This window comes from Rhizobium ruizarguesonis, assembly GCF_012349115.1.
GTDB classification, from domain to species: domain Bacteria; phylum Pseudomonadota; class Alphaproteobacteria; order Rhizobiales; family Rhizobiaceae; genus Rhizobium; species Rhizobium ruizarguesonis.
On record NZ_PQIG01000101.1, the window covers coordinates 1 to 57,173 of the forward strand.

Below are 57,173 nucleotides of genomic sequence, written 5' to 3' on the forward strand. Positions count from 1 at the left end.
ACTTGCTACATCGCTGCTCTCGTCATTTGGTGGGCATGATTGAGTCTGGAGCCTAAAGCGCGTCACATCGCGCTTTAGGTCTTTGTCTCATGCATGTGGATTTCCCAAAACCGCTGCACATTTTTGGGCGACATGCGTAAGGCAGCCGGCCCTTTCTCACAAAGCTTAGAAGCCTTTACCACCGGTCAGCTCCGACATTACGGTTCCGACAATGATGCGCATGTCCATCCAGATCGAGAAATTCCCGACGTAGTAGAGATCGCTGGCAATGCGGGCGCGCGCCTTGGCGGGACGATCGGTCGGGCCGCGCAGGCCACGCATCTGGGCAAGACCCGTCATGCCGGGGCGCATCGCATGGCGCTGATGGTATTCCGGTACGAGCTCTTCGTAGAGCACGCCGCCGGCGCGCATGCCGATTGCATGGCAACGCGGGCCGACGACCGACATGTGGCCCAGCAGCACGTTCAGCAGCTGCGGCAACTCATCGACATTCGTCCGGCGCAGGATGGCGCCGATGCGGGTGACGCGCGGGTCGTCCTTGACCGTCTGGGCAACGCCGGAGACGTCGCAGAGGTCGGTGCGCATGGAACGGAACTTGTAGACCTTGATGGCCTTGCAGTTCTTGCCCCAGCGGGTCTGCTTGAAGAGCACCGGTCCCGGGCTGTCGAGCTTGATCAGCATGGCGACGAACAGAAGGAACGGGGCGAGGACGAGGAGGGCGCTCAACGACGAAAAAATGTCGAACGCCCGCTTCAGGACCAGATCCACCAACGGCGCCTGCGGCGCATCGCTATGGATAACAGGGGTCTGGATCTTCAGGCTCGGCTGCTGGCGGCGGCTCGGCCGGAAGGACTCTGTCGAAATGCTGTTGTTTAGTTCCGTGATGCTCAAGGATCGTACTCTGTTGTCTTCGAGGGGGCGCGGCGGCAATAGGCGATCAATGGTTAACCCTGTCACCAGGGCTGCACTTAGGTCTTGGTAACCCTACTAAAACGGAAAAATGCGACAATTGTGTAATGGTGTCCAGAGAAATATCGCATCGCAACAAATCTTTCGCACTTGCGTTAAGTTGAGGCAAGCTCATGATATTTCGTTAATAATTGGAATTTTGTCAAAGTTTTTAGGCCTTTGGCAGGGGTTCACCGAGGGTTGGCGACGTGCCGTTTCGACACGTGACCCGGGTCTCTTAACCGTATTTCTTAACGGAACACGAGCCGAAATTTTTCGGATGAAGATATCGAGCACTGTCGAAGCGGTGCCGAAATGTGACAAAATCAAGGCAGGATTGTTGGCGCGCGGCGTCTTGAAAAGATGCAGGGCAACGAATTCGCCGCCCGAATCGCTCAATGAGGGCCGATAACGCGAATCACTTCACAGCTGGAATGGGATCGTGGACGCGCTTTAAGGAGGGACGCTTGCTCAGTTGAGGCGCGCACGCCGGAGGTCGGTCGCGGATTGTCGCGACAGGTCTGAGCTCATGGTTACGATGCAGAGAATCGCGCCGCTTGCCGGTATTCAGCGATGCTAAGGATGGTCACGCCGGTTCGAGGACGCGTTTCCTGCCGCCCCAGGAGATGAAGTTCGGGTTGGCAAAGTCGAAATCGGCCGCCGTTCCCGTCTTGCCATAGGTCAGCGGCGTTCCGTCCAGCGTCACCGTCGAACCGCCGGCGGCGCGCAGCACCGCATCGCCGGCCGCGGTGTCCCATTCCATCGTGCGGGTAAAGCGCGGATAGACGTCGGCCTTTCCTTCGGCCAGCAGGCAGAATTTCAGCGAGGAGCCGATATTGGTGCATTTGAAGATCGCGTGGTCGGCGAGGAAGCTTCCGGTCTCGGGGCTGTTGTGGCGAAGGCTTGCAAGCGCCAGCCTGTCGTCGGGCTGTTCGCGCACAGTGATTGTGCTGCGAGCGCCAACTGTGAAATCCTCCGTGACGACGAGCCTTTCGGCGTGGCCGCGCTCTCCCGAGAAGGCAAGCCCGAGCGCTGGCGCGTAGACGATGCCCGCCACCGGGGCGCCGCTCTCGATATAGGCGATGTTGACGGTGAATTCCTGCCGTCCGTCGACGAACTCGCGCGTGCCGTCCAGAGGGTCGACCAGGAAGAAGCCACGGCCTGCAATGTCGGGCACCTTGCCGGCGGCAACTGATTCTTCCGCAACGACGGGTATTTCGGGATAATCTCTGGCGAGATGAGCGAGGATGATGCGTTCGGCCTCCTCGTCGGCGACCGTGACCGGACTTGCATCCGCCTTCATGGTGACAGGGAAGCCTTCGCGCAAGACCGTGATGATGGCCTTGCCGGCTTCGAGCGCCGCCTTTTCAAATGTCCTCAGCATTGTCCTTTTGCCGTTCGCCACGCGGCGAGCACCCCGCTGTCGCTCGTCCGCAAACCATCCCTGTCACATCCAGATACTTAATTTATATGGTGTTCCCCGTCGTGCTCTGCATCCCTCAATACAAAGCTTGATGATGCTACCATAAGTTTTCAGCCTTGTCAGACGAAGATGGCGGGCATTTGCCTGTGAAATGGCATTCGTCAAAAAGGCTGCCTTGAGGTCTGAATTTGCTCCATCTTCCAATTCTGTGGAATAGCTTACGCAGCAAACAGCGCAGGAAATCGACGGCGACATCTCCGTATGGTTAAGCCAGTGGCAGTTTCTGACTAAAAATAGATCCTGCTTTGCCGTTTTTCTGTGGATTTTGGTTCAAAACGCGCCATTTAGGCCTGTTCTGACAAGAATCTGTCGGAGTAAATCCTTTTTGTCTTCACATTTCCAACGAAACCGCTATGCATTCGGCCTATGAGGTTCTCTGAAACGGAGAACTGAAGAACCAAAAAGAGATGCAGCATTTTAGGCTCGCATCCAGGGGAAAACGACATATGGAGTATTTCGTCCAGCAGCTCTTAAATGGGCTGACGCTCGGATCCATCTATGGCCTTGTGGCTATTGGCTATACGATGGTTTACGGCATTATCGGCATGATCAATTTCGCCCATGGCGACATCTTCATGCTCGGTGGTTTCGCCGCTCTTATCGTCTTCCTCGTCCTCACATCCATCTTCGCAGGTCTCCCGGTGGCAGTTCTGCTGCTGGCGATGCTTGTCGTCGCGATGTTGATGACGAGTTTGTGGAACTGGACGATTGAGCGCGTCGCATACCGTCCTCTGCGCGGTTCCTTCCGCCTGGCGCCGCTGATTACCGCGATCGGCATGTCGATCACGCTGTCCAACTTCATCCAGGTGACGCAGGGCCCGCGCAACAAGCCGATTCCACCGATGGTGAGCACGGTCTACCAGTTCGGCAACATCTCGGTGTCGCTGAAACAGATCATCATCATCGTGATCACGGCAGTGCTGCTCACGATCTTCTGGTACATCGTCAATCGCACCGCACTCGGCCGTGCCCAGCGCGCCACAGAGCAGGATCGCAAGATGGCGGCGTTGCTCGGCGTCAACGTCGATCAGACGATCTCGATCACTTTCGTTATGGGTGCGGCACTCGCAGCCGTCGCCGGCACGATGTATCTGATGTATTATGGCGTCGCCTCGTTTAACGACGGCTTCACGCCTGGTGTGAAGGCCTTCACGGCAGCCGTTCTCGGCGGTATCGGTTCGTTACCCGGCGCCGTCTTCGGCGGCCTCCTTATCGGCCTTATCGAGTCGCTGTGGTCGGCATATTTCACCATTGCCTACAAGGACGTCGCGACCTTTGCGATCCTGGCTTTCGTGTTGATCTTCAAACCGACCGGCATCCTCGGGCGGCCGGAAGTCGAGAAGGTATAACGTCATGGCAAACATCGAAAATTCTGCAGGCAAGCCCGATGCCGGACTTGTCCGCAAAGGCCTTACCGAAGCTCTTTTCGCCGCCGTTCTGTCGTTCGGCATGTTCGTTCTCTATGTCGGCCTCAAGACCGACCAGAACATCAGCAACGAGCTGATCATTGTCCAGCGCTGGGGCCTGCTTGCGATCTTCGTCGCGGTCGCCGCCATCGGCCGCTTCGCGACGGTGGTTTTCCTGCGGCCGCATCTCGACAACCGCAAGCTGGCGAAGGCGAGACAGGGCGAACTCGACATCTCAACCGAGAAGAGCTTCTTTCACCGGCATTTCCTGAAGATCGCGCTGATCGCGCTGCTGCTTTATCCCATGGTGGTGGTGGCGTTCAAAGGCCCTCAGGGCTCGCTGACATATGTCGACAATTTCGGCATCCAGATCCTGATCTATGTGATGCTGGCTTGGGGGCTGAACATCGTCGTCGGCCTCGCCGGCCTGCTCGACCTCGGCTATGTCGCCTTCTATGCCGTAGGCGCTTATTCCTACGCGCTGCTTTCGAGCTATTTCGGCCTGTCCTTCTGGGTGCTGCTGCCGCTTTCGGGCATCTTCGCGGCACTCTGGGGCGTCATTCTCGGCTTCCCGGTGCTGCGCCTGCGCGGCGATTACCTCGCCATCGTGACGCTTGCCTTCGGTGAAATCATTCGTCTCGTCCTCATCAACTGGACTGAAGTGACGAAAGGCACCTTCGGTATCTCGAGCATCCCGAAGGCAACACTCTTCGGCATTCCCTTCGATGCGACGGCCGGCGGCTTTGCCAAGCTCTTTCACCTGCCGATCTCCTCGGCCTATTACAAGATCTTCCTCTTTTATCTGATCCTGGCGCTCTGCATGCTGACGGCCTACGTCACCATCCGGCTGCGCCGCATGCCGATCGGACGCGCCTGGGAAGCCTTGCGCGAAGACGAGATCGCCTGCCGTTCGCTCGGCATCAATACGGTGACGACCAAGCTCACCGCCTTTGCGACGGGCGCGATGTTTGCCGGTTTCGCCGGCTCGTTCTTCGCCGCCCGCCAGGGCTTCGTTTCGCCGGAATCCTTCGTCTTCCTGGAATCGGCCGTCATTCTCGCCATCGTCGTTCTCGGCGGCATGGGTTCGCTGACCGGCATCGCGATCGCCGCCATCGTCATGGTCGGCGGCACCGAGTTGTTGCGCAGTATGGACTTCCTAAAATTGATCTTCGGACCCGATTTTACGCCGGAACTCTACCGCATGTTGATCTTCGGCCTCGCCATGGTCGTCGTCATGCTGTTCAAGCCGCGCGGCTTCGTCGGCTCGCGTGAGCCGACAGCCTTCCTCAGAGAGCGCAAGGCGATATCCGGAAGCTTCATCAAGGAGGGCCATGGTTGATGAGCCCCGTAACGAATACGATGTCTGACGACACTCTTCTCAAGGTCGAACACCTGTCGATGAAGTTCGGCGGCCTGATGGCCATCAACGACTTCTCCTTCGAAGCCAAGCGCGGCGATATCACCGCGCTGATCGGGCCGAACGGCGCCGGCAAGACCACCGTCTTCAACTGCATCACCGGCTTCTACAAGCCGACGATGGGCATGATCACGTTCAACCAGAAGAGCGGCAAGCAATATCTGCTCGAGCGCCTGCCGGACTTTCGCATCACCAGGGAAGCCAAGGTCGCACGCACCTTCCAGAACATCCGGCTCTTCTCCGGCCTGACCGTTCTCGAAAACCTGCTGGTTGCCCAGCACAACAAGCTGATGAAGGCATCGGGTTATACGATCCTCGGCCTTATCGGTGTCGGCCCCTATAGGCGGGAAGCGGCCGCTGCAATCGAGCTCGCCCGTTTCTGGCTCGAGAAGGCCGACCTGATCGACCGCGCCGACGACCCCGCCGGCGATCTGCCCTACGGCGCCCAGCGGCGTCTCGAAATTGCCCGCGCCATGTGCACCGGTCCGGAGCTGCTTTGCCTGGATGAACCGGCTGCCGGCCTCAACCCACGGGAATCGGCAACGCTCAACGCGCTGCTGAAGAGCATTCGCGCCGAAACAGGAACGTCGATCCTGCTGATCGAGCACGACATGTCGGTGGTCATGGAAATCTCCGACCACGTCGTCGTCCTCGAATATGGTCAGAAGATTTCCGATGGCACGCCGGATCACGTGAAGAACGATCCGAGGGTCATCGCGGCCTATCTCGGTGTCGAGGATGAAGAAGTGGAAGAGGTGATCGCAGCCGTCGAGCAGCTCGAAGGAGGCGCAAACTGATGGGCGATGAAGTAATGACGGGTCAACCGCTCCTTCAGGTGAATGGCGTCGAAACCTATTACGGCAATATCCGGGCGCTGGCCGGCGTCGATGTCCACGTCAACAAGGGCGAGATCGTCAGCCTGATCGGCGCCAATGGCGCCGGCAAGTCGACACTGATGATGACGATCTGCGGCAGCCCGCAGGCCCGCACCGGTTCGGTGGTCTTCGAGGGCCGCGACATCACCCGCATGCCGACACATGAAATCGCCCGTCTACGCATTGCACAGTCGCCGGAAGGCCGCCGCATCTTCCCGCGCATGACGGTTCTGGAAAATCTTCAGATGGGCGCAGGCCTCGACAATCTGAAACACTTCGCCGAAGACGTCGAGAAGATCTTCACGCTCTTCCCGCGTCTCAAGGAACGTCACGCCCAGCGGGGCGGAACACTTTCGGGCGGTGAGCAGCAGATGCTGTCGATCGGCCGCGCGCTGATGGCGCGCCCGAAGTTGCTGCTTCTCGACGAACCCTCGCTCGGTCTTGCGCCGCTGATCGTCAAGGGCATCTTCGAGGCGATCAAGAAGCTCAACGAGGCGGAGGGGCTGACCGTTTTCCTCGTCGAGCAGAACGCGTTCGCCGCCCTCAGGCTTTCTCACCGCGCCTACGTGATGGTGAACGGCAAGGTGACGATGAGCGGCTCCGGCAAGGAGCTTCTTGCCAATCCCGAGGTCCGCGCCGCCTATCTCGAAGGCGGAAGACACTAGGTCGAAAGGAGAGTTTGACATGCAGGGACTTTTCTTCGAAGCGGATGCCGGCCCCCTTGTGGCGATCCGCGTCATCGTCTTGCTCTTAGGCTTCTGGACGGCCTGGCGCGCCGGCAAAGCGGTTGCCGAAGGCTGGGCCGACTATCCGTTGGTCATCGTCTATACATTCCTGCTCGCCTGGGCGATGCAGTTCCTGCATCATGCCCTGTTCAATGGTCCGATGCTCAACGCCTTCTACTATATCCTCGACTTCGTGACGCTGCTGGTGTTCTCGACGGCCGGCTTCCGCTACCGCCGCACCAATCAGATGGTTAACAACTATTACTGGCTGTACGAGAAAACTTCCGCGTTTTCGTGGAAGGACAAACATTGACAGTCCGTTGAAACTAGGCATGAATTGCCTTCCGAGTGGAACAGCTTTCCTGGCGCAGTCAATGGTGGGTAGTGCGCTGGGCCTTGGACCGGAACCCGCCCAAAAATTGGGAGTAATAATATGAAGAAGTCTCTTCTGTCGGCAGTGGCTCTGACGGCGATGGTCGCCTTCAGCGGCAACGCGTGGGCCGACGTTCTCATCGCTGTCGCTGGTCCGCTGACTGGCCCGAACGCCGCGTTCGGCGCTCAGCTCCAGAAGGGTGCTGAACAGGCAGCCGCCGACATCAACGCGGCTGGCGGCATCAACGGCGAGCAGATCAAGATCGAACTCGGCGACGACGTCTCCGACCCGAAGCAGGGCATTTCGGTCGCCAACAAGTTCGCTGCTGACGGCGTCAAGTTCGTCATCGGCCACTTCAACTCGGGCGTTTCGATCCCGGCTTCGGAAGTCTATGCCGAAAACGGCATCCTCGAAATCACCCCGGCCGCGACGAACCCGACCTTCACGGAACGGGGCCTCTGGAACACGTTCCGCACCTGCGGCCGTGACGACCAGCAGGGTGCCATCGCCGGCAAATATCTTGCCGATCACTTCAAGGACGCCAAGATCGCTGTCGTTCACGACAAGACCCCCTACGGTCAGGGCCTTGCCGACGAAACCAAGAAGGCTATGAACGCCGCCGGCGTCACGGAAGTCATATACGAAGGCATCAATGTCGGCGACAAGGACTTCTCGGCCCTCATCGCCAAGATGAAGGAAGCCGGCGTCTCGATCATCTATTGGGGTGGTCTGCACACTGAAGCCGGTCTCATCATCCGCCAGGCGGCCGACCAGGGCCTGAAGGCGACGCTGGTTTCGGGCGACGGTATCGTTTCGAACGAACTGGCCTCGATTGCTGGCGACGCCGTCGCCGGTACGCTGAACACCTTCGGCCCCGATCCGACGGCGAACCCTGCGAACAAGGAACTCGTCGAAAAGTTCAAGGCCGCTGGTTTCAATCCGGAAGCCTACACGCTCTATTCCTACGCTGCGATGCAGACGATTGCCGGGGCCGCCAAGGCTGCCGGTTCGCTGGATCCTGAGGCCGTTGCCAAGGCCATGAAGGAAAAGGGCCCGTTCCCGACCGTTCTCGGCGACATTTCGTTCGACGAAAAGGGCGACCCGAAGATTCCTGGCTACATCATGTACGAATGGAAGAAGGGTCCGGACGGCAAGTACAGCTACTTCCCGCAGGGCATGTAAGCCTCGCTCGCCTTTATGGGATATGATTATCGAAGCCCGGTTCCGACCGGGCTTCTTTCTTTTTGCGGGCGTTTCAATTTTCGCCTGGCTGGTCTAACTCTTGGCATCGTTTTGAAGCATTGAGCGGAACCGTCCATGTCCAAACCCCGCATTCTCGTCACCCGGCGCTGGCCAGCCACGGTGGAAACTGTCCTTGCCGCGCGTTTCGATGTGACGTTCAATCGTGACGATATTCCGCTCGGCGAAGACGAGCTGCGGCTGGCGCTCTCGACCTATGATGCCGTATTGCCGACGGTTTCCGATCGGTTGCCCGCCGCCGTCTTCGACGGCGCCGCTGTCGTCACCAAGATCCTCGGCAATTTCGGCGTCGGCTACAATCACATCGATATATCAGCTGCCAAGGAGAGAGGCATTGCGGTCACAAACACGCCGGGCGTGCTGACCGACTGCACGGCCGATATCGCCATGCTGCTGCTGCTCGCCGTTGCCCGGCGCGGCGGTGAGGGCGAGCAGCAGGTACGCGCTGGTGCATGGAAGGGCTGGTGCCCGACGCATATGGTCGGCACCAAGGTGACCGGCAAGACGGTCGGCATCATCGGTTTCGGCCGAATCGGCAAGGCCTTCGCGCAACGCTGCCATTTCGGCTTCGGTATGGATGTGGTGTTCTTCAACCGTTCGGCGATCGATCCGGCGGAGGCGGCGCGTTACGGCGCGCGGCAGCTGCCGACGATCGAGGCCGTGCTGGCGGTGGCCGATTTCGTCTCGCTGCATTGCCCCGGTGGAGCAGAGAACCGACACCTGATGAATGCGGCGCGGCTTGCGGCGATGAAGCCGGGCGCCTTTCTCATCAATACGGCGCGTGGCGACGTGGTGGACGAGGCGGCGCTGATTGCAGCGCTCGAGGCGGGCACGATCCGCGGCGCCGGGCTTGACGTCTACGAGGCGGAACCTGATGTGCCGGAGGCACTGCGGCGGATGGAGAACGTCATGGTGCTGCCGCATCTTGGCAGCGCTACGGAAGAGACGCGGACCGCCATGGGCATGAAGGTGGTTGACAACGTGACGGCGTTTTTCGAGGGCAGGGATGCGCCGGATCGGGTGGTTTAGCGCCTAGAGCATGATGCCGAAAAGTGTGAGCGGTTTTCGGCCGACATCATGCCCTAGCTATTTAATTTAGAACAGGATTCAGATTTTAGGCCGAACAGGCCTAAAATCATGCTGTTCTAGCCTCCAACACCATCTTACATCTCGTACAGCACATGCGTGGCTTTCACGGCGGCCGAGGCCCGGTTCTCGACGCCGAGCTTCACGTAAATCTGTTCGAGGTGCTTGTTTACCGTCCGCGCCGACAGTCCCAATATTTCGCCGATGTCGCGGTTGGCCTTGCCCTTGGCGATCCAGAGCAACACTTCGGATTCGCGCTGGGTAAGCGAAAAGCGCTGGCGCAGTACCTCGTCGTCGCTGCGCTGATTGGCGGCAGTGAGGCGGAAGAGATATTCGTCAGGGCCGATTGCGCCGAGGAAGGCGAGCTGCAGTGCCGCCTGGCCAGCATGGGCGATCGAGATGATGCCATCGCGCACGGCCGCGACGCGGTCGCGCATCCAGCCAGCGATATGGCGGACGACGATTTCCATGCCGTCGTCGCTGCCCATCGCGGCATTGACCAGCCGTGTCGCCTGCGGCGTTGACCAGTGGATGGCGCCGTCGCCTTTGACGGCCAGCAGATGGCGGCCGGCTGCGTCCAGCGCGATGCGGGCGCTTTGGGCTGAGCGAGCGTTGCGCAGATGGACACGGATGCGGGCACGCAGTTCGTCGATGTTGATCGGCTTGCTGAGATAATCGACGCCGCCGGATTCCAGCGCGTGCACGACATGCTCGGTCTCGGTCAGGCCGGTCATGAAGATGACAGGTACCTGCGCCGCCGCGGCGTTCGCCTTCAGCCGACGGCAGGTCTCGAAGCCGTCCATGCTCGGCATCACCGCGTCGAGCAGGATGAGATCGGGCGTGATGCGCTCGACGATACCAAGTGCCGCCGTGCCCGACGTGGCGATCAGCACGGAGAAGCCGGATTGTTCGAGTGCGTCGGTCAAGAAGCCGAGTGCTTCGGCCGAGTCGTCGACGAGCAGAACGATGTCGCGGGGGAGGGAGGCCGGCTCAGCCAATGGATTCCACCTTTTCGTCGAAGTCGTGCAGGAAGGTCATGAAGCCGGCGAGGTCGAAGGCGGCGACATAGGCGCGAAGTTCCTCTGTGAATGGCTGATTTGCCTCCACCTTGGCAAGGTCCGAAAGCTTGGCTTCGATGCCTCTGATATAGCCGATCTCGCCGAGCCGCAGCAGTTCCTGCACATGGGCAGCACCGGGGCTCAGCATCGGCGCTTCGATCTTAACGGGAACGGCTGGCGCGGCATCGGCATAGATCCATTTCAGGCCAAGATGCAGGGCGAGCTTGTCACGGAGTTGGCGGATGTCGACCGGCTTGCCGATTGCATCATTGTGGCTGTCGTCGCTGTCGCTGAGAACAGCCGCGTCACCGATATTGGCCGAGAGCATCAGCACTGTCGCCGTCTGGCCGGCCTCACGCAGACGCGAGACGAGCTGCCAGCCGTTCATGCCGGGCATCAGGATATCGACAAGGAAGAGGTCCGGCATAATGCCCTCGATCAGCGTCAGGCATTCGCCGCCGCTCGCTGCCGTCAGCACGATGAAATCGAGCGGCGCCAGGATTTCGCGCATCATCTCGCGATGGTCCTCGTTATCGTCGACGACGACGACCGTCCGACGCGGGCCGTCATAGCTGACAATGCGCTTTTCCTGCGGTGCGGCGGCCACGGCGCGCATGACGGCGGACAGCATCAGCCGGACGCGGAAGGTCGAGCCTTCGTCCTTCACGCTCGAAACCGAAATCTCGCCACCCAGCGTGTTGGTCAGAAGCCGGGTGATCGTGAGGCCGAGGCCAAGCCCTGGCATTGGCCGCACGCTTTCGGCCTCACCGCGTTGGAAAGGTTCGTAGATGCGGGGGAGGTCTTTCTCCGTGATGCCTCGGCCGGTATCGGCAACGGTGAAGGTCGCGACCTGGCTGCGATAGCCGACATCGAAGGTGACGCTGCCTTCGTCAGTGAATTTGATGGCATTGGAGAGCAGGTTGACGAGGATCTGGCGCAGGCGCTTTTCGTCGGTGCGGACGAATTGCGGCAACGCCGGCGAGCGCTCATGGATGAAGACGAGCCCCTTCGCCTGCGCCTGCGGGCGGAACATATCGACGATCTGGTCGAGGAAATCCTGGATGTTGATCTCGTTCGAATAGACCTGCAGGCGGCCGGCCTCGATCTTCGAGATATCGAGCAGGCCGTCGATCAGGCCGGAGAGATGTTCGGCGCTGCGGCGGATGACCTTGATCGAAGACTGGCGCGGCGTCGGGATCGTTTCGTCGCGCTCGAGGATCTGGGCGTAGCCGAGCACGGCGTTCAGCGGTGTGCGCAACTCGTGGCTCAAGCCGACGACATAGCGGCTCTTTGCCCGGTTGGCGGCCTCGGCGGTTTCCTTGGCGTTCTGCAAGGCGGCGTCGGTCTTCTTGTGGGCGGCGATTTCCTTGAGCAGCAGCGTGTTCTGGCGCGAGGATTCCTCCTCGGCGACGACGCGACTGTCATGGGCAAGCACATAGAACCAGCAGACGACGCCTGATATCACCGAGAAGACGAAGAAGACGATGAGGATGGTGCGGTTGACGACCTCGGCCGTTTCAGGCGAAGCGGCGGCGACCTGATGGGCGATCATCGCCAGGATAGCGCCGATGGCGGTCAATGCCAGCACGACGGCGATGCCGTAGCGGCCGAGGCGTGTCGTCAGCTTCTCGATGATGGTCTGAGGCAGCAGCACCTTGGCGACGGTGCCGACTTGGGCGTTGAAACGGGCGGCCGGCTTGCACATGTCGTGGCAGCGGCTGTCGAGCGAACAGCAGAGCGAGCAGATCGGCGCGGCATAGGCCGGACACCAGGCCATGTCCTCCGGTTCGAAGGGATGTTCGCAGACCGAGCAGGTGATGCTCGTCAGGTTCTTCCAGCTGTGGCGCGGCTTGCGGGCGAGATAGAACTTGCCTTTGGTCGCCCAGGCGATGACAGGCGAGGCGATCAATGCGACGACGAGGGTGATATAGGGCGCGAGCGAGGCGGCAATATCGCCGAAGGCGCCGAAATGAGCGATCAGCGACACGGCCGCCGACAACGTCATGGCGCCGAGGCCGACGGGGTTGATGTCGTAGAGATGGGCGCGCTTGAACTCGATGCCGGGGGGAGCAAGGCCAAGCGGCTTGTTGATGAAGAGATCGGCGGAGATCGTGCAGAGCCAGGCCATAGCGATGATCGAGAAGATGCCGAGCGTTTCCTCCAGCAGCCGGTAGATGCCGAGTTCCATCAAAAGCAGGGCGATCGCGACGTTGAAGACCAGCCAGATGACGCGGCCGGGATGGCTGTGGGTCAGCCGCGAGAAGAAGTTCGACCAGGCGAGCGAACCGGCATAGGCATTCATCACGTTGATCTTCAGCTGCGAGACGACGACGAAGGCGGCCATCAACAGCAGCGCGGCATTATGCCAGGGGACCATGTAGCCGAAGGCAGTCAGATACATCTGCGCCGGGTCGGCGGCGCGATCGAGGGGGACGCCCGAGGTGAAGGTCAGCACGACCAGAAATGAACCGGCAAGCAGCTTCGGCGCGCCGATGATGACCCAGCCGGGCCCGGCGAGAAAGATCGCCAAGCGGTGGCGCCACTTGCGCTGCGGGTCCGGCGGCAGGAAGCGCAGGAAGTCGGCCTGTTCGCCGATCTGCGACATCAGCGCCAGGATGACGGCGGAGGCGGCGCCGAACTCCACCAGATCGAATTCGGCGATGGTGCCGGGCGGGCCGGAGGCATGGCGGATGCCGGCGAAGGCGCGCCAGAGATCGAACTTTTCCCAGTCCAACAAGGCGATGAAGATGAAGGGAAGGATATTCAGCACGATCCAGAAGGGCTGGGTCATCAGCTGGAACTTGCTGATCAGCCGCACGCCGTGCGTCACCAGCGGGATCACCATGACGGCGCTGATGATGTAGCCGATCCAGAGCGGGATGCCGAGGGTGAGCTCCAGCGCCCCGGACATGATCGATGCCTCGATCGCAAACAGCATGAAGGTGAAGCTCGCATAGATCAGCGAGGTGATGGTCGAGCCGATATAGCCGAAGCCTGCGCCACGCGTCAGAAGATCGATGTCGACGCCGTGGCGGATGGCGTAGCGGCTGATCGGCAGGCCGATCGCCAGCATGGCGGCCGAGGCGACGATAATGGCGTAAAAGGCGTTGGTGGTGCCGTAGGAGAGAGTGATCGCCCCGCCGATCGCCTCCAGCGCCAGAAAGGAGATCGCGCCGATCGCCGTCTGCGAGATGCGCTGCGAGGAGAAATGGCGAGCGCTCTTTGCGGTGAAGCGCAACGCGTAATCTTCCAGCGTCTGGTTGGCGACCCAGCGATTATATTCGCGTCTCACCGGAATGATGCGTTGGCGCGCTGCCATGTCTTCCTTTCCGGCATTCCGGTTGGGCTCATCGTCTCTCCGGCAGTTTTGGCGGGATGGTTGGGAAAGGCAAGAGGCGGGCACCGACTGGTTCACAGAATGGCAATATTTTTGCAATTGATCTGTCACATAAGGGCTCTAACTCTCCCGGCGTTCGTTCAATCATTTCGGGTATCGCCATGTCTGCTTTAAGCCTTTGCCGCCTGAGCACCGCCCTCGTCTGCCTTCTTTCGATCGTGCCATCGCTTGCCAGCGCCGAGCAGACCACGGCGGCGAAAGCGCCTTACGCGCTGGCCGGAAACACCAACAAGCGTGGTGACGCCTGCTTCTCGACGGTGGACAGCAACGCCGCCGTTCATCTTCTCTCCGGCTTCCTCGAAATCTGGACCCCGCGCACGCCTTTCGTCGATGCGGGTGTCGAAGCCCCGGCCAAGGATAATTGCCCGGCGGTCGCCAAGACGGATTGGGACGGCATTCCTTCTAGCAAGACCGACGGCCATATCGTCAACCAGGCCGTCCATGACGCCAACATCGCCTATGTCGTCAAAGCGACGCGGGCGCGGACTGCCGATCAGGCGGTGGCCGCCTATCTCGACGATCGGCGCGGCAAGAATGCCAGCATCGTCGATGGCCTCGGTCCGCTGACAGATGCCTGGAAGGCCGGCTCGAAGCAGATCACCACGATCACCGAGGTGGCGGCCGACGCGACGACGGTCAAATATGACGACAAGGGCAACAATCGCGGCGCCGGCAGCAAGCCGGACGCGGAAAACAAGACCGATGCCAACCCCGACATGGGCCTTGCAATCGACTTCATCAACGCCGCAAGCGGTGATGGCTCGACGGAGCCGGCCAAGCGCTATTTCAAGTATGGCCGTCCCTACCGCTGGAGCCAGGACGTGTCGGTCGTCCCGACGCTGGAGCCCGCCAAGAGCGGCAAGCCGGTCGAGGACGGCGGTTTCCCGAGCGGGCATACGGCGGAAGCCTGGCGGGATGCGCTGGCCATGGCCTATCTCGTGCCGCAGCGCTTTCAGGAAATGATCACGCGCGCCAGCGAACTGGGTGAAGACCGCATCCTCGCCGGCATGCATTCTCCTCTCGACGTGATGGGCGGCCGGATGCTCGGCACGGCTACGGTCGTCTACAATCTGAATAAGCCCGATAATGCCGCGCTGAAGAACGACGCTTACAGCCAAGCGCAGTCATGGCTTATCGCCAAATCAGGCGTTGCGGATGCGGGCGCGCTCGAAGTCGCTGCCCATGCGGCACCGCTGGCTACAGATCGTTTCGCCGATCATGACGCCAATCGCGCTTACGTGCTGCAGCGCTTGAGCTACGGCCTGCCGACGATCCATGCGACCGATCAGCCGGCGCGCGTGCCGCAGGGCGCCGAAGCGCTTCTCGAAACGCGTCTGCCCTATCTGGGCGGCGAGCAGCGCCGCGACGTGCTGAAGACAACGGAAGTCGCCTCCGGCTATCCGCTCCTCGACGATGCGGAAGGTTACGGCCGTCTCAACCTCTTTGCCGCGGCCGACGGTTATGGTGCGTTCGAGCAGGACGTGACCGTGACGATGGACGCGGCAAAGGGCGGTTTCAATGCGATCGACACCTGGCGGAACGACATCACCGGCAAGGGCAGGCTGGTGAAGCGCGGCGAAGGCATCCTCGGGCTGTCGGGCGCCAACAGCTATGCCGGCGGTACCGTGCTGGAAGAGGGCGCGCTGGTGGCCCTCTCGCCGTCGGCCTTCGGTACCGGCGGCCTGACGGCTGACCGCGGTTCGCTCGTTCTGGCAGCGGACAAGCCCGTGACCATCGGCGGCGACTATCAGCAGCTTGCCACGGCCGTGATGAAGCAGAGGCTCGGCGCGAACGGCGAGGGTACGCTGATCGTCCATGGCAAGGCGGTGCTGGCCGGCGAGCTCGATGTGACGCTTGCCGACGGTTTTGTCCCGACGCCTGGAACGAAGATCGAGATCCTGAAGGCGAGCGCCGTAACTGGCGCCTTCGAAAAGCTGACCGTCGCAGGCCACAGGGCGAGCCTCTCTTACGGTCCGACGGCCATCGTCTTGACGATCGACGGATAATTCTTCCGAGAGAATCGACAGGGCATCTCCCGCGGTGGGGATGCCACCTCTCCCGGCCTGCTGCCTGTTTGCCCCCCGCGCCTACGTCAATCGACGTATGTGTTTTCGCGCTGCAGCACCCGATAGTTCTTTAAGCAACAGTTAATCTCCGTTTCCGGTCTGTTGCGGAACAAGAAGAGGGGAGTTCAACCAGATGAATCTCAAATCCACTATTACGGGCGCAGCGCTCGGCGCCATCATGGCGGCGTCGGCCGCCTTTAGCGGTGCAGTTGCCGCCGATGACACGATCAAGGTCGGCATTCTGCACTCGCTCTCCGGCACTATGGCCATCTCCGAGACGACGCTCAAGGACGCCATGCTGATGCTCATCGACGAGCAGAACAAGAAGGGCGGCCTTCTCGGCAAGAAGCTCGAGGCCGTCGTCGTCGACCCGGCTTCCGACTGGCCGCTGTTTGCCGAAAAGGCACGTGAGCTGATCCAGAAGGACAAGGTTGCCGCCGTCTTCGGTTGCTGGACGTCCTCGTCACGCAAGTCCGTTCTGCCGGTTTTCGAAGAGACCAACTCGATCCTCTTCTACCCGGTCCAGTATGAAGGCGAAGAGTCCTCGCGCAACATCTTCTACACCGGTGCTGCTCCGAACCAGCAGGCCATTCCTGCCGTCGACTACCTGATGGAAAAAGAAGGCGTCAAGCGCTTCGTTCTGGAAGGTACGGACTATGTTTATCCGCGCACGACCAACAAGATTCTCGAGGCATACCTGATTTCGAAGGGTATTCCGAAAGAAGACATCATGACCAACTACACGCCGTTCGGCTTCTCCGACTGGCAGACCGAAGTTTCCAAGATCAAGGAATTCGGTTCGGCCGGCAAGAAGACCGCCGTCGTCTCTACGATCAACGGCGATGCCAACGTTCCGTTCTACAAGGAACTGGGCAACAAGGGCATCAAGGCAACCGACATCCCCGTCGTCGCCTTCTCGGTTGGCGAAGAAGAGCTTGCCGGCCTCGACACCAAGCCGCTGGTCGGCCATCTCGCTGCCTGGAACTACTTCGAGTCGGTCGAAAGCCCTGCCAACAAGAAGTTCATCAAGGACTGGCACGCTTTCACCAAGAGCGACAAGCGCGTGACGAACGACCCGATGGAAGCTGCGTATATCGGCTTCAATGCATGGGTTAAGGCCGTCCAGGCTGCCGGCACGACCGATACCGACAAGGTTCTCGACACCATCATCGGCGTCAGCGTTCCGAACCTCTCCGGCGGTTATGCGACCGTCATGCCGAACCACCACATCACCAAGCCGGTGCTGATCGGTGAAATCCAGGCCGACGGCCAGTTCGAAATCGTCCAGCAGACACCTGCCGTCGTCGGCGACGAATGGTCAGATTTCCTGCCTGACTCCAAGGATCTGATCTCCGATTGGCGCAAGCCGATGTCCTGCGGCAACTTCAACGTCGCTACGGGCAAGTGCGGTGGCAAGGGCTCCTGAGTACGACCCCGATCCGATGATTGCCTGAAGGATTCCGTCCGGGTTTGATCCCGGGCGGAAGCTCCGTCCCAGCGATTGCGCCGCGAGGCCAACACTATCAAGGGCGAGAAAGCCGATGTATCGCGCCATAAAGATTTTCCTCATCACGGTTTGCCTGACATTTTCGGGCCTGACATTTTCGGGCGTGATAATCTCGAGCGAAGTCCAGGCCCAGGACGATATCCACGTGCTTATCGACGCGCTCGGCGTCGGCGACTTCCCGGAACGAGAAGCGGCCATCAAAGCGCTGGTCGCTTCCAAGGACCAGCATGTCAGCCAGATCCTGCAGCAGTTGAGCGACGGCCTTCTCTACGTCAATTCCGATGGCGGACCCGTTCTTCTCCAGGGCGGTACCGATGACGAACCGACTTATTCCGATCCGATCACCGGCGAAGCCGCTGCCGATGTCGATCCGGATCTGATGACGAAGGTCAAGATCAATAACGCGCTTCGCGGCGTCATCGGCGCCGCCACCAGCCAGTTGACGCTGATGAGCCCGGACCGTTCCGCGCGGCTTGCCGCAGCGCAGGGCCTTCTGAAAGATGCCGATCCCGCCAATCTCGACCTGCTGAACTCGGCGCTTGCGGCCGAAAAGGACGTTGAGATCAAGAATACGATGGAAGCGGCCCGCGCAGTGTTGCTGCTCAAGACGGATGCGAGCGTCGAAGACAAGAAGGCTGCGATCGATACGATCGCGGCGCGCGGCAATCGCGATGCGCTGACCATCCTCACGACCACACTCGAAACCGCGCCTGACGACCTGAAGCCGGCGATCCAGGCGGATATCAGCTCCATCAATCGCAGCCTGGCGCTGTGGGATATCGTCCAGAACATCTGGTACGGATTGTCTCTCGGCTCGGTGCTGCTGCTTGCCGCGATCGGCCTTGCCATCACCTTCGGCGTCATGGGCGTCATCAACATGGCGCATGGCGAAATGGTGATGATCGGCGCCTACACCACCTATGTGGTGCAGGAATACATCACCTCCGCCTTTCCTGAACTTGCCGATTATTCGCTGGCCTTTGCCGTGCCTGCGGCCTTCGTCTTTACCGGCTTCGTCGGCCTGGTGATCGAGCGCGCCGTCATCCGTTATCTCTACGGCCGGCCGCTCGAAACGCTGCTCGCCACCTGGGGCGTGTCGCTCATCCTGCAACAGGCGGTGCGCAGCATCTTCGGCCCGACCAACCGCGAGGTCCGCAATCCGACCTGGATGTCCGGCGTCTTCGATCTCGGCGGGCTCTCCATCACCTGGAACCGACTGTGGATCATCGTCTTTTCGATGGTGGTCTTTGTAGCGCTGCTTCTGCTGCTCAAGCGGTCCGCCTTCGGCCTGCAGATGCGTGCCGTTACGCAGAACCGGCGCATGGCGTCGTCGATGGGCATCCGCACCGGCTGGGTCGATGCCTTCACCTTCGCGCTCGGCTCGGGCATTGCCGGCATCGCCGGCGTGGCGCTCAGCCAGATCGACAATGTCTCGCCGAACCTCGGTCAATCCTACATCATCGACAGCTTCATGGTCGTCGTCTTCGGCGGTGTCGGCAATCTCTGGGGTACGCTGGTCGGTGCACTGTCGCTCGGCGTCGTCAACAAGTTCCTCGAGCCCTTCGCCGGTGCCGTGCTCGGCAAGATCCTGGTGCTCGTCCTCATCATTCTCTTCATCCAGAAGCGTCCCCGCGGACTCTTCGCACTCAAAGGAAGGGCGGTGGAAGCATGATAACGGCCTTCCTTCTCCGATCACTCGATCGCAAGATCGTCATTGCCATCGCCCTCCTGCTTCTGGTCGCCGTCCTTGTGCCGGTCCTGAACCTGATGACGGGGCCGACCAATCCGCTACACGTGCCGACTTATATCATGTCGCTGTTCGGCAAGTATCTGACCTATGCGCTGCTGGCGCTGGCGCTTGATCTCGTCTGGGGCTTCTGCGGCATCCTCTCGCTCGGCCACGGGGCCTTTTTTGCGCTCGGCGGCTATGCGATGGGCATGTATCTGATGCGCCAGATCGGCACGCGCGGCAGCTACGGAGACCCTGTTCTGCCCGACTTCATGGTGTTCCTGAACTGGAAGGATCTGCCCTGGTTCTGGTACGGCTTCAACCATTTCTGGTTTGCGGCGCTGATGGTGCTCGTCGTGCCCGGCCTGCTCGCCTTCGTCTTCGGCTGGTTTGCCTTCCGCTCACGCGTCAACGGCGTCTATCTCTCGATCATCACCCAGGCGATGACCTACGCGCTGCTGCTGGCCTTCTTCCGCAACGACATGGGCTTCGGCGGCAATAACGGCCTTACCGATTTCAAGGACATTATCGGTTTCAACGTCCAGGCTGACGGTACGCGTGCAGTCCTCTTTGCGGCAACGGCTATCTTCCTTGCTCTGTCGCTGCTGCTCGCCTCGGCGATCGTGCGCTCGAAGTTCGGCAAGGTGCTGGTCGGCGTGCGCGATGCGGAAAGCCGCACCCGCTTTCTCGGTTACCGCGTCGAGCACTTCAAGCTCTTCACTTTCGTCGTCTCGGCGATGATGGCTGGTATTGCCGGTGCGCTCTACGTGCCGCAGGTCGGCATTATCAATCCCGGCGAATTCGCGCCTGCCAATTCGATCGAAGTCGTCATCTGGACGGCTGTCGGCGGGCGGGCGACGCTGATCGGCCCGATCATCGGCGCGATCCTCGTCAACGGCGGCAAGACGATCTTCACCGGCCTCTTCCCGGAGTTCTGGCTGTTTGCGCTCGGCGGCCTCTTCGTTGCCGTCACGCTGTTCCTGCCCAAGGGCGTCGTCGGCACGATCGCCCAATATCTCGGAAAGCGGAAGAAGGTCTCCAATTCTGCTCCGCCGGCGGTGCAGGAAGATGGCATCGAGCCGAAAATACAGGCAGCGGAGTGAGCACCATGATCCCCGACGTCAAACCCAACAGCGTACTTTATCTCAACGGCGTCTCGGTTTCCTTCGATGGCTTCAAGGCGCTGAATTCGCTGTCGATCGTCATCGAACCCGGTGAACTCAGAGCCATCATCGGCCCGAACGGCGCCGGCAAGACGACGATGATGGATATCATCACCGGCAAGACCAGGCCCGACGAGGGCGAGGTTTTCTTCAACGGCACGATTGACCTCACCAAGAAGGACGAGGCCGATATCGCCCAGCTCGGCATCGGCCGCAAGTTCCAGAAGCCCACGGTGTTCGAGAGCCATACGGTCTGGGACAATCTGGAGCTGGCGCTGAACCGCCGTCGCGGCGTGTTCTCGACGCTGTTCTACCGGCTTTCTGGCGAGGACAAGGCGCGCATCGAGGAAATCCTCGAAACCGTGCGGCTGACGCATCGCCGCGACGAATTCGCCGCCAATCTCTCGCACGGGCAGAAGCAGTGGCTGGAGATCGGCATGCTGCTGGCGCAGGAGCCGAAGCTCCTGCTCGTCGACGAGCCGGTGGCCGGCATGACCGATGCGGAGACGGCGGAAACTGCGATCCTGCTCAAGGATATCGCCAAAACCCGGTCAGTCGTCGTCGTCGAACATGACATGGGTTTCATCCGAGACCTCGGCGTCAAGGTGACCTGCCTTGCTGAAGGATCGGTGTTGGCGGAAGGCTCGATCGACTTTGTGAGTTCGGATCCGAAGGTCATCGAGAACTATTTGGGGCGGTGATGATGCGGTCGATGTTTCTGGATTGGTCTGAAAGGGGAGCGACATATTCCCTCTTCTCCCCAGCGGGGAGAAGGTGGACCGAAGGGTCGGATGCGGGGGCCGCACGGCACGCCGCTGATAACCTTTCGCCTTCGCTCAAGGTGCTCGTCGCTGTTGCTTCTCAGCCCCCTCATCGCCTCGCTGCGCTCGGCACTTCTCCTCGCGGGGGAGAAGAGGGTGCTCGCATCGCCGGCACGGCAAACAAGGATGTCGCATCATGCTGACAGTCGAAAACGCAAACCTCCACTACGGCGCCGCTCAGGCGCTGCGCGGCATCTCGATCAAAGCGGAGATGGGCAAGATCACCTGCGTGCTGGGGCGTAACGGCGTGGGGAAGAGTTCTCTTCTGCGCGCCGTTACCGGCCAGCATCCGCTGTCGGCCGGCACCGTCACCTTCAATGATACCAAGCTCAACGGCCTGCCGCCCTTTGCCCGCGCCAAGCAGGGCATCGGCTATGTGCCGCAGGGGCGTGAAATCTTCCCGCTGCTCACCGTCAAGGAAAATCTCGAAACCGGCTTTGCTCCGCTTGGCCGCCGCGACCGCAACATCCCCGATGACATCTTCAGTCTCTTCCCGGTGCTGAAGTCGATGTTGTCACGTCGCGGCGGCGATCTTTCTGGCGGGCAGCAGCAGCAACTGGCGATCGGGCGGGCCATGGTGACGCGGCCTCGGATTCTCGTGCTCGACGAGCCGACCGAGGGCATTCAGCCGTCGATCATCAAGGATATCGGCCGGGCGATCCGCTATCTGCGCGACTCCACAGGCATGGCGATCCTGCTCGTCGAGCAGTATCTCGATTTCTGCCGCGAGCTTGCCGACTATGTCTACATCATGGACCGCGGCGAAATCGTGCATGAAGGGCTTGCCGAGACGCTGGATACGCCGGAGGCCCGCCGCCATCTGACTGTCTGACCGGCAGATGCCGCATTTTGCAGCAGAGGGCACGGCGTCTGGAAAACCGTCCGCCGCCGCCAAAGGTCTGCTCGGGACGGCATAGGAATTGCTTGCTTTCCGCTATCCGCGCGCTTGAATGGAAACCGATAGCGCGACTGAAGGGGACGATATGACGATTGCGGCGGCAGGCACGAGACCGCAAAGAGCGGAAGGGCGCGGGCATCTGGCGGCAAAGCTGTTCGATGGCCGCACGCGTATCCGTGAACTCTATCAGGAGGGGGCCGCGAAAATCCGCCTGCCCGATACCTTCGATGCCTCCATGGAAGCCGTCATCATCAATACCGCCGGCGGGCTGACGGGCGGCGATCGGATGGATTGGAGCGTTGATGCCGGCGCCGGCACGCGCATCGACGTCACCACTCAGGCTTGCGAGAAGATCTACAAGGCATCGGCCGGCATCGCCGAGGTGGCGACCAGCATCAAGGTCGGAGCCCAAGCCCGCGTCGACTGGCTGCCGCAGGAAACGATCCTCTTCGACCGGGCCGCACTTTTCCGCCGGCTGGATGTCGATCTTGACGAGAGCGCCGAATTTCTGGCCGTCGAAGCCGTGCTGCTCGGCCGCAAGGCTATGGGTGAGGCGGTGGTATCAGGGCTCTTCCGCGACCGCTGGCGCATCCGCCGTTCGAGCCAACTCATCCACGCCGAAGAACTCAGACTTTCCGAAGGCGTGGCGGCGCTGGCTGCGCGGCAGGCCGTGCTCGGCGGGCAGGTGGCCTTTGCGACGTTGCTTTATGCCGGGCCGCTTTCAGAAGCCTATCTCGGCAAGGTCCGGCCGCTCGTCGAAGGATCGATGGGCGGTGCGAGCGCTTGGAATGGCAAGCTCGTCGTCCGTCTTGCAGCAGCCGACGGCTTCTCACTCAGAAAAATCCTGATCCCCGTCATTTCCGCCTTGCGCAATGGTGCGCCTGTGCCGAAAGTCTGGAATCTATGAACCAGAGCATGATGCCGAAAAGTGTGAGCGGTTTTCGGGCGACATCGTGCTCTAACTCTTTAAGTAGAACAGGATCATCCTGTTCTAGGCATGAAGCAGATGGATAAGCGATGAACCTCACTCCGAGAGAAAAAGACAAGCTGTTGATTTCCATGGCGGCGATGGTGGCGCGGCGGCGGCTGGAGCGCGGCGTCAAGCTGAACTATCCCGAAGCGATCGCGCTGATCAGCGACTTTGTCGTCGAAGGCGCCCGCGACGGCCGCCCGGTTGCCGAGCTGATGGAAGCAGGCGCCCATGTGATCGGCCGCGACCAGGTGATGGAGGGGATTGCAGAGATGATCCACGACGTGCAGGTGGAGGCGACGTTCCCGGATGGAACCAAGCTCGTCACCGTGCACGAGCCGATCCGTTGAGGAGAGAAGAATGCTCGCGCTCAGGCCCAATTGCGAATGCTGCGACAAGGATCTGCCGCCTGATAGCATTGAGGCACGGATCTGCACCTATGAATGCACCTTCTGCGCCGATTGCGTGGACGGCGTGCTGAAGGGTGTCTGCCCGAACTGCGGGGGCAATCTCGTCGCCAGGCCTATTCGGCCGGCGGCCATGCTCGCCAAAAATCCGGCATCGACGAAGCGCGTACTGAAGGCCGAGGGCTGCGCCCAAGGCGGCTTAAGGAGGACGAGATGATTCCAGGCGAGATCATTGCCGCAAGCGGCGACATCGAACTGAATGCCGGCGCGCCGACGGTGACGCTGGAGGTTTCCAATACCGGCGATCGGCCTGTGCAGGTCGGCAGCCACTATCATTTCGCCGAGACCAATGCCGGGCTTTCCTTCGATCGCGCGGTAGCACACGGCAAGCGGCTCGATATCCCGGCGGGGACGGCGGTGCGCTTCGAGCCGGGGCAGACGCGCTCGGTGACGCTGATCCCGCTTTCCGGCAAGCGCGAGGTCTACGGTTTCCGTCAGCTGGTGATGGGCAAGCTTTAAGAACAAAATACGGGAGAAGTGCATGCGCTTGAATATCTGCCTCGTCGGGGCGGCGATGCTGCTGACGGCAGGTGCTGCCTCTGCTCAGGATATGAATTGCAACAATCCCAAGACGCAATCGGACATGACTGGCTGCGAGGCGGCGCGCCACGAGACTGCCGACAAGGCGCTGAATGCGCAATATAAGAAGACGCGCGCCGCCCTGGCGGCGATCGACAAGGACCTGGATGGCGACATGAAGGGCGCAGAGCAGGCGCTGGTCAAGGCGCAGCGCGCCTGGATCGACTATCGTGACGCCGAATGCGACGCCTTTGGATTTCAGGCCCGTGGCGGCACGATGGAGCCGATGCTGGTCGCGGGGTGTCTCGCCAACATTACGGACAAACGCACGAAAGAGCTGAAAGAGCTCGAAGATACGATGAGCAACTAGGGTGATCAGGAAAATCATGATCGTCGGCAATGGCGACATTGAGGAGGGCGGGGCTGGCATCATCGATGCCGCCGATATTGTCATCCGCTTCAATGATTGCCGCTCTTATGGCGCCGGCGGCAGCCGCACGGATGCCGTCGCGGTCTGCAACACCGGCAGGCCGGCAAAGGCGATGCTCGGTTCGCGTGAGTGGCGCGCCCATCCGGGCGTCGTTTCGGCTGGCGAAATCTGGAGCGTGCGCGACCCGGAAAAATTCGCCGCGATGCGGGCGCCGCTTGCCGTCTCTCATCCGGAGCTTGATGATTTCTGCGACGACTATACCGCTGAGTTCAGCGCCTTCTGCGCAGACACCGGCAAAACGCACGTCATCATCAGCAAATCGGTTCACGAGGCCGCGGACGCGTCGCTTTCGTCGTTTTCTCCAGCGCCCTATGTCGTGCCGAGCAGCGGTATGATCGTCATTGCCGAGGTGCTGAACACATATGCCGAGGCCGAGGCGACACTTGCCGGCTTTGGCCACGTCGGCTGGGAATGGCACCCGTTTTCGGCCGAACGACAGCTTGTCGATAGCTATATTGCCGCTGGCCGCCTCAAGCGGCTCGGCGGAGAAACACTCGTCTCTTCCTCCCAAGGAGCCTGATAGATGCCCTACAAGATCTCGCGCGCCGCCTACGCCGGCATGTTTGGACCGACCACCGGCGACAAGGTGCGCCTTGCTGATACGGAGCTCTTCATCGAGATCGAGAAAGATTTCACCACCTATGGCGAGGAGGTGAAGTTCGGCGGCGGCAAGGTGATCCGCGACGGCATGGGCCAGAGCCAGGTGACGCGGGCGGACGGTGCGGTCGATACGGTCATCACCAATGCGGTGATCGTCGATCATTCGGGCATCTACAAAGCCGATATCGGCCTCAAGGACGGGCGCATCGTTGCGATCGGCAAGGCCGGTAATCCCGACATGCAGCCAGGCGTCAACATCATCGTCGGCCCCGGCACGGAGGCGATCGCTGCCGAAGGCAAGATCGTCACCGCTGGCGGTATGGACAGCCATATCCATTTCATCGCACCGCAGCAGATCGAGGAAGCGCTGATGAGCGGCATGACCTGCATGCTGGGCGGCGGCACGGGACCGGCGCATGGCACGCTTGCCACCACCTGCACGCCCGGTCCCTGGCATCTCGCGCGCATGATCGAAGCGGCCGACGCCTTTCCGATGAACCTCGCCTTTGCCGGCAAGGGCAATGCCTCGCTGCCGGGGGCGCTGACCGAAATGGTACTGGCCGGCGCCACGTCGCTGAAGCTGCACGAGGATTGGGGCACGACGCCCGGCGCCATCGACTGCTGCCTGTCGGTTGCCGACGAATACGACGTGCAGGTGATGATCCACACCGATACGCTGAACGAAAGCGGCTTCGTCGAGGATACGATCGGCGCCATCAAGGGCCGCACCATCCATGCCTTCCACACGGAAGGAGCCGGCGGCGGGCATGCGCCTGACATCATCAAGATCTGCGGCCAGCCGAACGTCATCCCGTCGTCGACCAATCCGACGCGTCCCTATACGGTCAATACCATCGCCGAGCATCTCGACATGCTGATGGTCTGCCACCATCTGTCGCCGTCGATCCCCGAAGATATCGCCTTTGCCGAAAGCCGGATCCGCAAGGAGACGATCGCCGCCGAAGACATCCTGCACGATATCGGCGCCTTCTCGATCATCTCGTCCGACAGCCAGGCCATGGGCCGCGTCGGCGAGGTGGCGATCCGCACCTGGCAGACGGCCGACAAGATGAAGCGTCAGCGCGGCCGGCTGAAGGAGGAAAAGGGCGACAACGACAATTTCCGCGTCCGCCGCTATATCGCCAAATATACGATCAATCCGGCGATCGCCCATGGTCTCAGCCGTGAGATCGGCTCGGTCGAAGTCGGCAAGCGCGCCGACCTCGTGCTGTGGAATCCTGCCTTCTTCGGCGTCAAGCCCGATATGGTGCTGCTCGGTGGGTCGATCGCGGCCGCGCCGATGGGTGATCCGAACGCCTCGATCCCTACGCCGCAGCCGGTACACTACCGGCCGATGTTTGCCTCCTATGGCAAGAGCCTCACCAATTCCTCCGTCACCTTCGTCAGCCAGGCCTCGCTCGATGCCGGCCTGAAGGGACGGCTCGGCGTTGCCAAGGAACTGGTCGCGGTGAAGAATACGCGCGGCGGCATCTCCAAGGCATCGATGATCCACAACGACCTGACACCCGAGATCGAGGTCGATCCGGAGACCTACGAGGTCAGGGCGAACGGCGAATTGCTGACATGCGAGCCGGCGACGCTGCTGCCGATGGCGCAGCGCTATTTCCTGTTCTAAGCCCGCGCCCATGTGCGACGGACGGTTCCTATGAGGACAGGCATCCGCTGGTTGTTGCGGATCGTATTTCTGCTTGTGCTTTCGGCGGCCTGTGGGACCTTTATTCCCCGGCCGTTGATTGCGCCGGTCGAGGCGTCGTCTGCCGCAGTGACGCATCGGATTCTGCTGCTGTCGGGCCCGATCCATACCGATATTGCCATTCCGCTCGACGCGGAAACGCGGGCGGCCTTTTCCTTCCTCGACAATACTGGTTTTCCGCTCGGCCATCCGAATGCGGAGTGGCTCATTATCGGCTGGGGCGGTCGTGCGTTCTATCTGGAAACTCCCACATGGGCGGAGCTGAAGCCGCTGCCGGTGTTACGCGCGCTGACGATCGACCGTTCGGTGCTGCATGTGGACCTTGCCGGTCATATCACGGAGCCGCAGTCCACCGTTACGGCATTCAATGTCAGTGAGGATCAATTGGTGCAGCTGCGCGATTTTATCTCCGAGAGCTTCGTCCGCGACGCGGGCGCGGTGGTGCCGATTCCGGATGCGGGTTACGGCGAGATCGACCGGTTCTTCGAGGCCAGGGGATACTTCAACGCCCTCTTCGGCTGCAACACCTGGACTGCCGCTGCCCTGCGCTCGGCTGGGCTTCGAACCGGCATATGGAACCCGCTTCCACAAGCATTGCGATTGTCTGTTGCTGTCTACAATTAAAGCAGCCGTCGGGCCGGTCCGCTCTTAAAGTGAATTGTGAATAGCACTCTCCATATGGTTGTAAAAATCGGTGGAAAACCCGGTATTTTCTCAAGCTAAGCCATTCTGGAACAGCTGCATCGGGAAGCTTGATAAACCCCTTTTATATCAATCGTTTAACTGTCTCTCCCCACTGTTCGATTCAGGGATTGGAAAGCTGCATCCCCTGCTAGAAAAATTCTGTCCATCGAAACGTCCGAAACCGTTCGAATTTTAACGAGTCAATTAAGACAGCCGCAGCAATTGGGCTCTTATCAATGCCTGGAAACGCCGAGCAGGAAGGTTGATTCTCATGAGAAACTGGATTTCGCTGCAGGCCGATTTTGGCGATCTTCAATACCGCAAGAACGTCTATGTCTTCGCCCTGAAGATGGCTTTTCTTGCCGTTATTCTCTCAGGAGTCATTATCGCATTGACGATGCCGTCGCTCGATCTTCTCGGGCTTCTACCGGTGACGCTCGCCCATGCAATCGGCTTCAGCGCGATCTTCTCCTGGCTGATCGGCGGTACCGTTTCCGGCATGCTCTCGCTGTTTGCCGGCTTTGCCATGCGCGATCTCGCGCTCTCGCGGGCGGAATTCGAAAAGCTCAGCCGCACGGATACGCTTTCCGGACTGCTCAACCGGCGCGCTTTTACCGAGGCGCTTGAGAATACCGATGGCAACGCGTCGCTGGTCATTTTTGACGTCGACCGTTTCAAGACGATCAACGACCGCTTCGGCCATGGCTGCGGTGATGCCGTCATCATCGCCGTTTCGGCCATGCTGACATCCGCCTTCGATGAGATGTCCGTCGTCGCACGGCTGGGTGGGGAGGAGTTCGGCGTCATCGTCTCCGGGGAGCCGCTCGAGGCGCGTATGGAGCGCGTCGAAAGCGTCCGAGCCCGGATCGCCGGCGGCGCCATGAAAGCCGAGGGGCACGATATCCGCATCACCGTTTCCGGCGGCGTTGCCGATCTCGTCGCCGGGCGCACCAAGCAGGCGGCCTATGCCTCCGCCGACCGGGCGCTCTATCTCGCCAAGGCACTTGGGCGCAATCGCGTCGTCCACGAACGGGAAGGTCTGCATCACGCCTGGCACGGGCTTGTCGACAACGGCGTCGATGGCGAGAACAGAGGCCCGGAGAGCGACAATGTGATGCAGGCTTACGGAATATAAAAGCCGCACCTGGACGAAAGGGCATTGGTGCTTGCATCGGGAAGAGCTATTTTGCATGGTCGTCCTCTCAGCAAAACGGACATATCATGCAGCGCGTCACCTCCTATCTTCCCGCCGGAACCCCTTCCTCCCATCCGATCGCCCAGGTCAAGCTGCCGCATGATCTGCGCCATCTGCGCCGCAAACTGCTGCATCTGGAAAATGGCGAAATGGTCATGCTCGATCTGAAGGATCCGGTGCTTTTCGCCAATGGCGACCTGCTGGTGCGCGACGACGGTGAACTGATCGAGATCCTCGCCGCGGACGAGAAGCTCTTCGAGGTTCGCGGACGCGACCGAACGCATCTGGTCGAGCTCGCCTGGCATCTCGGCAACCGGCATCTTGCGGCCCAGATCGAGGAAGACCGCATCGTCATCCTGCGCGATCATGTCATCCGCACCATGCTGCAGGGCCTCGGCGCCGTCGTCCTCGAGATCAACGAGCCGTTCCAGCCGGCGCGCGGGGCCTATCATTCCCAAGGCGGGCATTCTCATGGGCATGATCACGATCACAATCATGACCACGGGCATGATCACGACCTTGATCATAATCACGGCCACGACCATGATCATGAACATGGCTACGAGCATGAGCATGAGCACCGCCACGATCGCGGTCATGATCATGACCACGGGCAGGATCATGGTCATGTCCACGGACATCAGGACCACAAGCACGACTGAGCCTCGATGACCAGGGATCGCGAGCTGCAGGCATTGCTGCGTCTGACGGCATGGCTCTCGCCGGCCTTTCCGATCGGCAGCTTTGCCTATTCGGGGGGACTGGAGCGGGCGGTAGCCGACGGGTTCGTTACGGATGCGACCTCGCTTGCGGCCTGGATCGGCACTTTGGTCGGCAACGGTTCGGTCTGGAACGATGCGGTGCTTCTGGCCGAAAGCCACAGGCAACAGGCAGAACCCGCACGCCTTGCCGAAGTCGCTGCACTCGCTGAGGCGCTGGCCGGATCGCGCGAAAGGCATCAGGAAACGATGCTGCTCGGCGAGGCTTTCCTCGCGGCGGCGCGGGCCTGGCCGGACGGCGTGTTCGAGCGGCTACCTGACAAGGTCGCTTATCCCATTGCGGTCGGGGCGGTGACGGGCGCGCACGGTATCAGGCCTGAGAAGGCGCTCGTCGTCTTCCTGCATGCCTATGCCTCACAAGCGGTTTCATCAGGCATCCGCCTCGGCGTCGCTGGGCAAAGGGGTGGCGTTGCCGTGCTTGCCGGCCTCGAAGAGCACCTCGCGGAGATCGCCCGGCGGGCGGCGACCTCGACGCTCGATGATCTGGGTTCGGCGACGGTGCAGGCCGATATTGCCAGCCTGCGCCACGAGACGCAGGCGACGCGGCTGTTCCGCTCGTGATTGTCCGAAATTATCGCGGCGGCTGCGTCATTTGACGGTGGCGCGGGCGGGCGGCTTCGTTATCATCGGGGTTCGATTGGAGTAAGGCACATGAAATCAAGAAACGGACCTTTGCGTGTCGGCATCGGCGGGCCGGTCGGCTCGGGCAAGACGGCGCTGACCGAAAAGCTCTGCAAGGCGATGCGCGACGACTATTCCGTCGCCGTCGTCACCAACGATATCTATACGACCGAGGATGCCGAGGCGCTGGTGCGGATGCAGGCATTGACTTCGGACCGCATCGTCGGCGTCGAGACAGGCGGCTGCCCGCATACCGCCATTCGTGAGGATGCGACGATCAATTTGCAGGCGATCGCCGGCCTCAACCAGCGGATCCCCGATCTCGACGTCGTCTTCATCGAATCCGGCGGCGACAATCTGGCGGCGACCTTTTCGCCTGATCTTGCCGATATCACCATCTATGTCATCTCCGTCTGTCAGGGCGAGGAAATCCCGCGCAAGGGCGGGCCCGGCATCACCCGGTCGGACCTGCTCGTCATCAACAAGAAGGATCTGGCACCCTATGTCGGTGCCGATCTCGACGTGATGGACCGGGATGCGACGCGCATGCGCGCTTCGCGCCCCTTCGTCTTCTCCGACATGAAGCGCGGCGACGGCGTCAGCTCGATCGTCAGCTTCCTCAGGGAGCAGGGCGGGCTCTAGATCCGGATTTAGGCCGGATCGGCCTAAAAACATCCGGATCAAAATCAAAGAATTAGAGCATGATGTCGTCCGAAAACCGCTCACACTTTTCGGCATCATGCTCTAAAAACCGCTGCACACTTTTGCGCGACATGCGTTGGAAATGAACGAAAAACGAAACGGGCCGGGAGATCGCCCCCGGCCCGTTCATTTCCTGGGTTTTGCTTATTCCGCCGCGAAGGGCGGCAGGCGGAGCACGTTGGTGTCGTTGCCCTTGGCGCTCTTGCGTTTGCTTTCCGGCTTTTCGATCGCGGTCAGGCGCTCTTCCAGCGAGTCGATGTCGCTGCTGTTCTCGCGGGTGACGCGGGTAAGATCCTCGCGCGACAGCGGCAGTTCCTCTTCGTCCTTCCTGCCGACCAGGCGGCCGAAAGCCCAGCCGAGCAGGCGGGACAGATCGTCCATGATCAGGAAGAAGGAGGGCACGACGACGAGCGAGAGCACGGTCGAGACGATGATGCCGCCGATCACCGCAATCGCCATCGGCGCGCGGAACGAGCCGCCTTCGCCGACACCGAGCGCGGAGGGCAGCATGCCCGCCGACATGGCGATCGAGGTCATGATGATCGGACGGGCGCGCTTGCGGCCGGCTTCGACCATGGCCTCGACGCGAGGCATGCCCCGGTGGCGCATCTCAATCGCGAAATCGACGAGCAGGATGGCGTTCTTGGTGACGACACCCATCAGCATCAGGATGCCGATCATGACGGGCATCGACAGCGGATTGTTGGTGACGAGCAGGCCGGCTGCGACGCCGCCAATGGCGAGCGGCAACGAGAACAGGATGGTGAAGGGCTGGATCACGTCCTTAAAGAGCAGGATCAGCACCGTCAGCACCAATAGGAGACCCATCAGCATGGCGTTGACGAAGCTCTGCTGCATCTCGGTCTGCACCTTGGTGTCGCCGCTTTCGGCAAGGTGCACGGTGGCCGGGATGTTGGCCCCATTGACGATCTCGCGGAAGCGGGCCGAAGCTGTGTCGAGCGCCACGCCCTGCGGCAGGTCGGACCCGATCGAGACGACGCGGTAGCGGTTGTTGCGCTTGATCGAGCTTACGCCTTCCGAATAGTCGATATTGGCGACGCTTGCGAGCGGCACGGTGCCGCCGCTGGCGGTCTGGATCTTCAGCGCCCGGATGGCTGCGAGATCGCGGCGCATGTCGAGTGAAGTCTGGACACGGATCGGGATCTGGCGATCGTCGAGCGAGATCTTGGCAAGGGCTGCGTCGACATCGCCGATGGTGGCGACGCGGATCGTCTCGGAGATCTGCTGCGGCGTGATGCCGAGGCGGGCCGCCTCATCCTTGCGCGGATGAACCTGCAGTTCCGGACGGGGCAGGGCACCGTCGGCGCTGACATTGGCAAGCAGCGGATCGGCGCGGAGCTTGGCTTCCAGAATGCCGATGGCGTCGTTCAGATCCTTGTCACTCTTGGAGAGGAAGTTGAAGGAGAGGTCGCGTTCGCCGCGGTCATTGAGCTTCAGGATATGGACGTCGGGAATGTCGTGCAGCTTGGCGAAGACTTCCTTTTCGATATTCCACTGCGGACGTTCGCGGCCGTGGACTTCCACCTTCGGCAGCATCGGGCCGATGACCGGGATATGGCCGAGCACGTCGTTGACCATCTTCTTGACCAGCGATTGGTCGAGCTTGTCGAGTGCCAGCGTGACGGTCGCACGGCGCAGTTCGAGATCGCCCTTCGGCGATGCGCCGCCGAGAACGAAGACGCTATCGACGCCGTCAATGTCCTTGACCCTGTCGTAGATCGCATCCGTCGTCTTCTCGGTGTCGTCAAGCCGTGCATTGGGAGGCAGTTCGACGGAGAGAACGATGCGTGAAGCGTCTTCCGGCGGCAGGAAGCTGCCGGGAACCTGCATCAGCAACATAACGGAGCCGACCAGGAAGGCGAACGCGACAATCAGCGTCGCATAACGCGTGTACCAGCGTCCGGTCGTGCCACGTATGAGACGGGTGTAGCCGCGCATCAGCAGGCCGTCATTGTCGTGATGATCTTCCATGCCGTCTTCGGCGCGCATCAGATAGGCGGCCATCATCGGGGTGATGAGGCGCGCGACCATCAGCGAGAAGAAGACGGAGAAGGCGACGGTCAGGCCGAACTGGATGAAATACTGGCCCGGAATGCCCGGCATGAAGGAAACCGGCACGAAGACGGCGATGATGGTGAAGGTGGTGGCGATGACGGCAAGGCCGATTTCATCAGCCGCCTCGATCGCCGCTCGATAAGGCGTCTTGCCCATCTTGATGTGGCGGGCGATGTTTTCGATTTCGACGATCGCATCGTCGACGAGGATGCCGGTCGCGAGCGTCAAGGCGAGGAAGCTGACGAGGTTCAGCGAGAAGCCCATCAGGTCCATGATCCAGAAGGTCGGGATCGCGGACAGGGGAAGGGCGATTGCCGAAATCAGCGTCGCGCGCCAGTTCCTGAGGAACAGGAAGACGACGATAACGGCGAGCAGCGCGCCTTCGAGCAGCGTATGGATGGCGGCTTCGTAGTTGCCATAGGTGAAATAAACCGAATCGTCGATCAGTTCGATCTTCACGTTCGGGTTTTCGGCCCGCACCTTGTCGAGGCTTTGGCCCACGGTTTCGGCGACGCTGACCTCGCTGGCACCCTTGGAACGGAAAACGCCGAAAGTGACGACGGGCGTATCGTTGAAGCGCGAGAAGGACTTCGGCTCCTCATAGGTGTCCTTGATGACACCAAGATCGGACAGCTTGACGAAGCGGCCGTTCGGCAGCGCGATCGTCGTGTCGGCGAGCTCGGCGACGTTGCGGGCGTCGCCCAGAACGCGGATCGCCTGTTCGCTGCCGGCCACCTGGCCGCGGCCGGAGCCGAGATCGATGTTGGTGCCGCGCAGCTGCTCGTTCACGCTTGCGGCGGTGATGCCATAGGCGTTGAGCTTGTCGGGGGTGAGTTCGATGCGCACTTCGCGCTCGGCGCCGCCGTAGCGGTCGACGCGGCCGATGCCGGCCTGGCCCTGCAGCGAACGCTTGATCGTGTCGTCAACGAACCAGGAGAGTTCTTCCAGCGACAGGGCAGGCGAGGAAACGGCGAAGGTCTGGATCGCCTGGCCTTCGACATCGACCTTGGAGACGATCGGTGCTTCGGCGTTTGCCGGCAGATCGCTGCGGATGCGGTCGATCGCGTCCTTGGTGTCCTGCACGGCCTGTTCGGTCGGCACTTCCATGCGGAACATGACGTTGGTCTGCGAGCTGCCGTCGGTCACCGTCGACTGGATCTCGTCGATGCCGGTGATCGAGGCGACGGCGTCTTCGATCTCCTTCGTCACCTGCATTTCGAGTTCAGCAGGCGAAGCGCCGCTTTGAGTCACGCTGATCGAAACCAGCGGTACGTCGATGTTGGGAAAGCGGGTGATCGGCAGCGAGTTGAAGGACTGCATGCCGATGAACACCAGCAGGCAGAAGGCCAGCAGCGGTGCGATGGGGTTTCGAATGGACCAGGCTGAAAAATTCATCGGATGGTCTCTTTAGTTGGAAGCCGGGGGCTGTTCACGCACCGGAGTGATGTGGTCACCGTCACGGACATAGGCGCCCGCCTTGGCCACGACCTCATCGCCGGTCTTCAATCCATTGACGATCTCGACATAGGCACCGTCCTGGATGCCGGTCTCGACCTTGGCGTATTTCACCACCCCATCCTCGACCCTGCGAGCGGAGGAGCCTTCATTGCTGGTCAGCACGGCGGTCAGCGGAAGCGATACGCCCTCAGTCTCGCGCACGATGATCTCGGCGCTGCCATACATGCCCGAGCGCGCCTTGCTGTCGTCGTCGATGGAGATATGGACGAGCCCGAGGCGGGTGACCGGATCGACGGTCGGCGAGACCAGGCGCACGGAGCCGGACAGCTTCTCGCGGCTGCCGGAGAGCGAAATCGTCGCCTTCTGACCGGCCATGACCCTGACGATGTCGCTTTCGGCGACTTCGGCAACGAGTTCGATATCGCCGTTACGAATGATGGTGAAGAGCGGATCGCCGTTGCCGGCGGCGATGGCGCCGACCTTGGCGTTCTTGGCCGAGATCGTGCCGGAGACCGGTGTCTTCACATCGGTGCGCGCCAGTTTCAGATCGGCATCGGCGATCTGGCTGTCGAAGACCTTGAGATCGGCTACGGAAACTTCGATCGCCTGTTCGGCGGAGGATACGCGGGCATTGGCGGCGGCGGCAGTCGCATCGGCCTGTTCGACCTGGGCGGTGGAGACCGTGCCCTTCTTACCCATTTCCTGGGCGCGGGCCTGCTGCTGTCTTGCCTGTTCGGCATTGGCCTGCGCCTCGATGAGCTGGGCGCGCAGCTGGGCAAGGCTTGCCTCACCCTTGGCTCTCGTCGCCAGCATCTGGCTCTGATCCAGGATCAGCGCGTCGTCGTTCAGCGTGGCCAGCGTGCTTTCCGCCTCAACCTTGTCGCCGACATCGGCCTTCAGCGTGCGGATGGAGAGGCCTTCGACCTGCGGCTGGATATAGACTTCCTCGACGGGTTTGACCGTTCCCGTGCCGATGACGCGGTCGACGAGGGTCCGGTTCGTCGCCTGGGTGACGACGATCGCCGGCAGGTTCTGCTGCGGCTTTGCGACCGGCGTCTCCTGCGAAAATGCGGTGGATGCAGCAAGTGCCGCTGCAAAAAGAGTAGAGGCGCCTAGAATTCCAATCGGCTTGCGTGCCATGCGTCTTCGTCCAATCTTGTGATAAGGTTGGCCGAACTCGAGCGTCTGCCACTCAGCGCGCGATCAGGCCACTGCCCTTCCTGCATTCTCAGAGGTATCCGCCGATCCTTTGCCGTCTTCATCCCTCGCCGGCAAATTCGGCTTGTAGGTGGTATCGATTTGCTCGATCTACAAGTCCGGCAGAAAACAATTCCCCATTAGGCGATAATAATTACCATTCCGACGTCAATCAATCACCGCAAGGTTATGTCAACATTACGAAGATTGATCGCGCCTCATCCCTAAGACGTTTGACGCCCGATAAATGCGACAGTTGCAAGGCATTTTTTTCGGTTGTTGGATGCAGATGATTTAGGCCGACCGACCGGAAATCTGAATCATCATCTAAATCAAATAGATAGAGAATGTCGTCCGAATGCCGCGGACACTTTTCGGCATCATGCTCCAGAAAAAGACAAAACGCGCGGGAAATCTCCCGCGCGTTTTGCTTCGCAATCCTGCCGAAATTATTTGGAAGCGGCGTCGGTGATGTCGTGCGTCCAGGCGCCCGACGGCTCCTTGCTGATGATCTTCTGGTCGAGCAGTGCCTTTGCCGTGCGAGCATAGAGGGCCTCGTCCAGCTTGCCGGAGCTGTCGCCGACCAGCTTGGCGACTTCACCCATCATGCGCTTCTGATGGTTGTCGTCCTGGCCGCCATTGTCCATGACGATCTCGGCGGCTTCGTCCGGATTCTCGGTGGCATATTTCCAGCCCTTCATCGAAGCGCGGACGAACTTGACCATCTTCTCCTTGAAGGCCGGGTCTTTCAGCTTGTCTTCCATCGCATAGAGGCCGTCTTCGAGAAGGTCGTTGCCCATTTCAGTGTAGTTGAAGACCGTCAGTTCTTCCGGCTTGAAGCCGGCATCGATCGCCTGCCAGTATTCGTTATAGGTCATGACGGAGATGCAGTCGGCCTGCTTCTGGACAAGCGGCTGCACGTCGAAGCTCTGCTTCAGCACCGTGACGCCGTTCGGACCGCCTTCTGTGGACAGGCCGAGCTTGTTCATCCAGGCGAAGAAGGGATACTCGTTGCCGAAGAACCAGACGCCGAGCGTGTGGCCCTTGAAGTCGGCTTCGGTCTTGACCGGGCCGTCCTTGCGGCAGACCATTTCCAGGCCCGCCTTCTGGTAGGGCTGGGCGATGTTGACGAGCGGAACGCCCTTTTCGCGGGCAACCAGGGCGCCGCCCATCCAGTCGACGATGACATCGGCGCCGCCGCCGGCGATCACCTGCTCGGGGGCGATATCGGGGCCACCCGGCTTGATGTCGACGTCGAGGCCTTCTTCCTTATAGAAGCCCTTTTCCTTGGCGACGTAGTAACCGCCGAACTGGCTCTGCGTGACCCATTTCAGCTGCAGCACCACCTTGTCGGCGGCCATGGCATGGGCCGATGCGAGCGACATCGCGCTCGCCATCATTGCAACCATCAACTTTCTCATTTTCTTATCCTTACCCTCTGAAGTTATGCCCGGACCCGTTTCTGGAGCCCGCGCGCGCCTAGCCACCACGGATAGACGGATGCCAGAACGTCACCGCCCGTTCGGTCAGGGCGATGATGCCATAGAAGATCGAGCCGGCCAGCGCCGCGACGGCGATTTCCGCCCAGACCATGTCGACATTCATGCGGCCGATCTCGGTGGAGATACGGAAGCCCATGCCGACGATCGGCGTCCCGAAGAATTCCGCAACGATGGCACCAATCAGCGCCAGCGTCGAGTTGATCTTCAGTGCATTGAAAATGAAGGGCATTGCCGCCGGAAGCCTGAGTTTCAGCAGCGTCTGCCAATAGCCGGAGGCATAGGTGCGCATCAGGTCGCGCTCCATGCTGCCGGAGGCGGCAAGGCCGGCGACGGTATTCACCAGCATCGGGAAGAAGGTCATGATGATGACGACGGCGGCCTTCGACGGCCAGTCGAAGCCGAACCACATGACCATGACAGGGGCGACGCCGATGATCGGCAACGCTGAAACCATGTTGCCGATCGGCAGAAGGCCGCGGCGCAGGAAGGCGATGCGGTCGGCCAGCACCGCGACGACGAAGCCACTGAGACAGCCGACGATATAACCGATCAGCACCGCCTTGAAGATCGTCTGCCTGACGTCCGCGCCGAGGATCGGCAGCGATGCCATGAACCGCGCGCCGATGGCGCTCGGTGGCGGCAGCAGGATGAAGGGAACGCCGGCGCCACGTGTGACCGCCTCCCAGAGAATGAGGATCCAGGCGCCGAAGATCGCCGGGATCAGGAGCTGGAGTGCTGACTTGCCGGAAGTGGTGACGGGCTGCAGTTTCGACAGCTCGGTGACACATCGCCAGGCAAGCAGCCAGCAGGCGAAGAGCAGCAGGAAGAAAGCCCGCGTCGCCGCGCCCTCGTTGCCGGAAAGAGCCGAAAGCAGCATCCAGGCAGCCCCATGCGCGCCGATAAACAGCACGGTGGCACGATAGGCCGGCGGCTGCGGCGCTAGAGACAGCAGGGCAGCCGCGGCGACGATGATGAAAATGAGGCTTGCCGTGCCGTCAGTGAGGGGTCGCGTCGCGCCGTCGGCCAGGAGCGGCAGGGCCGTCAGTGCTCCGACGCAGAGGAAGAGGGCAACCACGGCTTGCCAGGAGAAGGTCAGATGTCTCATGCCGGCCTCCCGCCCATGGCGCGGTCAACGATTTTCGCCGCAACACCGACGATCGCGACCAGGATGCCGGCAAGCAGCGATCCGGCGACGAGGGCCGCCCAGATATCGATGGTCTGGCTGTAATAGGAACCGGCGAGCAGCTTCGAGCCGATGCCGGCGACAGCCCCCGTCGGCAACTCACCGACGATGGCGCCGACGAGGCTGGCGGCAATCGCAACCTTCATCGAGGTGAAGAGGAAAGGGATCGAGGCTGGAACGCGCAGCTTCCAGAAAGTCTGCATCGGGCTGGCATAATAGGTGCGCATCAGGTCGAGATGCATGATCTCAGGCGAACGCAGCCCCTTCACCATGCCGACGGCGACCGGAAAGAAGGAGAGGTAGGTGGAGATCAGCGCCTTCGACACGAGCCGGGAAGCGTCGGAATCGAGATTGAGGAGATGTGCAATGGCATTGTCGCCGGTCAGCACGTTATAGGAGATGATCACGATCATCGGCGCGATGGCGAGGATCGGTATGGTCTGGCTCGCCACCAGCCAGGGCATCAGCGAGCGGTCCATGGCGCGGTTATGGACGATCAGCACGGCGAGAAGGATGCCGAGCAGCATGCCGAAGCCGAAGCCGAGCAGAGTGGAGGAGAGCGTTACCCAACTGTGATAGACGAGGCTGCGGTTGCTCGAAAGGCTGCGCAGGAAGGTGTTCTCGTAGACGTTCTGCGCCACCTGATGCGGCGCCGGCAGGATCGGCTTCGGCTGCGCCAGCGTCTTGCCGATGAATTCGAGGGTCGTAGGTGTAACGCCGGCGCGGCCGTCCATGTCGCGCTGGAACGGCGCGTTCATCAGGATGGCGGCGACATACCAGATGACGACGAGGGCCAGCAGGATGGTGGTGACGGGGACGATCTTGTCCTTGAAGGTGTCGGGTTTCATAGGATTCGCTCCCATGTGGTGTTTGGCCTGCTGAGCCTGGAAATCAAACCCCTATTCCTCATGCGTGTCCCGTCCTCAACCCTTCGCGGACGCGATGGGCGATCTCCAGGAACTCGGGGGTTTCGCGGATGTCGAGCGGTCGTTCGGCCGGCAGAGTCGAGTCGATCACATCGGTCACGCGGCCCGGGCGCGGAGACATCACCACGATCTTGGTCGAGAGGTAGACTGCCTCGGGGATGGAATGGGTGACGAAGCAGATCGTCTTGTTGGTGCGGGTCCAGAGTTTCAGCAGCTCTTCGTTCAGATGGTCGCGGACGATCTCGTCCAGGGCGCCGAAGGGCTCGTCCATCAACAGCAGATCGGCGTCGAAGGCGAGTGCGCGGGCGATCGAGGCGCGCTGCTGCATGCCGCCGGAAAGCTGCCAGGGGAATTTCTTCTCGAAGCCCGAAAGACTGACGAGATCGAGCGCTTCGGCGATGCGCCGCGTCCGGTCGGCGCCGGAATAGCCCATGATCTCCAAGGGCAGGGCGATGTTGTTTTCGATGGTCCGCCAGGGATAGAGCGCCGGCGCCTGGAAGACATAGCCGTAGGCGCGGGCCTTGCGCGCCTCCTCCGGCGTCATACCGTTGATCGAGATCTCGCCCGAGGTGCTCTTTTCGAGATCGGCGATGACACGCAGGAAGGTGGTCTTGCCGCAGCCCGACGGGCCGATGAAAGAGACGAAATCGCCCTTGCGGACATCGAGATTGACATTGCTCAGTGCACTCACCGGGCCATCATTGGCCTGGTAGGTGAGACAGAGATCCTTGGCGGATACGACGGAGGGTGCTTGCATCAATGCGACCAGTCTTGTTTTCGCCGCGGGAACGCGGTTTGCGTGCTATTATTACCGCCGGTTTTATCGACGACACACTCCATGGAGGATGAGGATGGACGTGACATCAAAGCCCACCTGCCACATCGTTCGCCCCAATCATGCCTATGACGGCAAGCAGGGGCTGAGCTATTTCGCAGGCATCGCCGCCGAAACGGTCGGCGCCAAGGGCATCTGCATGCATCTGTTGACGATCCCGCCCGGCGTGCGCGCCAAGGCGCATCTGCACGAGGCGCACGAGACGGCGATCTACATGCTCTCCGGCGAGGCCCATACCTGGTACGGAGATCGGCTCGAGCATCACGTTATCGTCCATGCCGGCGAACTTTTCTATATCCCGGCCGGCGTGCCGCACCTGCCGGCGAACCTCAGCAGCACGCCGTGCACGGCGATCATCGCGCGCACCGATCCGAACGAGCAGGAAAGCGTCGTGCTTCTGCCGGAGTTGGACGCTTTGGTGCCGGCGTGAGGTCATTGGCATAGAGGCAGCGGTCCCCGGTTGATGGCCGTATCGTCATGCGCCATCGTCATACGCCGCTTGCCGGAATACCGCTCCGCGTCACCTTGCGCGGCGCGGTGATATCCTTCCACTGGGAAAGCGCCTTGCTGACAGCCGTGACCGGCTCGCGCCTGACGAATTCGCCGTGGCCCTCGCGGGTCTTGATCGCGCCTTCCTCGATCGCGACGACGCCGCGCGTCAGCGTATAGCGCGGCAGGCCGGTCACTTCCTTGCCTTCGAAGACGTTGTAGTCGATCGCCGACTGCTGGGCCTTGGACGAAATGGTCTTGGAACGTTGCGGGTCCCAGACGACGATATCGGCATCGGCGCCGACAAGGATCGCGCCCTTCTTCGGATAGATGTTGAGGATCTTGGCAATGTTCGTTGAAGTGACGGCAACGAATTCGTTCATCGTCAGCCGGCCGGTGTTGACGCCATGCGTCCAGAGCATTGGCATGCGGTCTTCGAGGCCGCCGGTGCCGTTCGGGATCTTGGTGAAGTCGCCGACGCCAAAACGCTTCTGCGCCGTGGTGAAGGCGCAATGGTCGGTCGCGACCACCTGCAGCGAGCCGGAGGCGAGGCCGGCCCACAGCGAGTCCTGATGCTGCTTGTTGCGGAAGGGTGGCGACATGACGCGGCGGGCGGCATGATCCCAGTCGGGATTGGAATATTCGCTTTCGTCGAGCGTCAGGTGCTGGATCAGCGGTTCGCCGTAGACGCGCATGCCTTTCTGGCGGGCGCGACGGATCGCTTCGTGCGCCTGTTCGCAGGAGGTATGGACGATATAGACCGGGCAGCCGGCCATGTCGGCGATCATGATGGCGCGATTGGTGGCCTCGCCCTCGACTTCGGCGGGACGGGAATAGGCATGCGCCTCGGGGCCGTTGTTGCCGTCGGCGAGCAGCTTTGCCGACATCGAGGCGACGACGTCGCCGTTTTCGGCGTGCACCAGCGGCAAGGCGCCGAGTTCGGCGCAGCGCTGGAAGGAGGCGAACATCTCATCGTCGTCGACCATCAGCGCGCCCTTATAGGCCATGAAGTGCTTGAAGGTGTTGATGCCCTTGTCGCGGACGATGGTCTCCATCTCCTTGAAGACCTGCTCGCTCCACCAGGTGACCGCCATGTGGAAGGAATAGTCGCAATTGGCGCGAGTCGATTTGTTGTCCCACATGGTCAGCGCCTCGAGCAGCGACTGGCCGGGGGCGGGCAGGGCGAAATCGACTACCATGGTCGTGCCGCCGGAAAGGGCGGCGCGGGTGCCGCTCTCGAAATCATCGGAGGAATAGGTGCCCATGAAGGGCATTTCGAGATGGGTATGTGGATCGATGCCGCCGGGCATGATATAACAGCCGGAGGCGTCGAGTGTTTCGTCGCCGGAGAGATTCTGCCCGATCTCGATGATCTTGCCGCCGTCGATTTTCACGTCAGCCTTATAGGTCAGGTCGGCGGTGACGATGGTGCCGTTCTTGATGACTGTGGTCATGGCTGCTGTTCCTTTTCCCTGCGATCTTATTGTCTTACGGCTCCACTGCCATCGTGGGCGTGCCGTTTCTAAAGAGCGCCGCACCCTTGGCGATAAGGCTGTAGACGGCCTCCTCACTCAACTCATCCGGCTTGTCGTGCTTTTCCTCGTAATACCAGTCGGGCTGTTCAACGACGTCGATGCCACCGACAGACAAAGACCAAAAACCATCGCTTTCGCGAAAGTAAAAATCCTTGCCATCGATCAGCCCGGTTGATTGTACGGGTTGGCTGCCCTTGGGACGTTCGATCAGTATGCCGGGCATGGAAGGACCGAGTTCGATCCGAACGATATCAATGGAGCCAGGCCGCCCAGTGACATAATAGGTTTGGTGGGGCGCGTCCCGGTCATCTGGATCGGCCAGCTGAATGCTAGAAGGTTTATAGCGCCAAAAGCTCGATATTTGCGGAAGCTTGATCCGCTCGCCTGCCGTGTTGATGCCAATGTAGAAGATCTGCACGCCAGGTATATCGTCCCACGGACCTTCGTTCACCGGCGTCGCATTGGCATTAGCCCATGCAAGGTCGTCGGCAGTTCGCTGAGTTTCGAACTTAAAGATATCAGCATAATCGAGATAAGTCGTTGGCAGGTCTGGCGCCATCACACCACGATCTCCGCCGTCTCGACCACCGCATGAAACAGCACATCGGCGCCCGCGGTCGCCCATTCCTTGGAGATTTCTTCCGCCTCGTTATGCGAGAGCCCGCCGACGCAGGGGCACATGACCATCGTTGCCGGTGCGACCTTGGCGGCCCAGCAGGCGTCGTGGCCGGCGCCGGAGATGATGTTCATGTGGCTGTAGCCGAGCCGCTCGGCGGCGTCGCGCACCGATGTGACCAGTTTGGGATCGAAGGTGATCGGCTCGAAGTGGCCGATCGCCTCGATGGAACAGCCGACGCCGAGTGCATCGGTGATCTCAGGCGCTTTCGCCTCGATCTTTGCCCGCATGCGGTCGAGCTTCTCCTTGTCGGGCGAGCGGATGTCGACGGTGAAGACGACCTTGCCCGGCAGGACGTTGCGGGAGTTTGGCGAGAAAAACACCTGGCCGACGCCGCCGACGGCGCCCGGCTGTTCGCTCATCGCCACGTCCTGGACCATTTCCAGGATGCGGGCCATGGCGAGGCCGGCATTGACGCGCAGGTTCATCGGCGTCGAGCCGGTATGGGCTTCCTTGCCGGTCAACGTGAATTCCAGCCACCAGAGGCCCTGGCAATGGGTGACGACGCCGATCTGCTTTTCCTCGGCTTCGAGAATCGGCCCCTGCTCGATGTGATATTCGAAATAGGCGTGCATCTTGCGGGCGCCGACTTCTTCGTCGCCGACCCAGCCGATACGCTTCAATTCGTCGCCGAACAGATTGCCCTCGGGGTCCCTGCGATTATAGGCAAAGTCCAGGCTGTGCACGCCGGCGAAGACGCCTGACGCCAGCATGGCAGGGGCAAAACGCGCGCCTTCCTCATTCGTCCAATTGGTCACGACGATCGGATGTTTGGTCTTGATGCCGAGATCGTTCATCGTGCGCACGACTTCGAGGGCCGCAAGTACGCCGAGCACGCCGTCATATTTGCCGCCGGTCGGCTGGGTGTCGAGGTGCGAGCCGACATAGACGGGCAAGGCATCGGGATCGGAGCCGGGGCGGGTGGCAAACATCGTGCCCATGCGGTCAACACCCAAGGTCAAACCGGCATCGTCACACCATGTCTTGAAGAGGCTGCGGCCCTGCGCATCGGCATCCGTCAGCGTCTGGCGATTGTTGCCGCCTGCTATGCCGGGGCCGATCTTCGCCATGTCCATGAGACTGTCCCAGAGACGGTCGCCATTGACGCGCATGTTCTCGCCTGGTGCTGCCACCATTCTTTATGCCCTCACCTGTTTGCGGCAGTCATGCAAAGAGGCATGCCCGCCTGTTCCCGTGGTCCTTTCCTGCGCCCCCTTATTGGTTTTGTCGAGCGCCGGAAAATCGCCAGTTGCCTTTGTTTTACATCTGACGGATAATTTGACCGATTGGTAAACATTACAACTTCCACCGCCGGGCTCAAGACGAAAATCACGAAAATCGCCGATAAAAATGCGGGCAGTTGCTCAAGGAAGCGGCGAGGGTCGTCCCCAACCCAAACTTGAGCGAAGAAGTTGAATTTCAAGGGGAAACGACAGCCTGTGACCATACCGAGAGCAGCGAAAACCCTGAGGCGGACGCGAATCCAGGAAGAGAAGGAAGAGCAGATTCTGGAAGCGGCGCTCGATGTGTTTTCGGCAAGCGGCTTTCGCGGCTCAACAATCGACCAGATTGCCGAAGTGGCCGGCATGTCGAAACCCAACCTGCTCTATTATTTCCGCACCAAGGAAGCCATGCACCGGGCGCTCATCGACCGGGTGCTCTATACCTGGCTGGAGCCGCTCCGCGCCTTCGACGCCGAAGGCAATCCGGAGACGGAAATCCGCAGTTACATCCGCCGCAAGCTGGAGATGGCCCGTGATTTCCCCCGCGAGAGCCGGCTTTTCGCCAACGAGGTGCTGCAGGGCGCGCCGCATATCGAGGACGAGCTGAAGGGCCCGCTGAAGGAACTGGTCGACGAGAAGGCGGAGGTCATCCGCGCCTGGGCGAAATCAGGCAAGATCGTCAAATGCGATCCCTATCACCTGATCTTCTCCATCTGGTCGACGACGCAGCATTACGCGGATTTCGACGTCCAGGTGCGCGCGGTGCTGGGGCAGGAACATTCGGGCGAAGGGCGTTTCGAGGATGCGGCGCGGTTTCTGGAACAGCTCTTCATCGGCGGGCTGCGACCGGATCCTCTCGGAGGGTGAGGGTTTTACCCGCTCCTGCGAAGCTGCACCCGGGCAAGAATATCCGTCACGCCTTCCATCGTATAAGGCTTCTGCAGCACGGGTGCGTCCGAGTGGCTGTTTGCCTGGGCGATGCCCTCCCCATAGCCCGTGGCAAAAACGAAGGGCACGCCATCAGCTGCCAGCCTGTCGGCAATCCCGAAACTCGTCTCATCGCCAAGATTGACATCGAGAAGCGCCAGGTCGAAGGACTGGCCGGCCAGAATTTCCATCGCCTCAGTGACACTTGGTGCCGTTGCGACATCGGCGCCCAGGCGGCGCAGGATGTCCTCCCCATCCATGGCGATGATCAGATTGTTTTCCACCAGCAGCACGTTCAGGCCGGAGAGCGGTTGATCGTCGGGAATCGTCTTGCGTCCGGTCGCTCCGACCGAAGCCGGATTCGACCGTTCGCTCGTCGGGCCGACGACATGTCGTGCCGGAATGCAGAAATCCGCTTCGAGCCCGTCCTTGACGTAGCGGACCTCCGCCCTGCCGCCGAGGTCATAGGGGATCGAGCGGCGGATGATCGTCGAACCGAAGCCATGGCGTGTGGGTTCGACAACGGGCGGACCATCCTTTTCGCGCCAGCCAATGCGCAGATTGCCCTCGTCGTCGCGGTGCCAGCCGAGTTGGACCGTGCCGCTGCCGGTGCCGGAAAGGCTGCCATATTTGGCGCTGTTGGTCATCAGTTCATGGAAGACAAGGGCGGCGGTGGAAAAGGCCTGCGGTTCCAGCAGCACATCCTCGCCGCCCATCTGGATGCGTTGCGCATTTTTCCCGAGATAGGCGGCGGTCTCTGCCAGCAGCAACTGCCGGAGCGAAGCGGGCGCCCAGTGATCGCGGGTGATCTGGTCATGGGCGCGGGCGAGCGACTGGATGCGGCCCTCGAGCTGGCGGATGTAGTCGCCAAGGCCGACCGACGTTGCCTGCGACTGCCGGATGATACCGGTGATGAGGCTCAATATATTGCGGACGCGGTGGTTCAGCTCGGCAATCAGCAGTTCCTGGCGCTCGTTTGCCGTCTGGCGCGCCATACTGACCTCGTCGGTGAGGCGCAACACCACCTCGATCAATGTGACGCGGATCGTTTCGGCGACACGGCGCTCGGCCTCCGTGAAGGCGAGGGAGCGGCCACGCACCAGTTCCGACCAGGCTTCGAAACTCTTGCGCGGCGTCAGCCTCGGGCCATTCGGCCCGTATTCCACCGGCTTGTGCGGGTCGCCGCCCCAGCGGACGGTGCGCACCAATTCCTGACGGAAAAGCACGACATAATCGCGCGGCGAACGCGAGATCGGGATGGCGAGCATGCCTGCCACCGCATCGTCGACCTCAAGATCCGGATAGGCTTCCGTGAGCCTGTCCACGGCATAAATGCGGCCGGTGGCGCTGCGGTTGAGGTGGCGGACGAGGGCTGCGAAGCCTCTCTCGTCCAGGCCGATTCCGGCAAGGGCCAGGCGACCGTTGATCCAGACGCCGATCCCGTCGGCAGGAATGGCATCGGCGAGCGCTTCGATCAGCCAGGCAGGATCGTCGAGCAGGCTCGCATTGTCTGCGACGGAGGTGAGAAGCCGGTCGGCAATGCGGCGCGCCTTGGTCTCGTAGTCGAGAGCCAGCCGCCGTTCGCGGCTTTCAAGGCGCGAAGCAAACATCTGACCGAAGAGTTCGGCGGTGGAGCGGCTTTGGGCCGAAGGCAGACGCGGGCCGTAGTGATGGCAGGCAAACAGGCCCCAGAGCTTACCGTCCACGACGATCGATATGGAAAGCGAAGCGCCAACGCCCATGTTTTTCAGATATTCGATATGGATCGGCGAGACCGAACGCAATACCGACATGGAGAGGTCGAGCGGCTGACCGTGCTCGTCGCGCTGCGGCAGGATCGGGACCGCGACGGCGTCGACATCGGCAATGATGCGGAACAGGTTGCGCAGATAAAGCGCGCGCGCCTGTACCGGAATGTCGGAAGCCGGATAGTGCAGCCCGAGGAATGATCCGATGCCGGCCCGGGCGGCTTCCGCCACCACTTCGCCGGAACCGCTTTCGTCGAAACGATAGACCATGACTCGATCGAAACCGGTGAGCGCCCGCGCCTGTCTTGCACCCTCACGGAAGAAAGCTTCCAGTGTTTCGGTGTGGTCGAGGCGGGACATCATGCTGCGCATGGAGAGCGACGCGGCGTCGTGCCTGTCTTCCTGGCAGCGCTCGCCTTCGATGATGACCTGACCTCCGTTCAGGTGCACGGCAAGGTCGAACCTGTTTTGATCGGACGTCAGAGCAATGCCGAAAATGCGCTCGACGACGTCCGAACCGCGCAACGTGGTAAGCTTGTTGCGGATTGTGTGGAGTGCTTCGGGTGTAATCAGAGAGAGAACAGGACGGCCGATCGCGTTGGCCTCTGTCACTCCGATAAACTCCGCCAGATTTGCGGAGGCGCGCATGACAATCCAGTCTGAGGATACCGCCAATAGAAAGCCGAAGGGCTGGACCGAGCCGAGCTGGTGGATCGGCTCACGGTCGCAATTGGTGAGATCGACCGGTTCGTGCGTGCCGTTCATGGGACGGCTTCCAATTCGGCTTGCCCGGCTTTGAGGAAGAGCTTGAAGACATCGCGGGCTGCGGCGACAGCCGCATTGGGATCCTCCACTTTGCTCGCGTCAAGACGATCCTTAAAAAGCCGCATGGCGCCCTTCGGGCCTTGGGGGCTCAGGTAGCTGTTGGGCAAGTAGTCGGGCACGACCTTGGCGAGCAGCGCGCCGCCGAGCTTGGAGCCTTCAAGAACATAGGCGGCACCCCAGACCGCTGCTTCGCTGCGCAATGCCGGTTGCGGAAGCAATACCGGCAATCGATCATCGAGTTCCCTTATGTCGGCAGCCAATAGATGCGCGCGCCTTCGCTCCGGCCAGTCCGGCAGCAGACGGCCGATTCCTCCATTCTCAAGCGCATGTTCGATAGCCGGTACGACCCGCGCATGCGCGCGCAAGAAAGCCTTATAATCGTGGGTGCGTGAGAGGTTGAAACTGCCGAAGAGGGTGTCCACCGCGGCGTGGCAATCTGCAGTTTGTACGCGGAGGGCGCTGCGAAGTGACATGCTGACGTTTTTCCGAGTGATATGGCGACCGCCCACAACGGACGGTGACTTGGCGGATATACTGCGGTATCGCGTTATTTCCAGAGAAACGCCTAGGAATAACATGGGTTTCTCGTCGCTCGCAGATGCGCGGCGAGCGCGTCAGCCCATCATTGCCGGCAGTCCGGCGGCGAGCGTATCGATCGCGAGCCGCACCTTCGGCAGCATGACCGGGGAGCGCAGCCAAACGGCATGGGCATCGAAGACATTGGCCGGTTCGTGCTTCAATACCTGAATGAGCCGGCCTGCCAGCACCTCCTCACGGACCAGCCAGCAGGGCAGCCAGGCAAGACCGCGTCCGGCGACGGCCGCATCGGAAATCGAAGCGAGGTCGTCGAGCCGCAGTCGCGCCTTTGGCACCAGCCGCCGCCCGGGATCGGCCGCAGTCGGAAATATCCAACCCTTGTCGTCATCGCCCCGCCTGTAGACGATGCCTTCATGCCGCGGAATATCGAACACCGTTTGCGGCGCGCCATGTTTTTCCAGATAGGCGGGCGATGCGCAGACGGTCATGCGCTGGCGGGCGATCGCCCGGGCCATCAGATCCGGATTGTCCTTCAACGGCCCGTTGCGAATGACAAGATCGAAGCCGTCTTCGAGCAGGTCGACGATACGGTCGTTGAAGGAAAGGTCGAGTTCGAGGTTCGGATGTTCATCGAGCAGGCGTGCGAGGGTCGGCGCGATGCAGTGGCGGCCGAAAAGCACGGGCATCGAGATGCGCAGCCGGCCGCGCACGTCACGCCGGCCGGATTCCAGCATGGCTTCCCCGAGGCGGATTTCCTCGACCGCCCGCAGGCAGCGCTCGTAGAAGAAGCGGCCTTCCTCGGTAAGGCTCTGCATGCGTGTCGTGCGGTTGAAGAGGCGCACGCCGAGACGCTGCTCCAGACGTGCGATCGTCTTGCCGACCGCCGAACGCGTGAGATGGAGCCGCTCGGCGGCAGCCGAAAAGCCACCTGCCTCGACGGCTTCGACAAAGATCGAGATACCCTTCAGCCGTTCCATTTGTTTCCTCTTTGGAACCATTCTGGAGAATTAATATCGCAACTGGTGCGAAATATTCAACGATATCCTTGTCCTCCCTGCAATGAACAAGGAGCAAGACAATGCAGACGACACGGCAATGGCAGATCGACGCGGTTGGACCGGAGCGCCAGCTGACGATCGGCGAGCGGAGGCTCGAACCGGTTTCGGGAAACAGGGTTCTGGTCCGGACGGAAGCCGTCTCGCTCAATTTCCGCGACCGACTGGTGCTGGAGAGCGGCATGGGGTTGCCGCTACAATTTCCCTTCGTGCCTGCTTCCGATATGGCGGGGTTCGTCGAGGCAGTCGGACCCGAGGTCAGCCGTTTCAAGCCGGGCGATCGTGTCATCTCGACCTTTTCGCCCGACTGGATCGACGGACGCGGCTTGGGCGATGCGCGCACGCCACCTTACAAGACGCGCGGGGGCTTTTATCCCGGCGTCCTCTCGCAATACACCGTGCTTTCCGAAGAATGGTATTCGCGTGCACCTGACACGCTCGACGCGGCGCAGGCGAGCACCTTACCCTGCGCCGGGCTGACTGCCTGGTTCGCCCTGATCGAACGCGGCGGTCTGAAGGCCGGCGACAAGGTGCTGGTGCAAGGCACGGGCGGTGTGGCGCTCTTCGGTCTGCAGATCGCCAAGGCGCATGGTGCGGAGGTGTTCATCACATCAGGCAGCGCCGAGAAGCTCGAGCGCGCCGTTGCCCTCGGCGCCGATCACGCGATCAACCGCCATGAGGGCGACTGGGTTGAGCAACTCTATCAGTTGACCGGCGGCTATGGCGCCGATCACGTGCTCGAGATCGTCGGCGGCCCGCATCTCGGCCAGGCGCTGAAGGCGGTGGCGATCAATGGCCGCATTTCCGTCATCGGCGTGTTCGAGGGGTTCGAGGTTTCCGGCCCGGCCGGCCCGTTGCTGCTCAAGGCGCCTGTAGTGCAGGGCATTTCCGTGGGCCATCGCCGTGCGCTGGAAGATCTGGTGCGGGCAATCGACCAGACCGGGCTGAAGCCTGTAATCGACAAGCGTTATGCCTTCGACGAATTCCCTGAGGCGCTCGATCATCTCTATCGCGGGCCCTTCGGCAAGGTGGTCGTCGAGTTCTGACGGTCGCGATTTTCCCTTCTCCCCGCTGCAGTAATTGTAGGGGGAGAAGGGAGGCCATCAGGCGGCGGCAGCGGGGATGCCCTGTTCGAAGGCGAAGCCTTCATCGGCCCAGCCGGTCATGCCGCCGATCATCAGCTTGGCCTGGAGGCCGAAGTTGGCAAGGCGGAAGGCGGCCTTGTCGGCGCCGTTGCAGTGCGGGCCAGCGCAATAGACGACGAAGAGTGTATCGCTTGCCCATGTCGACATGCGATGCGCCGTCATCTTGCCGTGCGGCAGGTTGATCGCTCCGGGAATGTGGGACTCTGCGAAGAGCTGCGGCGAGCGCACGTCGAGGAGAACGAAATCGACTTTCCCGGCCGCAAAGGCGGCATGCACGTCCGAGCAATCGGTTTCGAAAGCGAGCTTGGCGGCAAAGTGAGCGACAGCGGCATCCGGAGCTGCAGCAGCTATTTGGGAAACGGGGCTTGGCATCGGTTTTTCCTCTTTCTGAAGTTGCCGCCTGGTATCGCCGATGCTAGAGCTTTGCGATATTGGCCATCATGACCGACAGCGTAAAGATCATGCCAAACTCATTGCCACAGCAGACCAAAGGACCGCTGGTCGCCGCACTTGCCTATGACGGGCTCTGCACCTTCGAATTCGGCATCGCCTATGAGGTCTTCGGCCTGCCGCGCCCGGAAATGGGCGAAGGCTGGTATCGCTTCTCGGTCTGCGGCATCGAACCGGGTCCGCTTCGCGCTGCGGGAGGGCTGACGGTCGCAGTCGACAAGGGACTGGAAGTGCTTGACGAAGCGGACCTGATCGTCGTGCCGGGTTGGCGGTCGATCGATGCCGCCGTTCCCGAGCAGCTGGTTTCAGCGCTCAAGGCAGCGCATGAACGCGGCGCACGGATCATGTCGCTTTGCTCAGGTGTTGCCGTTCTTGCCGGGTCGGGTCTGCTAACGAACCGCAGGGCGACGACGCATTGGCGTTATGTCGCCTCGATCGCCGCGCGTTATCCCGACATTAAGCTGGATGCCGACGTTCTCTACATGGACGAGGGCAGCCTGCTGACGGCGGCGGGCAGTGCTGCCGGCATCGATCTCTGCCTGCATGTGGTGCGCGGCGATTTCGGTTCGGAAGCCGCAAACAGCGTTGCCCGCCGCCTCGTCGTGCCGCCGCACCGCGAAGGTGGACAGGCGCAGTTCATTCACGCGCCGGTTCCCGAGGAACGCGAGGGCATCCGCTTGGGGCCGCTGATCGAATGGATGCGCGAAAGCCTTTCCGAGGACCAGCCAATCAGCCTGCTTGCGAAAAGAGCCGGCATGAGCATGCGCACCTTCCAGCGGCGCTTCGAAGCGACGACGGGCCTCAGCGTCGGCGAATGGCTGCTGAAGGAGCGGCTGCGGCATGCCCGCGATCTGCTGGAGAAGGAACTTGCTGTTTCGCTCGATGACATCGCCGCCGCCAGCGGCTTTGGAACACTGGCGACGATGCGGCATCATTTCCGCAGGCGGCTCGGGACGAGCCCGCATGCCTATCGGAAGTCATTCGGCGGTTAGACTGGCCTGACGCTTCGAATGTTGGCGGCAGGATACAACGCCGCGGATCGATCTACTCCGCGGCGTTGCAGATTCTTACTCCGCCGCCTGGCGCGCCATCGGGTTGTTCGGGTGCGTGGTCCAGTTGGCGTAGTTCGGGTCGACCACGCGGCCGGTGCGTTTGTCGAGGGCGCCGGCGGGAAGCTGCTCCATGGTGATGCAGTTCTCGACCGGGCAGACGCTGACGCAGAGATTGCAGCCGACGCATTCCTCATCCATCACCTCGAAATGGCGAGCGCCATCGACGAAGTTGGTGATCGCCTGGTGCGAGGTGTCCTCGCAGGCGATGTAGCAGCGGCCGCATTTGATGCAGGCGTCCTGATCGATCTTCGCCTTGGCGATGTAGTTGAGGTTCAGATACTGCCAGTCGGTAACGTTGGGGACGGCGCGGCCGGTGATGTCGTCGAGGCTGCGGTGGCCTTTTTCGTCCATCCAGTCGGAGAGGCCCGTGATCATCTCCTGGACGATCTTGAAGCCGTAGGTCATCGCCGCGGTGCAGACCTGGACGTTGCCGGCGCCGAGCACGAGGAATTCGGCAGCGTCCCGCCAGGTGGTGATGCCGCCGATGCCCGAGATCGGCAGGCCGTAGGTTTCGGGATCGCGGGCGATCTCGGCCACCATGTTGAGCGCGATCGGCTTTACCGCCGGGCCGCAATAACCGCCATGGCTCCCCTTGCCGCCGACCGTCGGGTTGGGGGCGAAGTTGTCGAGATCGACGGAGACGATCGAATTGATCGTGTTGATCAGCGAGACGGCATCGGTGCCGCCGGCCTTGGCGGCGCGGGCGGGGCGGCGGATATCGCTAATGTTGGGCGTCAGCTTGGTGATGACAGGCATGCGGGTGTACTGTTTGCACCAGCGCACGACCATTTCGATATATTCGGGCACCTGACCGACGGCGGAACCCATGCCGCGCTCCGACATGCCGTGCGGACAGCCGAAGTTGAGCTCGATGCCGTCGGCGCCGGTCTCTTCGACCAAGGGCAAGATCGCCTTCCAGGCCTCTTCCTCGCAGGGTACCATGATCGAGGCGATCAGTGCCCGATCCGGCCAGTTCATCTTCACCTGCTTCATTTCCCGCAGGTTGGTGTGGAGGTCGCGGTCGGTGATGAGCTCGATATTGTTCAAACCGAGCAGGCGGCGATCGGCGCCCCAGATCGCGCCATAGCGCGGGCCGTTGACATTGACGACGGGCGGGCCTTCCTCGCCCAGCGTCTTCCAGACCACGCCGCCCCAGCCCGCCTTGAAGGCGCGCTCGACGTTGTAGGCCTTGTCGGTCGGCGGCGCCGACGCCAGCCAGAACGGGTTCGGGGACTTGATGCCGACGAAGTTATTGCGGAGATCAGCCATTGTTCATTCTCCCCTTCAAGCAACCGCGACAGCCGGAGCGGCTGCGGCATTAAGGGCACGAGTGATGGATTCGGCCGCATCGCGGCCATGGGCGACGGCGGAGACGGTGAGGTCATTGCCGCCGAAGACGCAGTCGCCGCCGGCCCAGACGCCGTCGAGCGAGGTGCGGCCTTCCGCATCGATGGCGATACGGCCGCTCTCCATGCGCAGCTGACCCAGGCTCGAGGCTTCGAAGGTCTGGCCGATTGCCTTGAAGATCTGGTCGGCGGCAATCACGCCGGTCTCGCCGGTGCCGACGAGGCGGCCATCGACGATTTTGGTGTATTCCACCTCGATCGCGGCGACCTTGCCGTCCTGCGACAGGATCGATTTCGGCGCCAGCCAATGGCGGATGATGACGCCCTTGGAGCTTGCCAGATCCTGCTCGTATTCGGAGGCGTTCATGTGCTCCTTGCCGCGACGGTAACAGATCGTCACCTCCTCGGCGCCGAGCAGCTTCGCCTGCACCGCGGCGTCGATCGCCGTCATGCCGCCGCCGAGAACGACGACGCGGCGGCCGATGGCGATTTCGCCCTTGTCTTCGGCCTGGCGGAGTGCCGCGATGAAATCGACGGCGTCATCGACGCCTGCAAGGTTCTCGCCTTCGACACGCAACGCGTTGACGCCGGCAAGGCCGATGCCGAGGAAGACGGCGTCATACTGCGCCTGCAGATCGGCAAGCGAGAGATCCTGGCCGAGACGCTCGCCGTTGCGGACTTCAATGCCGCCGATCGACATGATGTAGTCGACTTCCTTCTGGGCGAAATCGTCGACCGTCTTGTAGGTGGCGATGCCGTATTCGTTGAGGCCGCCGGATTTTTCCCTGGCGTCATAGATGACGACCGAATGGCCCTTGACGGCCAGGCGATGGGCGGCGGCAAGGCCGGCAGGACCGGCGCCGATGACGGCGATCGTCTTGCCAGTCGGTTCGGCCCTGGCATAGAATTGCTTGTCGGCCTGCATGGCGGCATCGGTGGCGTAGCGCTGCAGGCGGCCGATCTCGACGGGCCGCTCTTCAGCCGTGTTGCGCACGCAGGCCTGCTCGCAGAGTTCTTCGGTGGGACAGACGCGCGCGCACATGCCGCCGAGAATGTTCTGGTCGAAGATCGTCTTTGCCGAACCGATCGGATTGCCGGTCGAGATCTGGCGGATGAACAGCGGAATGTCGATCGAGGTGGGACAGGCCGTCATGCACGGCGCGTCATAGCAGAAATAACAGCGGTCGGCGGCGACCAGCGCCTCATGATTGTCGAGGCGCGGATGAAGATCGGAAAAATTAACATCATACTCGGCGGGCGAAAGCCGGCCGGCATGGATCCCGGTTTCCAGTCGTTCCATTGAAGTTCCCTCATTATTGGTAAACGGCCTGTGAGGGAAAGCGTAACTCAGGTTTAAAAATTTATCAAACGGTAAAATTTTGACGATTTTCCCTTGCTGCCTCGCAAGTAATCAGCTGTTTTTAAAGGGAAAATTTGTTCGGCCTACATCGGTGAAACGGCTGAGCACGCGATGAGGGAAGGGCATCCGAAAAAAGATTCAAAAAAGTCGAATTTTTTTCGGATGGAAGGGAACCAAAGTTTGATGTCGTCGTTATTGCGATATCCGGATGGTGATCGCATCGACCCAACATGCGCGCCCCCAACCCACTATCCGGACGTACTCACGGTCCCCTCCCGGTGAGTGAAGACAGCCGGTGCGCCGCCCTCGCACCGGCTGTTTTTCCGTTCTCGGCTGTCTCCAGGGCTTTCACACCCGCTTGAAGATCTCGAATTCGGTTTCCGGAATGGTCAGACGGTATTCGATGCGGCCGGGAATGAGGTTCAACTCCGCTCTGCCATTGACCGACGAAGGCACGACACGCTCCAGCACGGTGCGGCCGAAGCTGTTGTCGCTGAATTCGTGGACTTCCGACTGATCATGCAGAACTTCCGCCCAGGCGACTTCGATCGCCTTCCTGTCGTTGATCGTGGCTTCGCGGCAATTCAGCGTGATGGAGGCAGCGCCGCCTGATATCGCGCCGAAGGAGGCGGAGTTGACGATGAGTTCGTGGAGGGCGAGCCCGAGATGCACGGCGGCATTCGGTGTCAGATGAGCGTTGATGCCATAGATCGGCATGGAGCCGGCCGTCTCCGGCCAATAGGGGGCGAACTGCTTTTCGGCGAGTTCGAAGAGGTAGGCGCCGCGCCAGCTCGAATCCGTGATCAGGTCCTGCGAATTGGAAAGCGATTGCAGCCGTCCGCGGAACTTGAGGAGGAAGCTGTCGAGAGAGAGCGTGTTACGTGCCGTCTGCGTGGCAATGCCCTGGATGATGGCGAGAAGGTTCTTCGAGCGGTGTGAGAGTTCGCGCAGCAGCGATTTCAGAACTTTTTCGCGATGCCGGCTTTCGGTGACTTCAGTCATGACGGACAGAAGTCCATGTGCGCCGCGTTCGCCGGTGCGCTGGATCTTCAGTTCATAAGTGCGCCTTTCGCCGTCGACATCGATCTCGACCTCGGCATTGTTGGGGATGCCGGTTTCCAGCACCTTGTGTTTCAGCGCTGTCAGATATCGCCCATGGGCGTCGCCGAAAAGGGCGGCGTCGCTGCCGCCGGGCATAAAGAGCGCTGCGAAATGCGGCGGCAGATTTTCGGCGTAGAAGATCGACAGTCGGGCGTCCTGGCAGAGGATCGAAATCCCGGCGCTGCCGAGCGCGCGTTCCATCATTGCGGCTTTGCCTTCGAAGGTGAAAGGCATGCCGGACAATGGTTCAGTCGTATTCACGCGGCCGCCTTTCCTTGTGACATCTTGAACGTCGCTGAAGGGAGCGCCCTTACAGACACCGCCTGCCAACTCTAGAACAAAGCGCTGCAAAAAACCGTTAAAGCCACCGGAGCGTCCCGGTAGCACCGGAACGCCTGCTTTGGCGATTTGGTTCCGAAGGCCGGAAAATTGCGTCTCAGGCGGCTACTCTGGTCGATTCATTGAAGAAAAGAGCCTGGCTGATCAGCGCCTTGACCATGTCGGGATTGAAGGGCTTGGTGACAAGGAAAGTCGGTTCCGGGCGCTCGCCGGTCAGAAGCCGTTCCGGGAAAGCGGTGATGAAGATCACCGGCACGCTCGACGTCTTGAGGATGTCGTTGACTGCGTCGATACCAGAGCTGCCGTCGGCAAGCTGGATGTCGGCCAGCACCATGCTCGGCTTGGTCTTATTGTAGAGCGCCACGGCCTCGGCATGCGTACGGGCAATGCCGGTGACGCGATGGCCGAGGCTCTCGACCATTTGCTCGATATCCATGGCGATCAGCGGTTCGTCCTCGATGATCATGATATCGGTTGCGACCTGACGGGAAATCTCCTGCGACGCCACGTCGAGCAGATGCATGACATCCTGTTCTTCGGTTTCCAGGATTTCGGCGATTTCAGCGACGCGGAAATTCTCTACGGAGGCGAGCAGGAAGGCCTGACGGGCGCGCGGCGAAACCTTGGAAAGGTTCAGCGTGGCGCGTTGCTCCCAGGCATAGGGCGAGGTCGGCTCTGGAATCTGGACTGCGGTGGAACCAAACAGTTGCGTGAACAGTTTGTAGAGTGCGACCCGGTCATTCGCCGTATCCGGGAAAATCGACAGATCGGCGATGATGGCTTCGAGAACGGCGGCGACGTAAGCGTCGCCCGAAGTCTGAGTGCCGGTAAGGGCGCGGGAATAGCGGCGCAGATAAGGAAGGTGCGGCGCAATCCGAGTAGAAAGTGTCATTCATGGCTCCTGCATACAGGCCGGCATTGGCTTCAATGAGCGGTTAACGTCGCCTTGATAAAAAAGTTCCGGAACGGGAGGAACTTTTTTCGTCGCGCCGCATTATTCCAGCCGACGAAGAAAGGGCGTAGCGTTTTGACCCATGCAGCGGCAAATACCAGCGACATCGACAATCGAACGTTCGATGTCGATGGTTGAAATCGTGATTGATCCCATCCACGCGCCCTAGAACAGGATGATTTTAGGCCGGGTCGGCCTAAAATCTGAATCCTGTTCTAAATTA

The 57,173-nt window shown here is 61.2% G+C and carries 50 protein-coding genes; 29 read left to right on the forward strand and 21 right to left on the reverse strand.

Translation table 11 applies throughout. The annotated features are described in order from the left end of the window. Positions 1-165 precede the first annotated feature (165 nt). Both C3Y91_RS27400 and cysQ read right to left on the reverse strand, forming a co-directional pair. Entirely contained in the window at positions 166-891 is a 726-nt protein-coding gene (locus tag C3Y91_RS27400; protein WP_026171029.1) for a sugar transferase, read from the reverse strand. Positions 892-1,534: 643 nt separating this feature from the next. Next, on the reverse strand, positions 1,535-2,332 hold the full coding sequence (gene cysQ, locus C3Y91_RS27405; protein ID WP_018073712.1) for a 3'(2'),5'-bisphosphate nucleotidase CysQ: 798 nt from the start codon (positions 2,330-2,332) through the stop codon (positions 1,535-1,537). 545 nt (positions 2,333-2,877) lie between these two features. Here cysQ and C3Y91_RS27410 point away from each other — a divergent pair. The 7 genes from C3Y91_RS27410 to C3Y91_RS27440 all read left to right on the forward strand — a co-directional run bounded on the left by C3Y91_RS27410 (position 2,878) and on the right by C3Y91_RS27440 (position 9,516). Further along, positions 2,878-3,780, forward strand: a complete 903-nt coding sequence (locus tag C3Y91_RS27410) for a branched-chain amino acid ABC transporter permease (RefSeq protein ID WP_003561974.1) — start codon at positions 2,878-2,880, stop codon at positions 3,778-3,780. 4 nt (positions 3,781-3,784) lie between these two features. Continuing rightward, positions 3,785-5,176, forward strand: a complete 1,392-nt coding sequence (livM, locus tag C3Y91_RS27415) for a high-affinity branched-chain amino acid ABC transporter permease LivM (protein WP_018073713.1) — start codon at positions 3,785-3,787, stop codon at positions 5,174-5,176. Continuing rightward, complete coding sequence (locus C3Y91_RS27420) at positions 5,176-6,051, forward strand: ABC transporter ATP-binding protein (RefSeq protein WP_012758697.1); 876 nt, start codon at positions 5,176-5,178, stop codon at positions 6,049-6,051. The genes livM and C3Y91_RS27420 overlap by 1 nt, the downstream gene beginning before the upstream one ends. Beyond that, a complete protein-coding gene (locus tag C3Y91_RS27425; RefSeq protein WP_018073714.1) occupies positions 6,051-6,794 on the forward strand; it encodes an ABC transporter ATP-binding protein in 744 nt (247 codons plus the stop codon). The genes C3Y91_RS27420 and C3Y91_RS27425 overlap by 1 nt, the downstream gene beginning before the upstream one ends. Before the next feature lie 19 nt (positions 6,795-6,813). After that, the gene (locus C3Y91_RS27430; RefSeq protein ID WP_003561969.1) at positions 6,814-7,167 is read left to right on the forward strand and encodes a DUF6867 family protein; all 354 of its coding nucleotides are present in this window, start codon (positions 6,814-6,816) and stop codon (positions 7,165-7,167) included. Positions 7,168-7,287: 120 nt separating this feature from the next. Then, complete coding sequence (locus C3Y91_RS27435; RefSeq protein WP_003542332.1) at positions 7,288-8,409, forward strand: branched-chain amino acid ABC transporter substrate-binding protein; 1,122 nt, start codon at positions 7,288-7,290, stop codon at positions 8,407-8,409. A gap of 135 nt (positions 8,410-8,544) precedes the next feature. Beyond that, entirely contained in the window at positions 8,545-9,516 is a 972-nt protein-coding gene (locus C3Y91_RS27440; RefSeq protein WP_130664996.1) for a 2-hydroxyacid dehydrogenase, read from the forward strand. Positions 9,517-9,650: 134 nt separating this feature from the next. Here C3Y91_RS27440 and C3Y91_RS27445 read toward each other — a convergent pair whose 3' ends face one another. Continuing rightward, positions 9,651-10,571, reverse strand: a complete 921-nt coding sequence (locus tag C3Y91_RS27445; RefSeq protein WP_017965834.1) for a response regulator transcription factor — start codon at positions 10,569-10,571, stop codon at positions 9,651-9,653. Beyond that, positions 10,564-13,950: a hybrid sensor histidine kinase/response regulator gene (locus C3Y91_RS27450; protein WP_130662097.1), complete on the reverse strand. Its 3,387-nt coding sequence runs from the start codon at positions 13,948-13,950 to the stop codon at positions 10,564-10,566. The genes C3Y91_RS27445 and C3Y91_RS27450 overlap by 8 nt, the downstream gene beginning before the upstream one ends. A gap of 179 nt (positions 13,951-14,129) precedes the next feature. Here C3Y91_RS27450 and C3Y91_RS27455 point away from each other — a divergent pair, with 179 nt between their 5' ends. From C3Y91_RS27455 to ureG, 18 genes are all read left to right on the forward strand, one after another. Then, on the forward strand, positions 14,130-16,034 hold the full coding sequence (locus tag C3Y91_RS27455) for an acid phosphatase (protein ID WP_168576041.1): 1,905 nt from the start codon (positions 14,130-14,132) through the stop codon (positions 16,032-16,034). 193 nt (positions 16,035-16,227) lie between these two features. Continuing rightward, on the forward strand, positions 16,228-17,520 hold the full coding sequence (gene urtA, locus C3Y91_RS27460; protein WP_130664993.1) for an urea ABC transporter substrate-binding protein: 1,293 nt from the start codon (positions 16,228-16,230) through the stop codon (positions 17,518-17,520). Between the two features lie 115 nt (positions 17,521-17,635). Continuing rightward, entirely contained in the window at positions 17,636-19,273 is a 1,638-nt protein-coding gene (urtB, locus tag C3Y91_RS27465; protein WP_168576042.1) for an urea ABC transporter permease subunit UrtB, read from the forward strand. Further along, the gene (urtC, locus tag C3Y91_RS27470) at positions 19,270-20,433 is read left to right on the forward strand and encodes an urea ABC transporter permease subunit UrtC (protein ID WP_018073720.1); all 1,164 of its coding nucleotides are present in this window, start codon (positions 19,270-19,272) and stop codon (positions 20,431-20,433) included. Before urtB ends, urtC begins: the two co-directional genes overlap by 4 nt. 5 nt (positions 20,434-20,438) lie before the next feature. Further along, the gene (gene urtD, locus C3Y91_RS27475) at positions 20,439-21,194 is read left to right on the forward strand and encodes an urea ABC transporter ATP-binding protein UrtD (RefSeq protein ID WP_020397630.1); all 756 of its coding nucleotides are present in this window, start codon (positions 20,439-20,441) and stop codon (positions 21,192-21,194) included. A gap of 256 nt (positions 21,195-21,450) precedes the next feature. After that, positions 21,451-22,146, forward strand: coding sequence for an urea ABC transporter ATP-binding subunit UrtE (urtE, locus tag C3Y91_RS27480; RefSeq protein WP_003542323.1), 696 nt, complete (start codon positions 21,451-21,453; stop codon positions 22,144-22,146). A gap of 151 nt (positions 22,147-22,297) precedes the next feature. Beyond that, complete coding sequence (locus C3Y91_RS27485; protein WP_020051339.1) at positions 22,298-23,119, forward strand: urease accessory protein UreD; 822 nt, start codon at positions 22,298-22,300, stop codon at positions 23,117-23,119. Positions 23,120-23,229: 110 nt separating this feature from the next. Further along, positions 23,230-23,532: an urease subunit gamma gene (locus C3Y91_RS27490; RefSeq protein WP_003561955.1), complete on the forward strand. Its 303-nt coding sequence runs from the start codon at positions 23,230-23,232 to the stop codon at positions 23,530-23,532. Positions 23,533-23,542: 10 nt separating this feature from the next. Then, positions 23,543-23,806, forward strand: coding sequence for a DUF1272 domain-containing protein (locus C3Y91_RS27495; protein ID WP_075225007.1), 264 nt, complete (start codon positions 23,543-23,545; stop codon positions 23,804-23,806). After that, positions 23,803-24,108: an urease subunit beta gene (locus C3Y91_RS27500; protein ID WP_003561953.1), complete on the forward strand. Its 306-nt coding sequence runs from the start codon at positions 23,803-23,805 to the stop codon at positions 24,106-24,108. Before C3Y91_RS27495 ends, C3Y91_RS27500 begins: the two co-directional genes overlap by 4 nt. Before the next feature lie 22 nt (positions 24,109-24,130). Beyond that, a complete protein-coding gene (locus tag C3Y91_RS27505) occupies positions 24,131-24,538 on the forward strand; it encodes a lysozyme inhibitor LprI family protein (protein WP_018073724.1) in 408 nt (135 codons plus the stop codon). Between the two features lie 16 nt (positions 24,539-24,554). Further along, positions 24,555-25,178: a Urease operon accessory protein gene (locus C3Y91_RS27510; protein ID WP_130665506.1), complete on the forward strand. Its 624-nt coding sequence runs from the start codon at positions 24,555-24,557 to the stop codon at positions 25,176-25,178. 3 nt (positions 25,179-25,181) lie between these two features. After that, on the forward strand, positions 25,182-26,894 hold the full coding sequence (gene ureC, locus C3Y91_RS27515; RefSeq protein ID WP_018481688.1) for an urease subunit alpha: 1,713 nt from the start codon (positions 25,182-25,184) through the stop codon (positions 26,892-26,894). 30 nt (positions 26,895-26,924) lie between these two features. Further along, on the forward strand, positions 26,925-27,596 hold the full coding sequence (locus tag C3Y91_RS27520; protein ID WP_075225008.1) for a TIGR02117 family protein: 672 nt from the start codon (positions 26,925-26,927) through the stop codon (positions 27,594-27,596). Positions 27,597-27,927: 331 nt separating this feature from the next. Beyond that, positions 27,928-28,791, forward strand: coding sequence for a GGDEF domain-containing protein (locus C3Y91_RS27525; RefSeq protein ID WP_018073728.1), 864 nt, complete (start codon positions 27,928-27,930; stop codon positions 28,789-28,791). A gap of 86 nt (positions 28,792-28,877) precedes the next feature. Continuing rightward, positions 28,878-29,513, forward strand: coding sequence for an urease accessory protein UreE (gene ureE, locus C3Y91_RS27530; protein WP_024319382.1), 636 nt, complete (start codon positions 28,878-28,880; stop codon positions 29,511-29,513). A 6-nt stretch (positions 29,514-29,519) separates the two neighbouring features. Then, entirely contained in the window at positions 29,520-30,191 is a 672-nt protein-coding gene (locus C3Y91_RS27535) for an urease accessory protein UreF (RefSeq protein ID WP_024319383.1), read from the forward strand. 90 nt (positions 30,192-30,281) lie between these two features. Then, complete coding sequence (ureG, locus tag C3Y91_RS27540) at positions 30,282-30,893, forward strand: urease accessory protein UreG (RefSeq protein ID WP_017965817.1); 612 nt, start codon at positions 30,282-30,284, stop codon at positions 30,891-30,893. A gap of 204 nt (positions 30,894-31,097) precedes the next feature. On the opposite strand, the gene C3Y91_RS27545 is transcribed toward ureG, so the two are convergent. The 6 genes from C3Y91_RS27545 to C3Y91_RS27570 form a co-directional block, all read right to left on the reverse strand. Then, on the reverse strand, positions 31,098-34,424 hold the full coding sequence (locus C3Y91_RS27545) for an efflux RND transporter permease subunit (RefSeq protein WP_018073732.1): 3,327 nt from the start codon (positions 34,422-34,424) through the stop codon (positions 31,098-31,100). A gap of 12 nt (positions 34,425-34,436) precedes the next feature. After that, entirely contained in the window at positions 34,437-35,627 is a 1,191-nt protein-coding gene (locus C3Y91_RS27550) for an efflux RND transporter periplasmic adaptor subunit (RefSeq protein ID WP_130662095.1), read from the reverse strand. Positions 35,628-36,133: 506 nt separating this feature from the next. Beyond that, positions 36,134-37,105 (reverse strand): ABC transporter substrate-binding protein, encoded by a 972-nt coding sequence (locus C3Y91_RS27555; RefSeq protein WP_018073734.1) that lies wholly within the window; start codon positions 37,103-37,105, stop codon positions 36,134-36,136. A gap of 58 nt (positions 37,106-37,163) precedes the next feature. Next, on the reverse strand, positions 37,164-38,291 hold the full coding sequence (locus tag C3Y91_RS27560; RefSeq protein ID WP_168576043.1) for an ABC transporter permease: 1,128 nt from the start codon (positions 38,289-38,291) through the stop codon (positions 37,164-37,166). After that, positions 38,288-39,217, reverse strand: coding sequence for an ABC transporter permease (locus C3Y91_RS27565; RefSeq protein WP_094087570.1), 930 nt, complete (start codon positions 39,215-39,217; stop codon positions 38,288-38,290). The genes C3Y91_RS27560 and C3Y91_RS27565 overlap by 4 nt, the downstream gene beginning before the upstream one ends. A 58-nt stretch (positions 39,218-39,275) precedes the next feature. Then, a complete protein-coding gene (locus C3Y91_RS27570) occupies positions 39,276-40,052 on the reverse strand; it encodes an ABC transporter ATP-binding protein (protein WP_020397631.1) in 777 nt (258 codons plus the stop codon). Positions 40,053-40,146: 94 nt separating this feature from the next. Here C3Y91_RS27570 and C3Y91_RS27575 point away from each other — a divergent pair, with 94 nt between their 5' ends. Further along, positions 40,147-40,560 (forward strand): cupin domain-containing protein, encoded by a 414-nt coding sequence (locus C3Y91_RS27575; protein WP_018073737.1) that lies wholly within the window; start codon positions 40,147-40,149, stop codon positions 40,558-40,560. Positions 40,561-40,618: 58 nt separating this feature from the next. Here C3Y91_RS27575 and hydA read toward each other — a convergent pair whose 3' ends face one another. Genes hydA through C3Y91_RS27590 form a run of 3 tightly spaced genes read right to left on the reverse strand, consistent with a single transcriptional unit; the run spans position 40,619 to position 43,966 of the window. Continuing rightward, positions 40,619-42,073 (reverse strand): dihydropyrimidinase, encoded by a 1,455-nt coding sequence (gene hydA / locus C3Y91_RS27580; RefSeq protein WP_168576044.1) that lies wholly within the window; start codon positions 42,071-42,073, stop codon positions 40,619-40,621. 34 nt (positions 42,074-42,107) lie between these two features. Next, the gene (locus tag C3Y91_RS27585; protein WP_130682190.1) at positions 42,108-42,713 is read right to left on the reverse strand and encodes a hypothetical protein; all 606 of its coding nucleotides are present in this window, start codon (positions 42,711-42,713) and stop codon (positions 42,108-42,110) included. Continuing rightward, on the reverse strand, positions 42,713-43,966 hold the full coding sequence (locus C3Y91_RS27590) for a Zn-dependent hydrolase (protein ID WP_024319388.1): 1,254 nt from the start codon (positions 43,964-43,966) through the stop codon (positions 42,713-42,715). Before C3Y91_RS27590 ends, C3Y91_RS27585 begins: the two co-directional genes overlap by 1 nt. Before the next feature lie 276 nt (positions 43,967-44,242). Here C3Y91_RS27590 and C3Y91_RS27595 point away from each other — a divergent pair, with 276 nt between their 5' ends. Next, a complete protein-coding gene (locus C3Y91_RS27595) occupies positions 44,243-44,920 on the forward strand; it encodes a TetR family transcriptional regulator C-terminal domain-containing protein (protein WP_018073741.1) in 678 nt (225 codons plus the stop codon). A gap of 5 nt (positions 44,921-44,925) precedes the next feature. Here C3Y91_RS27595 and C3Y91_RS27600 read toward each other — a convergent pair whose 3' ends face one another. The 3 genes from C3Y91_RS27600 to C3Y91_RS27610 all read right to left on the reverse strand — a co-directional run bounded on the left by C3Y91_RS27600 (position 44,926) and on the right by C3Y91_RS27610 (position 49,067). After that, positions 44,926-47,493 (reverse strand): HWE histidine kinase domain-containing protein, encoded by a 2,568-nt coding sequence (locus C3Y91_RS27600; protein WP_168576045.1) that lies wholly within the window; start codon positions 47,491-47,493, stop codon positions 44,926-44,928. Beyond that, positions 47,490-48,026 (reverse strand): biliverdin-producing heme oxygenase, encoded by a 537-nt coding sequence (locus C3Y91_RS27605; RefSeq protein ID WP_164567806.1) that lies wholly within the window; start codon positions 48,024-48,026, stop codon positions 47,490-47,492. Before C3Y91_RS27605 ends, C3Y91_RS27600 begins: the two co-directional genes overlap by 4 nt. Before the next feature lie 141 nt (positions 48,027-48,167). Next, the gene (locus C3Y91_RS27610; RefSeq protein WP_130656071.1) at positions 48,168-49,067 is read right to left on the reverse strand and encodes a LysR family transcriptional regulator; all 900 of its coding nucleotides are present in this window, start codon (positions 49,065-49,067) and stop codon (positions 48,168-48,170) included. Positions 49,068-49,168: 101 nt separating this feature from the next. Here C3Y91_RS27610 and C3Y91_RS27615 point away from each other — a divergent pair, with 101 nt between their 5' ends. Beyond that, complete coding sequence (locus C3Y91_RS27615; RefSeq protein ID WP_130656070.1) at positions 49,169-50,191, forward strand: zinc-dependent alcohol dehydrogenase family protein; 1,023 nt, start codon at positions 49,169-49,171, stop codon at positions 50,189-50,191. A gap of 57 nt (positions 50,192-50,248) precedes the next feature. Here the strand turns inward: C3Y91_RS27615 and C3Y91_RS27620 are convergent, their stop codons facing one another. Further along, positions 50,249-50,662: a rhodanese-like domain-containing protein gene (locus C3Y91_RS27620; RefSeq protein ID WP_130656069.1), complete on the reverse strand. Its 414-nt coding sequence runs from the start codon at positions 50,660-50,662 to the stop codon at positions 50,249-50,251. A gap of 68 nt (positions 50,663-50,730) precedes the next feature. Between C3Y91_RS27620 and ftrA the strand changes: the two genes are divergently transcribed. After that, positions 50,731-51,732, forward strand: a complete 1,002-nt coding sequence (ftrA, locus tag C3Y91_RS27625) for a transcriptional regulator FtrA (protein WP_130656068.1) — start codon at positions 50,731-50,733, stop codon at positions 51,730-51,732. Between the two features lie 75 nt (positions 51,733-51,807). Here the strand turns inward: ftrA and preA are convergent, their stop codons facing one another. From preA to C3Y91_RS27645, 4 genes are all read right to left on the reverse strand, one after another. Further along, positions 51,808-53,121: an NAD-dependent dihydropyrimidine dehydrogenase subunit PreA gene (preA, locus tag C3Y91_RS27630; protein ID WP_168576046.1), complete on the reverse strand. Its 1,314-nt coding sequence runs from the start codon at positions 53,119-53,121 to the stop codon at positions 51,808-51,810. A 15-nt stretch (positions 53,122-53,136) separates the two neighbouring features. Continuing rightward, positions 53,137-54,498, reverse strand: a complete 1,362-nt coding sequence (locus C3Y91_RS27635; RefSeq protein WP_168576047.1) for an NAD(P)-dependent oxidoreductase — start codon at positions 54,496-54,498, stop codon at positions 53,137-53,139. Positions 54,499-54,906: 408 nt separating this feature from the next. Further along, positions 54,907-55,902, reverse strand: a complete 996-nt coding sequence (locus C3Y91_RS27640; protein ID WP_174827145.1) for a sensor histidine kinase — start codon at positions 55,900-55,902, stop codon at positions 54,907-54,909. A 193-nt stretch (positions 55,903-56,095) separates the two neighbouring features. After that, complete coding sequence (locus C3Y91_RS27645; protein ID WP_003542253.1) at positions 56,096-56,890, reverse strand: response regulator; 795 nt, start codon at positions 56,888-56,890, stop codon at positions 56,096-56,098. Positions 56,891-57,173 lie beyond the last annotated feature (283 nt).

Excerpts from the sequence above, each read along its gene's own strand:
- C3Y91_RS27455 (WP_168576041.1), top strand. The coding sequence starts at position 14,130 with ATGTCTGCTTTAAGCCTTTGCCGCCTGAGCACCGCCCTCGTCTGCCTT.
- ureE (WP_024319382.1), top strand. The coding sequence starts at position 28,878 with ATGCAGCGCGTCACCTCCTATCTTCCCGCCGGAACCCCTTCCTCCCAT.
- ureG (WP_017965817.1), top strand. The coding sequence starts at position 30,282 with ATGAAATCAAGAAACGGACCTTTGCGTGTCGGCATCGGCGGGCCGGTC.
- C3Y91_RS27495 (WP_075225007.1), top strand. The coding sequence starts at position 23,543 with ATGCTCGCGCTCAGGCCCAATTGCGAATGCTGCGACAAGGATCTGCCG.
- C3Y91_RS27505 (WP_018073724.1), top strand. The coding sequence starts at position 24,131 with ATGCGCTTGAATATCTGCCTCGTCGGGGCGGCGATGCTGCTGACGGCA.
- ftrA (WP_130656068.1), top strand. The coding sequence starts at position 50,731 with ATGACCGACAGCGTAAAGATCATGCCAAACTCATTGCCACAGCAGACC.
- C3Y91_RS27410 (WP_003561974.1), top strand. The coding sequence starts at position 2,878 with ATGGAGTATTTCGTCCAGCAGCTCTTAAATGGGCTGACGCTCGGATCC.
- urtE (WP_003542323.1), top strand. The coding sequence starts at position 21,451 with ATGCTGACAGTCGAAAACGCAAACCTCCACTACGGCGCCGCTCAGGCG.
- urtA (WP_130664993.1), top strand. The coding sequence starts at position 16,228 with ATGAATCTCAAATCCACTATTACGGGCGCAGCGCTCGGCGCCATCATG.
- C3Y91_RS27620 (WP_130656069.1), bottom strand. The coding sequence starts at position 50,662 with ATGCCAAGCCCCGTTTCCCAAATAGCTGCTGCAGCTCCGGATGCCGCT.
- C3Y91_RS27450 (WP_130662097.1), bottom strand. The coding sequence starts at position 13,950 with ATGGCAGCGCGCCAACGCATCATTCCGGTGAGACGCGAATATAATCGC.
- livM (WP_018073713.1), top strand. The coding sequence starts at position 3,785 with ATGGCAAACATCGAAAATTCTGCAGGCAAGCCCGATGCCGGACTTGTC.
- C3Y91_RS27635 (WP_168576047.1), bottom strand. The coding sequence starts at position 54,498 with ATGGAACGACTGGAAACCGGGATCCATGCCGGCCGGCTTTCGCCCGCC.
- C3Y91_RS27575 (WP_018073737.1), top strand. The coding sequence starts at position 40,147 with ATGGACGTGACATCAAAGCCCACCTGCCACATCGTTCGCCCCAATCAT.
- C3Y91_RS27425 (WP_018073714.1), top strand. The coding sequence starts at position 6,051 with ATGGGCGATGAAGTAATGACGGGTCAACCGCTCCTTCAGGTGAATGGC.
- C3Y91_RS27435 (WP_003542332.1), top strand. The coding sequence starts at position 7,288 with ATGAAGAAGTCTCTTCTGTCGGCAGTGGCTCTGACGGCGATGGTCGCC.
- ureC (WP_018481688.1), top strand. The coding sequence starts at position 25,182 with ATGCCCTACAAGATCTCGCGCGCCGCCTACGCCGGCATGTTTGGACCG.
- C3Y91_RS27610 (WP_130656071.1), bottom strand. The coding sequence starts at position 49,067 with ATGGAACGGCTGAAGGGTATCTCGATCTTTGTCGAAGCCGTCGAGGCA.
- C3Y91_RS27545 (WP_018073732.1), bottom strand. The coding sequence starts at position 34,424 with ATGAATTTTTCAGCCTGGTCCATTCGAAACCCCATCGCACCGCTGCTG.
- urtB (WP_168576042.1), top strand. The coding sequence starts at position 17,636 with ATGTATCGCGCCATAAAGATTTTCCTCATCACGGTTTGCCTGACATTT.
- C3Y91_RS27645 (WP_003542253.1), bottom strand. The coding sequence starts at position 56,890 with ATGACACTTTCTACTCGGATTGCGCCGCACCTTCCTTATCTGCGCCGC.
- C3Y91_RS27420 (WP_012758697.1), top strand. The coding sequence starts at position 5,176 with ATGAGCCCCGTAACGAATACGATGTCTGACGACACTCTTCTCAAGGTC.
- C3Y91_RS27590 (WP_024319388.1), bottom strand. The coding sequence starts at position 43,966 with ATGGTGGCAGCACCAGGCGAGAACATGCGCGTCAATGGCGACCGTCTC.
- C3Y91_RS27615 (WP_130656070.1), top strand. The coding sequence starts at position 49,169 with ATGCAGACGACACGGCAATGGCAGATCGACGCGGTTGGACCGGAGCGC.
- hydA (WP_168576044.1), bottom strand. The coding sequence starts at position 42,073 with ATGACCACAGTCATCAAGAACGGCACCATCGTCACCGCCGACCTGACC.
- C3Y91_RS27600 (WP_168576045.1), bottom strand. The coding sequence starts at position 47,493 with ATGAACGGCACGCACGAACCGGTCGATCTCACCAATTGCGACCGTGAG.
- C3Y91_RS27605 (WP_164567806.1), bottom strand. The coding sequence starts at position 48,026 with ATGTCACTTCGCAGCGCCCTCCGCGTACAAACTGCAGATTGCCACGCC.
- C3Y91_RS27525 (WP_018073728.1), top strand. The coding sequence starts at position 27,928 with ATGAGAAACTGGATTTCGCTGCAGGCCGATTTTGGCGATCTTCAATAC.
- C3Y91_RS27500 (WP_003561953.1), top strand. The coding sequence starts at position 23,803 with ATGATTCCAGGCGAGATCATTGCCGCAAGCGGCGACATCGAACTGAAT.
- C3Y91_RS27585 (WP_130682190.1), bottom strand. The coding sequence starts at position 42,713 with ATGGCGCCAGACCTGCCAACGACTTATCTCGATTATGCTGATATCTTT.
- urtC (WP_018073720.1), top strand. The coding sequence starts at position 19,270 with ATGATAACGGCCTTCCTTCTCCGATCACTCGATCGCAAGATCGTCATT.
- C3Y91_RS27565 (WP_094087570.1), bottom strand. The coding sequence starts at position 39,217 with ATGAAACCCGACACCTTCAAGGACAAGATCGTCCCCGTCACCACCATC.
- cysQ (WP_018073712.1), bottom strand. The coding sequence starts at position 2,332 with ATGCTGAGGACATTTGAAAAGGCGGCGCTCGAAGCCGGCAAGGCCATC.
- C3Y91_RS27550 (WP_130662095.1), bottom strand. The coding sequence starts at position 35,627 with ATGGCACGCAAGCCGATTGGAATTCTAGGCGCCTCTACTCTTTTTGCA.
- C3Y91_RS27535 (WP_024319383.1), top strand. The coding sequence starts at position 29,520 with ATGACCAGGGATCGCGAGCTGCAGGCATTGCTGCGTCTGACGGCATGG.
- C3Y91_RS27490 (WP_003561955.1), top strand. The coding sequence starts at position 23,230 with ATGAACCTCACTCCGAGAGAAAAAGACAAGCTGTTGATTTCCATGGCG.
- C3Y91_RS27485 (WP_020051339.1), top strand. The coding sequence starts at position 22,298 with ATGACGATTGCGGCGGCAGGCACGAGACCGCAAAGAGCGGAAGGGCGC.
- C3Y91_RS27555 (WP_018073734.1), bottom strand. The coding sequence starts at position 37,105 with ATGAGAAAGTTGATGGTTGCAATGATGGCGAGCGCGATGTCGCTCGCA.
- C3Y91_RS27440 (WP_130664996.1), top strand. The coding sequence starts at position 8,545 with ATGTCCAAACCCCGCATTCTCGTCACCCGGCGCTGGCCAGCCACGGTG.
- C3Y91_RS27510 (WP_130665506.1), top strand. The coding sequence starts at position 24,555 with ATGATCGTCGGCAATGGCGACATTGAGGAGGGCGGGGCTGGCATCATC.
- C3Y91_RS27520 (WP_075225008.1), top strand. The coding sequence starts at position 26,925 with ATGAGGACAGGCATCCGCTGGTTGTTGCGGATCGTATTTCTGCTTGTG.
- C3Y91_RS27560 (WP_168576043.1), bottom strand. The coding sequence starts at position 38,291 with ATGAGACATCTGACCTTCTCCTGGCAAGCCGTGGTTGCCCTCTTCCTC.
- C3Y91_RS27570 (WP_020397631.1), bottom strand. The coding sequence starts at position 40,052 with ATGCAAGCACCCTCCGTCGTATCCGCCAAGGATCTCTGTCTCACCTAC.
- preA (WP_168576046.1), bottom strand. The coding sequence starts at position 53,121 with ATGGCTGATCTCCGCAATAACTTCGTCGGCATCAAGTCCCCGAACCCG.
- urtD (WP_020397630.1), top strand. The coding sequence starts at position 20,439 with ATGATCCCCGACGTCAAACCCAACAGCGTACTTTATCTCAACGGCGTC.
- C3Y91_RS27430 (WP_003561969.1), top strand. The coding sequence starts at position 6,814 with ATGCAGGGACTTTTCTTCGAAGCGGATGCCGGCCCCCTTGTGGCGATC.